The organism is Coprococcus sp. TF11-13 (genome assembly GCF_003481085.1).
Classification (GTDB): Bacteria; Bacillota; Clostridia; order Lachnospirales; family Lachnospiraceae; genus Coprococcus; species Coprococcus aceti.
The window spans coordinates 230,687-276,722 of record NZ_QUKK01000004.1 but is presented as its reverse complement, the minus strand read 5'-3'; the positions used below and the strand labels follow the sequence as shown (position 1 = coordinate 276,722).

Sequence of the window (46,036 nt, the reverse complement as noted above, 5' to 3'; positions counted from 1 at the left end):
AGCATCCATGTGTTCAGCCTAGTTCATAAATATGTGTCCAGGATTCTGGGTACATATCACTGTTCTCCAGCAACTACCGTTTTTTCCCGTTTCTTCTGACTTTCAATCTAAGCCAGCTTTATCCGCTCCGCCGCATCTCTTGTTATAGCAAGTCTTTTTCCCTTTGCCTTGATTATCACATTGCCAAAGTAAGACGATACGACTTGCACCTGATCTCCGGTCTCAAGCTGACATGCGCCGAACAGGGATCTGTCCGCGCAGTTCCAAGCTATCTCACCTGAGAAACCGTTTACTGCATCTGATAATGACATCATAGTAACCACCCCTTCAAAATAATTGATTTCATGAATCATCTTATGTATCAACGCACTATCCGATATACAATTTATCTTTCGTTTCTTCTATTGTCTATACAATTATAACTCTTCAGTGTCGGTGCAAGTCAATTCTAATTGTTAGTATATGGGGCTAATCTTTCTTACACCGAACTAACTTGGATACACAAAAACCCCACCGACATCCGACTTACCATCAGACATCTGTGGGGTATAATGTTCTCAATAATTATTATCTCACACCGAATTACTCGATTACCTTAAGCCATCCCTCTGGGCCTTCGATTCTGCCCATCTGGATTCCTGTAAGAGTATCATACAGCTTCTGGATAACTGGTCCCATCTTCTCCATACCGCTTGGGAAACAGATCTCCTTGCCGTGATCGTTGATCTTGCCTACAGGTGAGATAACTGCTGCTGTACCGCACAGACCGCACTCTGCAAAATCCTTAACCTCATCGAAGTATACTTCTCTCTCCTCAGCCTCAAGTCCAAGGATATCCTTTGCAACTACCATCAGTGAACGTCTTGTGATCGATGGGAGGATACTGTTTGACTTAGGTGTAACTACCTTGCCGTCCTTTGTAACAAAGATGAAGTTTGCTCCACCTGTCTCCTCAACCTTTGTTCTTGTAGCTGCATCGAGATACATATTCTCATCGAATCCCTCTTTGTGTGCTGTAACTATTGCATGAAGGCTCATTGCATAGTTAAGACCAGCCTTGATGTGTCCTGTTCCGTGAGGTGCTGCTCTATCGAAATCTGAAACCTTGATTGTGATAGGCTTTGCACCGCCCTTGAAGTAAGGACCAACTGGTGTTGTGAGGATTCTGAACTGATACTCGTCTGCCGGCTTAACACCTATAACTGGATTTGAACCGAACATATATGGTCTGATATATAATGTAGCACCTGATCCGTAAGGTGGTACATAATCAATATTTGCCTTTACTGTATCTACTATTGCCTGTACAAATCTATCCTCTGGGAAAGGTGGCATCTCAAGTCTTCTTGCTGAGTCTGCCATTCTGCTTGCGTTGAGGTCAGGACGGAAACATACAACACGACCATCCTCTGTTCTGTAAGCCTTCATTCCCTCGAAAACTGTCTGAGCGTACTGAAGAACACCTGCGCACTCGTTTAATACTACGTTAGGATCCTCTGTGAGTGTACCCTCATCCCATGCTCCATCCTTATAATTTGCTACAAATCTCTTATCCGTCTGAACATAGCCAAATCCAAGGTTTGCCCAATCGATATTCTTCTTATCCATATCTACATCTTCCTTTCACTTTAGCTTGTGCTTTTTTGTATGTGTCTGTTATATCACATTATTTCGCCTTTTTCCATATGTATATTTAACATTTGCTTGAAAAATTAAGGTTTTTCTTCCAAAAACGGCTAATTTTTTCATGTTACAATGTACAATTTGATGATTTTCCCAAGTTACAAGCTTTCCTACTTCAACTTATTACCCTCTGAGAAAGCATCGCCAACCCTGTCGCCGAGTGCAAAATATCCATGTCCGATGGTGTCAAACACGATCGGATGGAACTCTTCATATGTGATCTCGCCGTCATCGCCCAGGATACGGTCGTCTGCAACAACATTTACAATCTCGCCGAGGAACTTGTCCCCGTCTATGATCTCCTTGAGCTTGCACTCCATTGTCAGTGAAAGCTCGTTGATGACTGGAGCATTTACAAACTCGCTCTTTCTGGTTGTAAAACCAGCCTTCTTCATCTTGTCTGGCTCGTCATTTGCCGACACGATTCCCACATAGTCACAGGCTGCCACATGCTCTGCATCAGCAATGGCAACTGTGAAAGCTTTGTTCAGCTTTATATTCTCGGTAGTCTTATGACTTCCAAGGTCAAATATGATCTCATTTGCTCCGACTATTCCGCCCCATGCCGCATTCATGACATTTGCATTGCCATCGGCATCGTATGTTCCGATCATCATGACCGGCTGTGGCACCAGCATAGGTTTTGCACCAAGATTCTTACTCATATTATCTGCCTCCTTAATTTGAAGAAACTTACCATTCTATTTTATGACTACTGCCATCTAAGGGCAATATTTTTCTGGCTAAAATATTATTCCCCACATGCATATAAGCACCGCCAGGAACAGCACATTTGCAAATGTGAAATACGCCAGATATCTTCCTCTGGCACCCTTGTCCTGTCTCGCCACATATTTGAATGAGATCAGACTCGCCATAGATGCTATCAAAGTTCCAAGTCCGCCGAGATTGGTACCGACTATCAGGTCTGTGTACCTGTCTGTAAATCCTGACAGCAATACTGCAGCCGGAACATTGCTTATGACCTGACTGGCAAGGACCGAAGTTATCACCTCATGCCCACCAAGCACCTTCTCTACAAATGTCCTAAATCCATCGATTCTTCCCATATTTCCGATAAACACGAAGAATCCCACAAATGTGAATATCAGCGAATAGTCTACCTTCAGCAGCAATCTTCTCTGGCATATAAGGACTACCACAAGCACTACCGCAAATGTCACCCAGTATGGGACGATCCGCGCCACGGTGAGCAGCGACAGCACAAATAGTATGCTATATATACCCACCAGCTTCCTGTTCACCTGTATATCACTGCCTGAAAGTCTGATCTCAAGCTGCCTGTTTTTTCCTTTCATGCATACTATGACACATATTACAAGAAGCGCTGCCGATGCCACTGTATATGGCAGCATAAGCAATACAAACCTGCCTGCGCTGATCCCTGCAAGTCCGTACAGATACAGGTTCTGCGGATTGCCTATGGGTGTCAGCATACTGCCAAGGTTCGCAGCTATGGTCTGGAGGGTTATCACCGGCACCATCCATCTGGTGAGTACTTCCTCCCCTGCCATACCAAGGACCGTGAGTGTCATCGGTACAAATGTTATGAGCGACACATCATTTGTGATAAACATGCTGAAAAAGAAACACATGAATATCAGGACAATTGTCACCGTCCGGAGCGAACCCATACGATTTATCATACTTTTCGCTATGATGCCAAACATCCCCTGCTGTGAAAATCCCGCGACCACTGTCATAAGACAGAAAAGTATCGCAAGTGTCCTGAAATCTATGTAGTCCACATACGCGCTGTCCGGAGGCACGATAAATGCCGATATCACCGCCAGCAGAAGTGCCACGGTGAGCACTGTCTCTTTGCGGACAAATTCTCCGATTTTCTTTATACCCCCGATCATGGTCTGAATGTCCTGAGTGCCTCTATAGTCTTGGTGATCAATTCATCAAGTGACCAACCAAGCATATCTGCACCTCTTTCGATGACCTCCCTGGAGCATCCCGCAGCAAATCCCTTGCTCTTGTATTTCTTCTTAACTGACTTGAGTTCCAGATCTTGAACACTCTTTGATGGTCTCATAAGTGTAACCGCTCCGATAAGTCCTGTAAGCTCGTCCACAGCATAGAGAACCTTCTCCATCTCATGTTCTGGTTTTATGTCAACCGTGATACCATAGCCATGGCTTGCCGTCGCATGTATGATCCTCTCGTCAACACCGTGCTCTCTCATGATCTCCTGGGACTTGATGCAATGCTGCTCAGGATACTGTTCAAAGTCCAGATCGTGAAGCAGTCCGACTATTCCCCAGAACTCTTCCTCATCGCCATAACCAAGTTCCCTTGCAAAATACCTCATGGTTCCCTCTACGATCTGTGCATGCTCCAGATGAAACTCATCCTTGTTGTACTCTGTGAGTAATTCCCACGCTTCTTCTCTTGTCATCTTTTTATTCTCCTCGTATTATATAGTAGTAAATTTATTTCCTTGCATATCTCTTCATTTTTTGCAGAAAAAATTCACACGCCTCTGATTCTGTTTCAAACAAATTCAATCCCATATCTATCTAAGCAGTGCAGGTCTGCACACACGTGCCGACATCTGTTCCTTAAGTTCTGTGATCTTTGCGGCACACGTCGTCAAATTCGCCGCAGCATTTTCAGGCTTCATCGCCGTTCTCACCTGCTCCGAATCACTGTCATCTATACCAAGCACATTGTTCACTGCGTAACACTCATTGAACAATCCTTCTTTGACGCAGTTCTCCGCACCATCCCCAAGACATCCTCCTATGGCGATCACATATTTGCCGTGTTTCTTTGCAAGCTTTGCGACTCCCAATGGGGTCTTGCCCATCATGGTCTGGGCATCTATCCTGCCCTCACCGGTTATGACAGTATCTGCCCACTCTACATCCGCCTCAAGCCCTATCTCTGACAGAACTATATCTATTCCCGGCATAAGTTTTCCACCTAGGAACATGAGAAACGCATATCCAAGTCCGCCCGCAGCGCCAGCACCCGGAGTGTTTCTGTCAGACTTTCCCTCAGCTGATCTTTCCACAACGTCAGCATAGTTTTTCATGTAGCCATCCATGATTTCCACCGTCTCCGCATCTGCACCCTTCTGCGGTGCAAATACACGGCTGCACCCTAGCTCCCCCACAAGGGGATTAGTCACGTCACAGGCGATACTAAATGTACAGCGTGATAGTCTGTATGCAAAGTCATCATCATCTACACATGACTCATCGACAGCACCTGCACCAGATATCGCAGCAGTGCCTACAATTGGCGTATCGACAGGATCTGCTACAGCCAGCTCTGATGAATTCTTACGGACAAGCATCTTCCCTGGAATAACAATCCTTTCAAGGACTCCAAGCCCCTCTGCCCCATATGGCACCTCATGACCATTCACGTCAAGACAGGAAAATCCAAGAGCCTGAAGCATTCCTATCCCGCCGTCATTCGTTGCACTACCACCTATCCCGATGATAAAACGCTCACATCCCTTTGAAACAGCATCATTTATCATCTCACCGACACCATATGTAGTCGTATGCATCGGATCTCTCCGGTTCTCCGGAACAAGTGGAAGCCCCGCCGCCGCTGCCATCTCCATGACAGCAGTTCGCCCGTCTGCGGCATTATATATTGTATATTCCGCAGTGATCCTATCACCAAGCGGTCCGGTCACATAACATCGCTCTCTGCTGACACCATCTCTTCCATATATAAGAGCATCAGTAGTGCCCTCTCCGCCATCAGCCACAGGACGTACCCTGACCTCTGTATCCGGCAATATTGACTTTATTCCTTTTTTTATGGCATTCCCCGCTTCAAGACTCGTCATGCTTCCCTTGAAAGAGTCAACCGCCACAAGTATCTTCTTCATAATAACTCCTGTCTGTATACTGAAGCACCAGCCATCCATCTTTGTACATGGCTGAAGCTTCACATCGCCTTTGTATATTATAATACCATCTGCAATTTTTGCACACCAAAAGTGGGGCGTATACAAAACTGTTGTTATGTTCTGTATACGCCCCGTTGTTCAAAAGGATGTAATTAAGCTATTTTACTTTAACTGATTTCGCCTTGCTCCACGCAGAGTAAAATGTCACTGACTTTCCATTTATCTTTACTGTCTTGTAGGTTCTCACACGTACATAGTATGTCTTTCTACTCGCAAGCTTCTTGACACTTGTTCTGATCGTCTTGTTCTTGCTTACAGTCTTTACCTTTGTGCCACTTCTGAAATTCTTATTTGCACAATACTGTAACTGGTAACCCGTTGTCTGTGTCATCTGCTTGTTCCATCTGACTGTCATGCTGCCCTTGCCGGACGCAGTCGCAGCAATGGTGGTTCCCTTCGGATTTATGGTGAAATACATTGTCTTCGAATCCTTATATTTATTTCCGCACAATGTGACCTTGACCGAATATTTTCCTACATTTTTTCTCCCCGCACTGTAGGTGGCCTTGTAATCCTTATTCTTTGTCAGAATATTCCCAGCGGCATCTTTTACTGTAACCGCCGGTGTTCTGACCTTTCCATTATATACATACGAAGCCGCATTAAGCTTAATTGTAGACACCTTGGATATTCTGGATGTCGAAAGCTTTTTGCCGCATGACCTACACGTTGTGGTGATGACGCCAGCCTTCGACATTGTTGCTTTTGTTGTCACAGTGTTCACCTTTGTGGCGTGCTTACATACGGTCGTCTTTGCTGTGAGGACGCCAGACGCGGCATTACTATACACCACGTAAGTGTTCTGTATATATTCAAGCTCACCGGATACCTTGTAACCCTGTGACAACATATACTCATTGCTGTAATACTGGTCTCTTGTAAATGAAACATTGTCTTCTGACTTCTCCACCATATAATATGATGACACATTTCCATACTTGTCTGTCACATCGCCAAGTACACCTGCTATGTCATATTTGAAATATGCATAATCTTTGTAGTTATTATCTATTGAATTATATAAAAATACACACTTATCGCCCGTCTTCTCCTCAATGTACACATATGCAGGTGAAGAGGATCTTAAAGAATATCCGGCAACAGATTCTTGTGTATCGGTGTATCCACACTCCTCAGCGTTGAATGTACCCTCTGTAGTCTTCAGCTCATGCATATAATACTTTCCATCGTTTCCTGGTATAGGCATGAGCTCATACTCTGTATATATACGCACATTCTCTGCCTTTATCGTTCCATCTGGATTATACTCGGTACGCACCCCCTCCGTCACAGTATACAATTTCTTATCATCAGCTTTTTTGTACACCTGACAAATGTCACCTTCACCGCTCAGATCAATCTCTATGCTCTGTATCTGCTCATAGTTCATTCTGGTTGCCTGTGTCTTCTGAAGACCTGTCAAACCATTTACAGCAAAACAATCTGCAACCGTTGTGTTCATGGCCAGAACAAGGTTGCCATCCGTCTTTCCCGCAAATGCGTGTACCTCAGCATTTCCGCTTATCTTGAAGTATGATCTTGTTCCCTCCGGCTGTAAAACTATTGCGTCAGTTGACTTCTGCTTCTCGTTGACATACAATTTACCGTCACCAACGATTTCCACAGAACCGCCATATCCATCTCCCCATGCATACAATGCACTTACATGACTCGTTCCCACGAGCTTGATCTTAAAATCATCGCCCATCATATTGGTAACGACCCTGTAATCCGGCAAATTACAATTGGTGAGTGTCAAAGTGTTCGTACTCTTGTCATACACCGCACCTTTGGCACTGGTAGTTGTTCCTGCCTGCGGAGTCCTGAAGCTGTACACATATATCGCTTCGTTATTATCCGGATTGTAGAACTCAACATATGCAAAGCTCCACTCCTCATCCTCACACGGGCCATTGTTTGCGGCCATCGCCGCGACACCGCCTACCGTCAGAATAAAAATAAACGACAGCAGAAATGTCAATCTCCTGAAATGCTTCATAGTCATTCCCCCTTCTATGATATTCTTCGTCTACAGGTAAGTAACTCACCTGTTGTTTTATGTCATAGATTATAGTCATCTGCTGTCGTTTTCATAACGTTACATATGTCTCAATATGTGCTATATATTCAATTTTACATTCGTTTATCACTTTTATCTAATCCATATGTGTATTTTCAATCTGGCACACTTATACTTCCATAGCAATCAACTCTCACGCAATCATCATTCCTCATGCCATCCATAATAATACTGAATAAGGCCTACTCTGGTCTTCGTTCCAGTCTTCTCATTCATGGAAGATATATGCCTATATAGGGATGCCCTTGATATGTACAGCTCATCCGCTATATCCTGTACACTGCCATCAGATACAAGCAGCTTCTGCAACACCTCCCGCTCACGTCCAGTGAGGTGATGAGCATCTGCAAAGCATTCAAAATCAACCTCAACTCTTGCGTTAGAATTCTCCGCCGATTTCGTCACTTTTTCTTCATCATATCGTCTATATTGTTCCTTCTGTAGATTTTCAAGCACAAATACCGCAATGCTTATAAGTACGAGCAACAATATGACCACTACACTCATAACCATGATTCCGGGTGAATCTATCAGCATATATGATATTATTCCCACAATACCCGCACCAATGTTGTTGACTGCCCTTCCGGCACCAGGCCAAAGCGCTGACCAACGCATTCCATAGGATACATTTATGAATCCTGTCGTGAAATACACTACGAAGAATCCGGCTGCAAGATAGAATACAATCAGACCTATGATAAATGCCCCTCCAAACTCTATGATAAGCATGGCTATAACGGACAACACTGTAACGCAGTACATCATCTGATTCATAAAGCGCTGATCTTTTATATCAAACAAGAAGCCTGCTGCAACTCCGCTTAATGCGAGAAACAACCTTGGCCATTGCCCCACATCTGCCCCGCCCTCAGCGTGGACAACGGTCACAACATTATCCAGTGCGGAAAATATAAACGTCATAAGAAGAACAACCATCACAAGCGCCACAGCCACCGATCCGCTATCAGGAGTTGTTTCGTCACATTTTTCTTTGCAATCCGTTTTGTTCCGCTCATCTACCATGTATGTGTCCACTTCCGCTTCTGCGTATTCATCTCTGGCCAGAAAAAGTATCACTGCAAGTGCCACTATGGCCAGCGAGAACATAACCATACGCAGGATCACACTGTCTATAAGATTATAATTGATATACTGCAGAAGCAGTCCAAGTGCATATGAAATTCCCACAATTACCGTAAGATGCTTTCTATCCGTATAATCGCGGCTCACATCGTGATACACGCGTCCTCCCATAACACCACACACAATAAAGAATATAATTCCATATAACAGTATCAATTTGCCGGAACACAGTATTATCGCTGCGAGCGCGGCAACCTCCACTATATTCAAAGTAATAATTATTATCTGTTTGATTTTGCTGCCGACATATCTCTCAATCAGTGCATATATGAATAGTCCCACCGCACTGGCCAGCAGTATCACGCTCTGATACAACAGAACACTTCTGGCATCCACAAACTCCGCAGCCCCGCTGTCGAAGAAGAATTCCATACCCAGAAATACAAAGCTGAACAGAGCCAGCGAGATCACACTTCTGATATGCGCCGGTTCAAAGCCTTTTTCATTATTATTTATTTTTTCAACATCCACTGATCTTTCCCCTGACATATATGGTCATCTCCTGTTTATTCTGTATTAAAGATAATATAGCGCTGAATTTTTGTCAAAATATAAAGTATGCTAATTCATAACACCTATATCCCTTGGAATATCAATGTGATTGAATCGAAGAAGGACGCCCCCCAAAAGGCGTCCTTGCTATATTAATTATTATCTATGCATTTTCCGTACCGTCATCTTCTCTCTGACACTTTCTTATATACACAGCAAATCTCACAGATGCGGTGAGTGCTATCACAATCCATGTAAATATATTCGTATACCACACTCCCCAGAATCCCATCTTTAACACATACATCAGTATCAGTGCAAATACTATCCTTCCTCCCACCTCAAGAGCACCATTCAGCATGGAGAACACCACATCCCCCATTCCATTTAATGCGCCTCTCATGGTATATATCGTTCCAAGTGCAATATACATACTTCCGGATATCACAAGTCCCTTTGCGCCAAGCCTTATGACATTCTCCTCCGTCACGAAAAATCCCACAACATTTTCCCTGAAAACTGCTACCAGACAGAACAATGCTGCGCCAAGAGCCAGCGTGATGAGCTCTGTCTGCCATACCGCTCTGCGCACCCTTTCGTACTTGCGTGCGCCACAGTTCTGTCCTGCAAATGTAGACAATGCAAGTCCCAGAGAACTAAACGGCTGGAATATGATTCCCTCAACCTTTCCTGTTGCAGTATATGCAGCCATGACCTCCGGACCATATCCATTTATAAGGGTCTGCAGTATTGAGCAGGATATTGATATCATGGAAGTCTGAACCGCCATTGGTATACCGATACTGAAATCTTCCTTCATTATATCTCTGTCAAACTTGAAATGGCCTCTCTTCAGTCTGAAATAGGGATTGGTTTTCACCGCATAACATATAGAGCCAACGCTAGACAGGATCTGACTGAGAACCGTTGCATATGCGGCACCGGCAACGCCCATATCCATGTATATGACAAACACTATATCAAGCACAACATTTATGGCAGAAGCAACCATGAGAAATATAAGTGGGGTCTTTGAATCCCCAAGTGCCCTTAGCACAGCAGAAATTCCGTTATAAATAGCCACCGCTATCGTAAATCCACAGGTGATCCTCATGTATGTATATGCGTAGTCAAATGTCTCTGCAGGGGTCTTCATGAGCCTTATAATAGGCCCCGCAAAGCAATATCCCAGTATACTCATGAGTGCACCAACCGCCAATATGACAAACAATGCATTTGCTATGGCTTTTTTTACCTGCTCTTCTTTCTTCGCTCCAAAATATCTTGATATGACAACACCTATTCCAGATGCCATTCCATTGCACAAAGAAAAAAACAGGAAACTGATCATTCCAACTGATCCCACACCGCCAAGCGCATTTGCCCCTAGATGACGACCAACCACTATCGAATCGACCAGGCTGTATACCTGCTGAAATAGATTGCCTATAAGCAGCGGAACTGAGAACTTCATGATCAGTTTCATACTGCTTCCCTCTGTCATATCCATAACATATTCTTTTTTGTTCAATACCTTTTCCACTATGTTTGCTCCTTGTATATATTTAGATTATCCATGATATACAAACTCATGAATCACCTTGCCGATTTTCATAGCAGCACCATCCGTATTGTAATCCCTGTGTATTAACCCATATGCCTCATCATAACATAAGTTATGCTAAGGTCAAGAAGCTAAATGGCTAATCTTCTATATACTCAACATAATCTCTTTCATCAGCGAAAAGCTGGTACTCTCCGTCCACATATCCCATATACCCTTCCGAAACAAAATATCCTTTTATCATAGTGCCACCTCCTGAACTCTTTTACTACCAAATATACCTTAATATGGCTCTATCTTATCTTGTCAAGTGTCCAAAAAAGCGTACACCAAGCCTCTTTACATTCCACAAGTACCGACGCAAATCCGGGCTTGAAGATAAGTGATACGACATATATAATGTATATAATTTTGAAAAATTTCTGCCATATAAACATGGCACCAAGGAGGAAATATGTACTACGGCGCACTTGAAGCCGGTGGCACCAAGATGGTTTGTGCCATAGGCGATGCAGACAAGAATATAATAGACAGAATATCCATACCGACGGGCACACCTGACCAGTCCGTGCCTGCCATGATAGATTACTTTAAGAAATATGACATATCCGCTCTCGGAATCGGTACATTTGGCCCGGCCGACGTCAATCCTAATTCCCCTACCTACGGCTCCATCATGAGGAGTCCCAAGAAAGCTTGGGAGGGATTCAGCCTTTACAAAGCATTTACAGATGCGCTTAGCTGCCTGGTTGTGGTGGACACAGACGTAAACGCAGCAGCCTGGGGTGAATACCTGTACGGAGCACTGAAAGGACTCAACTCGGGAATGTACCTCACTGTTGGAACCGGCATCGGCGGCGGTATAATATCTGATGGCAGACTCATTCACGGCATGGAACACCCGGAGACAGGCCACATTCTCATCCCTAGACGAACCGGCGATGATATACCATGTACCTGCCGATTCCACCAGAGCTGTGTAGAGGGTCTTGCATCCGGCCCTATGCTTGAGCGCAGAACCGGAATGAAAGGCAAAGACATCCCAGCCGACTCACCGGTATGGGATCTTGAAGCATTTTATATAGCTGAGGCACTGGTCAACTACACCATGTGCTACTCAGTTGAGAGGATCGTCCTTGGCGGCGGAGTCATGGACAACAAATTCCTGTTCCCTATGATCCGCAATTACTACACTGAACTGCTGTCGGGTTACATCGACATGCCACAGGTCAAGGACACCGACACATACATTGTTCCCGCAGGGCTCGAGGGAAATCAGGGCATCATAGGTGCTATGAACCTGTTCTGATACACACATTTGTCCACAAAAAAACAGTTTCACCAATCGACTGGTGAAACTGTTTTTTCTTTTCTATGCTGTTGCCTTCTCGTACTCCTCAAAGGTCTTATCCATGATAACCTTGTACTTGCCATACTCGGTCTTGTTGTAGAAGCACTCCTCTGAAAGACTCTTGATACCAAACTCCTCGAACCACTCTTCCTTAAGCTTGTTGAACAGAACCTCCTTCTTTGGTCCTGTGATGGTCTCCAGATGCCACAGACTGAAATGCAGTGCATAGTTGATGTAATCCTGCTCATACTCCCAGAAATTGCCGTGGGCTTCAAGCGCCGCCTTGAGTGCCACAAGAGCCTCGTGGAAGCACTGCCATGACTTCTCTCTGGTGTTGGACAATGACTTTGGATTGTTTCTTCTCTGGTGTGCAAGCACCTCGTCCACTATCTCTATATTTGTTGCAAATGCTATCGCTGAAAATACGAACAGCATATCATTCGAAGTTCTGAGCTGCTGGAATCGGAAATGGTTCTCCTCAACATATTCCCTGCTGAAGAGCTTATCCCAAGCCCATCCCACAAATACCTTGAATATATTGCCCGTGAAATTACGGAAATACATTGGTCTGTACGGTGGAAGCTCCTTCTCGTGAAGTGTCCATCTGACCTGAACAAATTCCTGAAGATCCTCTCTGTACTGATCTGATCTGAACACAACTACCTGAGCTCCGGTCTCGTGAGCCTTGCTCCATGCCTTTTCCAGCATGTCCGGCTCAAAGAAATCATCGGAATCCAGAAATGAAAGATACTCTCCGGTCGCGATCTCAAGGCCTTTGTTTCTCGCTGCCCCGGCTCCGGCATTTGCCTGCTGTATAACCTTTACACGCTGATCCTTCGCCTCATATTCCTTCAATATCGCCAGAGAATCATCTGTGGAGCCATCATCCACACAAATGATCTCTATATCCTTAAGTGTCTGACCCACTATGCTGTCCATGCACTGGCGCAGATAATCAGACACATTGTAAACAGGAAGAATAACTGATACTTTTGTACCCATAGCTTTACCTCTATTTGTTTCGACTAAATAAACTCTTGATCTTTCTAGGTATGAACATAATGACCGCACCGATCCTGAATGTAGGTGTCTTCTTCACTCTGTCCAGATCTGCACGGGTCTGATGAACCAGACCACGGAGTCTCTTGACTTCTCTCTCAAGCTTGCGCTCACGGTCTGTACATGCGATTCTTGTATAATAGTAATCGTCAGGGGACTTGATGATAAACTGGATGTTCGCCCACTCAAGCTTTGTAAATATAGTCTGATCAATCTCCTGCATCTCCATTGCTCTCTTGAACTCGGAGCTGTATCTTCTTATATAATCCTTCTTGAATTCAGGTCCGATTCTCCTGATCGTCTCGTTGTAATTGTGGTATTTCTTGAGCCAGTATACGCCTCTGAAACGCTCCCAGATCTCAGGATCCTTTACAAGTATATCTCTGATGTGATCATACTCAACATTGACACAGTATACCTTCTCTCTGCTGTGAACAGATGAATTCGGGTTATCTCTGCGGTTCATATAATATGGCTTGTTCACTATCATAGCTCTCTTGGCATATATAAATGTCTGGAACCAGAAACCATTGTCCTGGAATGATGCTCCCGGAGTCTCGTTGTGTCTGATATGATACTCCTCTATGAAGCTTCTCTTGTAGATTCCACTCCATGTGTTCATAATGAAACGGATCGCACTTGGTGTCTCGCTTGGATTGAACACAACATTATAATCCTCTGCATTCGGTGACAAGTGGTTGTACACCAAAGTCATGTTGCCATTGTCATCGTTGCGCTTAAATCTATAGAAATCTGCCTTTACAAGGTCAAGGTCGTTCTCAACCGCCTTGTTGTACAGTTCCTCATACATATTAAGTGGCACAAAATCATCAGGCTCAACTATACCAATATACTCACCTGTAGCCTTATCAAGACCGATATTCATGCCTATTCCATAACCGCCATTTTCCTTGTCAACAATAATGATACGGTCGTCTTTCTCCGCATATCCCTTTAATATTTCAAGTGAACTGTCTGTAGATCCGTCATTGATACATATGATCTCGATATCCTTCAATGTCTGATTTACAACACTATCCATACACTCCACCAGATACATCTCTACGTTATATGTTGGAATGATGATTGAAACCTTTGCCATCTTTCTTCTCCCATAAAATTTTATCACAATGTTAATATGTGCTATAATGCACAATTCATGGGCATTATAGCACATACTATATATATTATGCAATTTTTGATTTTATTTATTTATAAGCTATGCAAATAAGGCAAAATATGCAAGAACTATAACTCCGAGCACGATCCTGTACCAGCCAAATATCTTGAAGTCATGCTTCTTGATGTAGCTCATCAGGAACTTGATGACAACAATGGATACAAGGTATGCAACGACACAACCTATAATAAGTATAGCGAGCTCAGCACTTGTAAATGACAGTCCGAATTTGATCATCTTCAGAGCACTGAGTCCGAACATAACCGGAACCGCAAGGAAGAATGTGAACTCCGCTGCTGCCACTCTTGATACACCGATGAGCAGAGCGCCTATGATGGTGGCACCTGAACGGGATGTACCCGGTATGATGGAGAGCACCTGAAACATGCCTATAAGAAACGCTGTCTTGTATGTTATGTCGTTCAGCGTCTCAACCTTCGGTGTTCTGGTCTTGTTCCAGTTCTCAATCACAATAAATGCTATTCCATAGAAAATAAGGGCAATCGCTATGACAACCGCTGTGTGCAAATGCGCCTCTATGTAATTATCAAACAGTATCGTAACTATCGCTCCAGGTATACATGCAACAACTGTCTTGAACCACATACTCCAGGTATCTTTCTTCATGACAGGCTGTGTCTTGTCTTTGAGTTGGAAAGGCCACATCTTATTCCAGAATATGGTCACGACAGCAAGTATCGCCCCAAGCTGTATCACCACGAAAAACATTTCCTTGAAATCAGTGCTCGCATTCAGTGAGATAAATTCATCCACAAGAAGCATATGTCCTGTGCTACTGATCGGGAGCCACTCTGTGACACCCTCCACGATACCAAGGAATACTACCTTAAGTATCTCGATAAAACTTAATGCCATCTCTTCTCTCTCCTTTTAATTCGCTATATTATTGTGTGAACACCATGGATGTCTGTCCGGCATCCTAGTGCGTTCTCTATGATAACATATTCTCACTCGTTGTACATCATTCTACAGAAAGCTTTAGAAAATGTTATGTATGAGTTTATCTTCTGTCTATAATTTGCATATATCCGGTATCTCAGCGCCCCAGATGTCAACCAACTTATCCACTGAAAACGCAGCGTTTGCCGGGCTTGTGGACGGAAGTACAACAGGTTCTATGCCAAGTATCTTCTGCATAATACTTTCCTGAGGTCTTGCCGTTGCATATCACTTTTGTAACCTTGGAAGCTTCCACTATCTTCGACAGATCCGTGGGCGTAACATTCTTTATACTGCTGTCGCTTGAACCTATGATGTCACAACTGTAGATCGCATCCCACAGGGCTATGTGGTGTGCATGCAGCATGGCTTTCTTCTCATCTATGGTCACCGGAAGTTTCTCGCCAAGCACTCTGCTGATGACCTTCCAGAATCTGTTCTGCGGATGTCCGTAGAAGAACATCTGCTCCCTGGACTTCACCGATGGCAGGCTTCCCAGTATGAGTATCCTTGATTTCTCGTCGTATAGTGGGGGAAATGGATGTACTATATGTTCATATCTGTCCTCTGTCAATCTTCTCACCTCTCAGATAATATTCAAATAACTTTTTCCATTTTTCTGGTACATTGTACGCCACCTGCCGGTTATTTTTCAATTAAATTCTTGCTTTTGCAGCTATGTTTTAAGTCATGTCCACATTATTTAATTTACTTCCAAATGATATTCATGTATATTAATTAAGTTAACGTAATTTACGGACTATGAGGGAGGTCCGCCAATGCGGTAACGAACACATTTGGGAGGAATTATACATGAAAAAGAGAGAATCTTTTAACAACAAATGGGGCTTCATCCTGGCCTGCATCGGCTCTGCCGTGGGCATGGGCAACATCTGGATGTTCCCTACAAGAGTCTCCATATACGGCGGCGGATCCTATCTCATACCATATTTTATATTTGTGGTACTCATCGGATTCACCGGAGTTATCGGAGAGATGAGCTTCGGACGAGCTACAAGATCCGGTCCAATCGATGCATTTGGAATCGCCATGGAGAAAAAGGGCAAGCGAAAGCTCGGTGAACTGCTGGGCGGCATACCTGTGCTCGGCGCACTGGCAATGGCCATCGGATACACGGTCGTCATGGGCTGGATACTGAAATACATGATCGGAGCTTTCACCGGAAGCACACTGTCACCGGAGGATATAGACGGCTTTGCTTCAAACTTCGGCGGAATGGCATCTTCATTTGGCAACAATGCATGGCAGATCATTGCACTTGCCATCGGAATCACCATCCTTATGTTCGGCGTGGGCAACGGTATTGAGAAGGCCAACAAGATCCTGATGCCGGCGTTCTTCGTATTGTTCATCATCCTGGCCATATATGCGGCATGCCAGCCGGGAGCCATAGAGGGATACAAATACATCTTCCGCATAGAGCCAAAGGTACTTGCAGATCCAAAGACATGGATATTTGCGCTGGGACAGGCATTCTTCTCACTCTCAGTTGCGGGAAACGGAACTCTGATATACGGCTCATATCTGCCAGACGATGAGGATATACCGGGGGCTGCCGGACGTGTTGCACTTTTCGATACGATTGCTGCCATGCTTGCCGCACTGGTAATCATACCTGCCATGGCAACTGCCGGAGCACAGCTCAACCAGGGCGGCCCGGGATTGCTGTTCATCTATCTGCCATGCCTGTTCAAGTCCATGCCTGGCGGTTATATTGTTGCCATACTCTTCTTTGTGGCTGTGTTCATGGCGGGACTGTCATCACTAATCAACCTGTACGAAGCACCAATCGCAACGGTGCAGGAGAAGCTTGGAGTTGGCAGAAAACCTGCATGTGCCATCATCGGTGTCATAGCAGTTGTGGTATCCATCTGTATACAGGGTATCGTATCTGACTGGATGGATGTACTGTCCATCTACATCTGCCCACTTGGCGCAGGACTTGCCGGAATCATGTTCTTCTGGGTATGTGGCAAGAAATATGTTGAGACACAGGTCAACACCGGAAGGGAAAAGAAGTTCACAGAGAAGTTCGTGCCTATATGCAAATACATCTACTGTCCTGTATGTCTCCTTGTATTGATACTTGGTATCCTTCTCGGAGGCATCGGCTAGACAGACATTTCAATATAATTAATAAAAAGCAGTCTGACGGATCATCACCATGTATAACACTGGCGATGTCCGCAGACTGCTTTTTCTTACTTTTTGTTCTTCAGCACCCAGATATGTTCGTTTATTCATCATCTGAAAGTCCAAATCCCTCTTCCAGGAACCTGTTCCACTCAGCATTATTGCTCTCAAGTTTTTTCTTCTGCATAATCCTGTTCCTATCTGTGAGGATGGACAACATCTCATCCACAATCTCCTCAAGAGGCAGCTCCTGATAATGCGACAGATAGCCCATCATCCTGCCCGCCGTAAAATCCGTATTCAGATTCTTTGTTATGAGATCACAGAACTCCTCGGGATATCCCCGGTCAAGCATCATCTCATAGAGCTCCATGCTCATCTCTGATCTTGGTTTCATCAGTCTTTCTCCCAATCACAAAATTTGCCACGATCGTAAATACCGCACTGATTATCAACTCCGTGTAATATCCCAGACCTCTGCTGAGTATCATACCCGGCAGCAACAATTTGCTTCCAAATATCGGCAAAAACATCTCCATGAACAGCTTCTCACTGATTCCCATACCACCTGGAAGTGGAAGCATATCGACCGCAACAGCTATAGCTCCCTGCATCAGTATGATAAGTCCTGCAGATGCCCCCGCAAGTCCGAATGCCTTGTACACAAACCATGTCGCTGCAAACAGTGAAAATCTCTGGACAAGTGTTATGAGAAATACTATTACCAGCATCCCGAAATGTCCCATCATATAATCCGCAGTCTGGTTGTATTTCTCCATCGATGCTGCAAGCTTTTCCTCACGTGACTTCTTGTGTCTCAGGAATCTCATCTTCTCAAGAAGTCTGCTGCCCTTCACAACAAATGCCTTGGCAAGTGACGGATGGAATGCGAACAGCACCATACCTGCCACACACACCACGTTCAGCATAAGTCCCAGATAGAACACCCACTGCACATCATCTATATAAGTATGTATAAACTTCTGTCCAAATATAGCGATTCCAAGTCCAAGTAGCACCAGTACCAGCTTGTACGTGATCGTCACTATGAGCAGTACCTGTGTGGACACCGGGATCGGTATCTTCTTTTTCTTCATATAATATATCTGCGCCGGCTGTCCGCCTGATGCAGATGGTGTAATACAGCTAAAGAAGAATCCAACTGATGAGAAAAGAAAGCATGTGCCCCTGCGTATCCTGACACCTAGCTTGCTCATCATATAATGGATGATCACAGATTCTCCCCATATAAATACAACAACACATACCACTCCCGGTATAAGCCACCACGGATTCACCGTCTTCATTATATCCGCAATCTGCCCTAAATCCTTGCCGTGGAACACTCCGTATATGGTGCCGGCAAATATCAGGACAAGGAACAATACGTTGAATATCATCTTTTTCTTGTTTTCCATATCTCTGCCCTTTTCATAAGTGGGGCAATACCCCTTTAAATACAGCGTGAACGTCATGCACAATGCTAGTATATCATGGATCATTCAATTAAATGGCAAAAAAGGTTGGTTTTTACTTTAATTATTTGTAATGTGAGTTTTATGTGGCATACACATTCTATTTTTCACTGTTCAGGATCGGCAGATTCTGGTTCTCCTCCCAGAGAGTCGCAACCTCGGTTCCATCCTTGTGGCAATACACAATCTTATTTATAACTCTTGGCTCCTCATCGCCATAGTATATATCTGAACTGCCTGTATCCTTATGTTCTGTCTGAGGGACAGCCGCGCCCTCTCTATATCCTCCAAAGCTCTGATACGCCTCACTTGACATCCACGACCTTGCATTTCCAAATATATCAAGTGATGTCAGCCCCTGCTCCCCGAGATAGAATTTGAATACGCCGCTATCCATTTCATCTGAAGTACTTATATCTACTATCTGTCCCATTCCCTCAAGTCCATTCTGGTGAAGGTACAACATTCCGTCTATCTCGACAACCTGGGCAGCCTGTTGTATCCCCTCCGATGTCATCTTTGGCCAAACCTCAGTCCACCTGCAGGTTATCGCCCAGTTGAGCACTATCCAGAGCAGCACAAATATCAATATAACCGCCAGCGCTCTTCCTCTTATCTTTTTATTTACAAATTTCTTAAATCCCTTTACACCTGAACTATCCTCCATCGGAAGCACAAGATGTGATTTCATGCGCTCAACCGTCATCAGGCAATCAGGACAATGCTCTATATGCTCCTCAACCTTTGCCTTGCTCTCCTCGCTGCACACGCCATCCACGTAAAGTGGTATGAGATCTTTTATAATTTCACAATCTTTATTCACTATTATACCTCCTGTTTCTGTTACATTTTATCCATTATCATCATTCTGGCACGGTGATATGTCACTCTCGCCCAGCTCTCCGTCTTACCAAATATATCAGCGATCTGTCCGAATCTCAGTTCACCGAATACCCTGAGCGTGAACACTTCTTTATACGGTTCCGGCAGTTCATGCAGTATTCTGTGAATCTTTATAGCCTGCTCCTTATCAACCGTCTCTGATATGAGATCATACTCCGCATCCCCCATAAGTGCAGCCTGTGACTCTGACCGGTTATTTACCACGTCACCATCCACCTGCTCCCGGTTCTGTTTTCCCGCATATGTAAAGTATGTATTCTTGGCTATCTGACAGAGCCAGACCTTTATATCACAGTCTCCTTTGAACCGATCCACAGCTTTTATCGCTTTAACAAATGTCTCCTGTGTTATGTCTTCGGCTATGTGGGGATTCTTAGACAGTGCCAGCACAAAACGATATACGTCTTTGTAGTACTTTTCGTATATTTCTTCTATTTCTTCTATTTCATTTTTTTCTTTTCCTGACGCCAAGTTTTTTACCTCCCTTCACATATAAGACCAGTATAATTGAAAAACGTTACAAAAGGAGCAGACGCATGTAAGGCGCTTCGCGCGGCGTCTGCGTACTTCACAAGGAATCCTCCCACTTACGTGGGTCCCTCCTTATGAAAATAAAATGCTGTGAATTTCGAAAATTCTTCACAGCATTTTTCATCGTTTATATTTTGTCAGATTTTCTTCTCTTTGACTAGAAGCTGTGGCCTCCACCGCCGCCGCCGATGCCTCCGAAGCCACCGCCGCCGATTCCACCATGGCCTCCGGATCCAGATCTTGTACTTCTCGTTTCACTGATCATATCATATTTATGATTCATATTATATGAAACCTTTGTGCCGGTAAGTAGATTTTTTGTCCCCATGTCATATACCTTTGAAGTCTTCTTCAGCAGAAGATAATTAAGCAATATAGAAAATATTATTGCAAGGAGTATGTTGCTGATATGCTTCATTGGACGGCTTATCTGCTCTCCTACCAGCAGCGTATTTATCTGCTTGAATGCCTCATTTGCGCACTCAAAATATTTCTCTTCACTTGCATATTCATAGACATTGTCTGTTATCGTATAAGCATTTGTCTTGGTTATGATCTTGTATGGTTCGCCATAAGAATAGATGTATATCTGTCTATTATACAAATCAATGAGGAACATAATACCATCCAAGGTGCCCAATTCCCTTTTGTAGGATGACTCAGCATGGTACGCTGAAGAATGGAATGCAAATTCCGATATCTCGCATAATACATTACAATAACGGGCTGTCTCCTGCATAGTCTCCATCAGTTGTTCTTCCTGACTTTCAGTCAACACATCTGCATAGTCCTTGATTATCACTTTATGGTGGTAACTGTACGAATCATCCTGATCCTTCTCAGATGCGTGAACAGGTACTGCACAATCAGCCCCCACAACCAGAAACGACAGCATGATCATAACAGTGAACATCACTCTGGCAATTACCGCTCTACGCACGATGATCACCTCCCTTGTACTCAAACTGCGGAAGTGGTCTTGTGGACATCCGGTTGTGACTGATAACCAGATCTATAAGCGTCAGAATAGTGGCAGCACACATCAGGAGCACGCATCCATAATAATACTTGTCCATAACCGGGTTTATCAACACGACCGCTACAGACAGAATGGTGGCAAATGCAATAAATAATCCCATGGTGCCACTTTTTCTTTTTACTCTCCTCACATTTACTATGCCTTTTACTGCCCCATAAATGGCAACCAGACACGAAATGCATGCCACAACATAACTGGCCTTTCCCATAATATCCCAGTTAAAAAGTAAGGGATTTATTCCAAACTTCAGGCAGAAAAATAATATCATGCATGCTATCAGCTGTATGACTTCAAGAAAACAAGAAAACTTTATAAATGAAGTTATCTTATTTTTTAATTTTCTTTTTGTATTTTTTTGTGGCTTTTTTGTTTGTAGCTTTTTTATTTGTAGTTTTTTCTTCCTGCCTCCACATTTCTTTACATTGAGTGTATGCCTTGCGAAGAATCCCACATCATTTTCATGTGTCTCTACATCCGCTATCTTCTCCATCTCATCGCAATATATCATGGTCACAAGCGCACCTATCGCGGATACAAATGCGAGCAGAACGCCAGGTCTCACTGTAAGGAATAAGTTCAGCAAAAAGTATAATGGGATCACTCCTATCAGGCATCCCAGCAGGAACTTGCCGATATCAAGCGGTATATCCGCAGCCACTTTTCCTGTGCTGCCATTTACCGCCGCATATGCAATACGCTTTCCGTTCTTGTATGACAAAAGCCATACCGGAAACAACCCGGTCTTTACTCCAGTGATCTTTATATCCATCGTTTCTGACAATGGCTCCTCCGGTTCACCGATAGCATCATATGACCATAGATGATGCTTTATCTTACTCATCATCACATCATACGCCATATCGCCCGTTACCTGGGCTATCTTATCCCTGTAAACCTTATAATCCACATCCGGCAGATCCGCGTAGAACCCACTCAGATATCCCATGGAAAACGTTTTCATGTCAGCCGAGTCAAATGGTGCCACCTTGCTGCTGAGATCATCCGGAAACAGCGATGATGCATCCATGGTTATATTCTCATAATGATTATCTGCAAAGCATCTTACATTATATGTATGACTGACTGTATCAACCCCTGAGCTATAGCTGTCCGTCGCCCTGACAGCGGTTTTACCTTTCTGGTCAACATCACACAGCCAATACGGCATGTAGATTCCACGGAACTCCTGCACATTTCGTCTGTGTTTCAGCCTGTTCGGAGCGTATATCGCCCTCTTCATAACTGTGGTATATGATGCCTTACACATGTCCTTCGTCACCGCAAATGGTATCACATAATCCGGTCTTCTCTCGCTTTTCAGCCGGCTGGAAAGCATAGTTGCTGCCCCGCAGTAACTGCAGAATCCCGTCGCTGATTCATCCGTACTGTATATCTCCCCACCGCACTGCGGACAAATGAATACAGTAAGCTCCATAAGCTTACGCTCCTCGCTGTCCTCATCCTTGTCGACACTCTCCGGCTCGTATTCATTTCCACATGCTTTGCAGTACATCTTCTTTCTTGCTATATCATATACCAGATTGCTGCCACATCCGGCACATTGTATCATATGTATTTCCCCCTGTAATATAAATTGTGAAAGATTATTGACGAAATAATCTAACTCATTATACTACCTCTTTTTATAAAGAACCAGCTCCGGATTTGTACATTCCAGATTTGTACCTTCCGCCTCATATGTCGATATCAAAATAAAATCCATATCCGCCAGAACTCCAAAGCATCTGTCTCCGCCAAATTCACATTCCAGCTGGAGAGCAGTTTCAACGTATCTGTATTCGGTACCGTCTCACCGTTTTCCCATCGCGACACCGCCTGCCTTGTGACCATGACCTTCTCTGCCAGGTCATCCTGGGATAATCCCCTTTTGGTTCGAAGTTCTAATATAACGTCCTTTGTCTCCATTGTACTCACCTCCGTTATGGATATCATAACAGATTGCGGGGATTGGGGAAAGCAACGGGGTGTTGCTCTGTTCCTATACCGACTGCGTAAACCGGCATTTCGGGAAGCCCGAGCAACCTATGAATTTGCCAAATTTTCCCGATCTTTCAACCAACTTTTTCCCGCATTCCGGGCATATCATAGACATCTTTGCAGGTGCAGACTTAATATCTCCACTTGAGTCCTGCGGCATTTTATTGCCGTTCTTCTTTAAATGATCGGAGGTCTTAGTGCCTTTTTTTTGCGTACCGTCAGATATAGCTTCGATCTCTTGGGGCTTATCGCTGGCTTCCTTGGGCTTACCGATGAGCAGCTCTCGAACCTCTTTAGCTGTTATCATCTCGGCAGTGCACTCTCTCGCAACCCTCACCGGCCTGCAAGTCCATACCGCCTTATCTCCTATCATGTAGAATCTGAATTTCGCCCTTGTCGCTGCAACATTGACGATATTATTGTTCACCCAGTTGACTGCTCCCATAGATTTGCTGTCGCATCCGAGCAGGAATATAACCTCATCCGTTCCCTGCCCTTGGAAAGTGTGCACAGTTCCAATGTTATTGGCATTAAGCCATTTTCTGACTCTTGGCTCTTTTCCATATAACTCCGATTTCTTTATCATCTCCGTCATGTTATCTTTTACCGACGTAAATGGAGTGATGATAAACAGCCTCGGAATATCACTTGAATCCCTTTCAAATTTTCTCGCCAGAAGTTTCAGCACAAGCTCTCCCTGAGCCTTGACAAAATGATCCTTCTTGCCCGAATTCTCAGCACCGGCTACATCGATCCAGCAGCTCTTGTCCAGGATAAATGTTCTTGCCCTGTCCTCCTTCGGAGCTGCCGTCTGCTGCTTCATAGTTCCATCATATGAAAGCACATTTGAGATTGTGTACATCGGGTCAATGCAGCGCCTATGGACTACCAGTGGGCAGCCTACCCACTCTTTCTCCTCATCCTTTCCAAGATAAGTTCCATATGGATTTATGTAGTCAGCAAAAGCCTGCACAGAGATTTTCTTATCCTTGTAACCTGCCAATATCTCTGCGGTAAGCAACTGTTTTATCATGTCAGTCTCTGCGGTAACCACAGGCTCGATCTGCTTTGGATCTCCGACTATGATCGCCTTTCTACACCTAAACATCGCACCAACTGCCATCTGTGGCTGTGCCTGTCCCGCCTCATCGACGATAAGAGTTCCAAGCACTCCGCTTTTCTTCACGTCTCCCAGGAAAGTCTGCGCTGATGCAAATGTCGTGGATATCACAGGGGTCAGCAAGAAAATGCTCTGAAGCATGTATGGCATGGCTTCTTCTCTGTCTGCAAGCTTCATCCTCTCACCACAATCATCAAACACATTCCACGCTATCATCAGGTTGATGATATTATGCCGCATGCATTTTGAAGAAATGACAAATTCTTTGTGCAGCTTACATGCATACAGGAATAACTTTTCACGCTCTCTATTGTACTGGGCGGTGAACCATGGATTGGTTATCTGTGCTTTTGTCGACAGCCTGTCGTCCTCGGATACATAACGTTCCATAAATGCAGCGTCCACCGGGGTCATCTTCATCTGCCCATGCGAGTATTTTGAAATACACCGCTGGTATTCCTGAAGATTCTGCAGGCCTGATATCCTGTTGTTCAAAGAAGTTATCTCTACATTAAGTTTTGATATTGTCGCATTCTTCTCCTGAATTAATATATCTCTTGCGGATGTATCCTTACGCCTTGCGAACAATCCCTTCGGTCTGCTTTCCTCAAGCTCGATCAGCTCTTTTTGTTCAGCAAATAACTGACGCTCAAACATCTGCCGCTTTCTTTCCACATCACTTATTTCACATGACAAATCCTCTGGTGCATCTTCCTGCAGCTCCACAGGAACCGAACCTGCCAGAGCACAGATCTGCCCTAATTCTTTTCGTAAGTTTTCAACCAATTTGTACTGAGATAAAAACTTTTTTCTTATCTCCAGATATTTTGCCTTATGCTGCTCCCTGACATCATTTGATCTGTAGTCCTCCACAAATGGCTTCAGGACAGAATTGCAATACTTACGGATATTTGCCTTTCTGCCAAATGGAGCGGATATCAATCCCCAGCAGTCAGCTCCGCCCAGAAGCTTATCCGCATAACGCGTAAAATAAATGTCCTTCTCTTCTCGACTCTTACCATATCTGGTTATAGTCTCCACATCACCTGACTTGTTGATATCAAACAAATCATGAACCTCATCCAGTCCGCCACGGATCTCTTCTTCGTCATCCCCAGACGACTCCAGGCTGTCAAGTATATCCCTCGCCTTCGGAAGATCTATCGTGATATTTTCCACCGCCGCATTGTTACATGACGCAACCAGCATACTATAATTGTTGATCTCATCAACATTTATCGAATAATAATGAGGCGCATACTGGTAATAGGCATTCGCATTTGACTCTAGCGGTCCATGCGAAAATGAATGCATCTCAAATAAATAGTCTGGATCTTCTGCATTCTCAGCGAGGAGTCTGGCACGCTCAACAATATTGCTTGCCACGATCTCCTTGAGCAATGTAGTCTTTCCCGTTCCTGGAGGTCCGTTTATAGAAAAAACTGGAGCATCCCCGTCCTGTCTGATCGCAATATTGACTGCAACCTGCTGCATCAACGCCGGCATATATTTGGCCGGCCATTTTCCCCTTGGCGAATTTGTAACGTTAAGAATTCTGTCAAAGAACAACTTCATCTCACTTTTTCCCGCATCCGGCGAGATGATCGTTCTCGGTAAGTCGTCTGGGCCTTTCGACTTTTCGTACCCTGCCAGAATGTACTCGATCACTTTCTTCTCATATTCATTCCCATCGCCAAAGTTTCCGTTCTGAACCAGCTCTGACAACTGAATAATGTCATTCAAAAAGAAGCTTTTACCTAGATCCGCATAGTCAAATGCGTCTTCGTCCGCATCTCTGGCCTGTTCGCTCGCATACCTGTTGTATTCGGCAATTCCCATCGATTCCTGAGGATCATCTAAGAACCTGTGTTTCACATACTCGTTAAAAATCTTTTCATATATGATTGAAATGAACTCATCAACATTCTGGTCCTGCAGTTCCTCATCAATCTCTCCAACAAGTTCTTCATACTCACTAGTATCGAGAGAAAAGTCATGACTATTATGTGCTCTTGACTCATCCCACTTGGAAACTGCCCACAGTATCGATGACAGCTGGAAACTGTTCTTAAGATACACACCTTTCGTATCTGTCTTGAATGAGCACCATGCGATCGCACTCTTTTTCGGATAAGCTATCTCAGGATTATCGGATTTATCATCTATAAACTTCTCAAGATAATCAACTACTGTATTCCGCTCTACCTTCCCCAGGCAAAAATGGATCTCATCACCAACCGAAGGAAACTTCGCATAGCCGTCACTGTCATTTTCCAGGATCATTTCCAGATCAACATCAGGAGATGACAAAACTGGCAAATCAAAGAAGACCTCGATCTTCTCTGCCTTAACCTCTTTGCCATTCTTAATATTCTTAATTAGCTTTTTGTTCTCTGTACTTTCCTGTGGAATGTCGGTCTGACCTAGAAATTCTGTGATTTTCCAGTAGTTTAAGATTTCTAGGACTGCGTTCTTTCTTTTGTCTTCCATTCGGTGTGCTCCTTGTGGTGTAACCCCTAATCTTCTTTCTTGAAATATCTTCCGATCTTTCTTATAACCTCACTTTTGAATCTTTTTTTACATTTGCTTACCCTTTATCTTATCCACCAGTGTCACGTCCGCCGGCAGCCAATCGACTGAATCAAGTTCCCCTATAGTGAGCCATTTCGCATCTTCATGCTCTTTTAACTCCAGATGATCTGCTGCCAGTTCACACAAGAAACAATCCATCGACAAATGAAACTCAGGATAATCATATTCGATCGTATCAAGCAACTCTCCAACATTTATCCTTGCGTCCAGTTCCTCATTTATCTCCCTGATCAGTGCATCTTGAGGAGTTTCACCAGCTTCGATTTTTCCTCCTGGAAATTCCCAGCCCCCTTTAAGTTCTCCGTAACCTCTCTGAGTTGCAAATATCTGTTTTTGGTTGTTTTTTTCTCTTACAATTACTGCAGCAACTACTCTTATTGTCTTCATAACATCCTCCAATTAAGAATTTACAATGTACTCATAAATATCTTCACGCACCGGAACATCAAGTATCCATTCAATTTCCACTGCTGTTTTCTCTGTGTTCGCCATTTTGAATTCTTTAGTTTTACCACTCGCTGTCATATGTCCAAGATAATAAAACTCCTTAGAAATCTTATCATCTTTATTCTTTCTTACAAAAAGCTCTACATGAATCCCTCTTTCCTTCGCTTTAAGGAAATTCTGTACATCCTCTGATTGTAAACTTCTGCCAGACTTCGAAATAGCTATCAATCGATCCCTGAAGCCCGGGACAAAATGATCTTCATATTTCGTGGTATCACTAATATCCTCTGCCTTATCATAATTGATGAACACAGGAAATGTCTTCGTCTTTCTGTCATATTTATATCCACCAATATTTAACGGAACTTCATTCTGCTCCCAATTGAGAAGACGACACACATCCTCATAAGTGTATTTCTGGTACAAAACAAAATCTGTTTGATCATATGTATTACTATAATCACGCTCGTATCTGCTAATACCAAATTCAACAAGTTCTTGAAGGATATCATAAAATTCGCCATTTGACAGCATTTGTAAAAATGACTTTGTTGGTCTATAATCGTTTTCTTTTTTCTCAATAAACACGCACTTCGCGTAAGTTTTCTTGCTCGCTCCAGCCGGGAATTCATTAGTCATAACATTTACAATGTTTTCCTTCTGATCCTGACTGACATCTCTTCCATACTTCCTCATGTCCTCTGAAAGGCCGGCAAACAAACCAAATTTAGCTAGGCCCCGGGCATATGTAAGTATTCTCTTCAACATCTGAAGTTCCTGAATTCTTTTTCCATTTGCCAATTTCTTAGAAACAAATTCGATTACTTTTTCTTCATCCTCTGGCAAGCGAGTCTTGTATTCTTTCTCATATTTCACTAAAAACTTATAATACGATCCGAGACTGTTGTTATCAAAGATTCGAATAACATCCATCTCGCCGTATTCATCAAAATCCCTCAATCTGGGAATACGTCCAAGTTTATTCTTGAGGTTCGTATAATTCTCTTTGATAAGCCTTATATCACTAAAGTTTGCATTATCAACCGACGCAAAAATTCTCTTTCTGCTAACCTCATCAAAATGAACCGTAGATGCACCAGGAATCATCCGTTCACCTTCCATGACATATCTACGGATATTATCTTTGTTATATGTTCTATCTCCTGATAAGGCAATCGGTATCATGAAATTGTTGTTATAGTTCCCAATAAAATCAAGGATTACAACGTATTCTTTCCCCTCTGCTTTTCGAAGGCCTCTTCCCAATTGCTGTATAAAAACAATTGGAGACTGAGTCGGTCTCAACATGATGACCTGATTTACCTCGACAATATCAACACCTTCATTTAAGACATCCACAGAGAAAATATAATCTATAGGAGTCTTATCTGCCGCTGCGTCTCTCTCATCCATAGCAAGTCTCTCAAACGCATCCTGCCTAACCATCTCTGAGTCCTCACCACTGAGTGCAACTGTCCTATATCCTAATTCGTTGAACTTCTTTGAAAGTTCCTTACACTCCCGGTTACGGCTGCAAAATATCAGGCCCTTTACGCGTTCTCCGCTGTAACCATAGTAATTCGACTGCTCTATAACAAGCTTTACACGCTCGTCACATACCAATTTATTAAAATCTTCTTCAGATAGATTCTTTGACTTGGTATCCTGTACAACGGATAAATCAGTAATTCCAAAATAGTGAAATGGACACAGCAAGTCCTCTTCCATTGCCTGCTGCAGACGAATCTCATAGGCTATCTGATGATTAAATATCTCATAAATATTTTCCCCAGAATCATTGTCATTTCTCTTGTCAGGCGTAGCTGTCATGCCAAGGAATAGACGTGGAGTAAAATAATTCATAACCTTCTGATATGTATTTGCCGAGCTATGGTGGGCCTCGTCCAGAATAATACAATCAAACTCGGCTGGATCATACATTTGCAAATGCTCGTCCCTATTTAACGTCTCCACAGTGGCAAATATATAATCTCTATCGTATTCATGATAGCCAGCACCAACCAACCCTACAGAAATCGTACTGCCGAAAACTCTCTGATACGATTTCTTTGCCTGTACAGCAAGTGACGCTCGATGGACAAGAAATAACACTCTCTTAAATCCAAGTTCACGCATTGCAAATGCCGACGCATAAGTCTTTCCCGTACCAGTGGCACTTATAAGAAGTGCTCTCTTCTCATCATTCTCCAATATAGCTTTAAGGTTAGCAATAAATCTCACCTGCATGCTGTTTGGTTTTAATTTATATCTCTCCAATGAGGTAACATTTCCCTCCGAAGCGATTTTCCTTTGAGCTTTGATTATATCGTATCTCTGCTTATATTCCTCATAAAACACATCATAGTCCAGAGCATATTCTGAGTTCCATAACTCGTCAAATTCTCTTAATATATCCTCTGACATCTCTCCCTGTGCTGTGGAGACAATCTTCGTATTCCATTCTCTATTGGTCGTGAGTGCAGCACTGGTAATATTCGAGCTGCCAATTATGATCCTGTATATTTCTTCCTCTCTGAATATATATCCCTTTGTATGAAAGCCATTGTTAGCAGATCTTGTGTCATACATTCTAATCTTTATATTCTTCAGAGAATGCAATTTCTCCAAAGCCAAAGGCTCACTAAAATCCAAATAGTTTGAGGTCAATATCTCCCCTGGAACCCCTTTTCCCTCAAGCTCTTTCAACGTCTGAAGAAGCGGTGTTACACCGCCCAAAGTAATAAATGCCACACTTATCTGAAACTTATCACATTTTAGAAGTTCACTCTCTATGACTGAAATAACTTTCTTGCCTTCCCTGTGATTATTTGAAACAAAGCCCGGCTTATATGATATCTCAGATGCAATATTGCCATCGATATATGCAGTTTCCAGTCCGTCACGTACTAACTGCGTTTTATCCTGAATCATAGTTGTCCTCCATTTCAAATAGTATGATTTATTTTATCATAAAAGATGGGGAATGGGGAGATTTAAAAAATTATGGAGGGGTTATAAAAGGGATTTTTATTGACTTACATTGTTTAGCTTTTTATTGTTATAACATTTCCCACATGCTATACTTTTTTCAACAAATGCTTATCGTTATAAGCATCCAGCATTGTAACCTCTGCAGCGAAAGCAGAAACACCACTTATAAACAAAAATCGAGGTAAATACTATGGCATTTAGCAAAACAATCCAAATGTATATTAAGGTTACAAGAGGTGCAAGCTCCAAAGGTGTTATTGTTCCCGATGGTTTTGCAGTTTTTAAAGATTCCAAAATTGCTTCCAGTACCGTGCCCAGTATGTCTGCATCTCTAATCAAATTACGTACTTCTCTTATTGAAAAGGGAATCATTGATTCAAACTTCTGCTTTACAAAAGACTATATATTTACCAGCCCTTCATTGGCAGCTGCTATTGTTATGGGAAGAAATGCAAACGGAAGAATCGAATGGAAAACAGAAGACCATACATCTATCAAAGATATTGAAGAAAAACTTTGAAAATTAAATTCATAGGTTTCTTTTTTTCAAGGTTATCAAATACGAGCCTGACTGAGCCTTTAGTACAACAATTGATCAGAAAAGCTGGAAATAGTTTTTCTCTTGTGAAAAACAGAATTAATAAGGTCTTTGGGGAATCTCTTAAAGATTTAACTGTATCCACAACACGGTAAACAAACTCCCACTTAGCATTGTCCTCCAAATAGTCAATATTTTTGTACCCAAATCGTACCCAACGCCATCTAAAAAATCCCTACAAAGCCCATAAATACAGGCTTTGTAGGGATTTACCTTTTTATTCAAACTCGCAAAGTTCTTTTTAACATACTTTGTTATCTTATGTTTTTCCATACATTTTAGTATCAAATATCTCTGTATTTTTTCTATTCTATCTCGTTTTAAGAGCTTCTAGTACCAAATCAGTACCAGCAAGTATTTTCTTTACTCATTATGGTTCGAGTGGCTTGCAGGTTATTAATCGCTACTTACAGAATAATCTGCGATTGACTTGCTCTCACTCCTAAGCAAATTATAGAATCGAATATGTTGTTTTGCAAGTAATTTATATTTTTTACTAGATTGTGTCGTAAAGAAACTTCTTCTCTATTTCATGCTTATACCCATTTGCTTCAAATCCTGCTTCATTTTATTGCAAGGATTTTTACATTTTTCTGGCAAATCACACTCAAGTATAAGCCAATCATTAATATCATTTAGTGCATACTCAACAAGTTCGTCCTTGCATTCGCAACCAATCTGTTTTAAAAACGCAATTCGCAAAGCCAACTCTACAACATAGGTGAAATACCAATTAATGTAGTCCTTTGTAACCGATTCTGAATTTGCCTCATAATCAGTTAGACTACCTTCTTTCATAATATAGTGATCAATCTCATGACGTTCTAGCATAAGTGCATCATACATTTTTTGAGATGGTATTCCCAATAACGACGCTCCATATTTAACCGTTTTTGAATCCAACGCAGTTCCAATAACCTTTGCTATATTTGCTTTAACATTATTGTTGGGACCGGATGTATTTATAACAAAGCCATCGCATATATTTAATAGCAACGACAACCTATGATTAACATTTATTGTTTCATATGCCTCGGAATGTATGTAGAAATATGAATTAATCAACGATTTAAACATCTCTCCAGATGTTCTGCCCTTATTTCTAAATTCATTATAATCCAATACTCTCTTTTCTGAAAAATCTTTATCTGTGCCCACTAAAGTACTTGCACATTTTCTCCATGTTTTACCAGTCTTATAAAATGAGAGAAAATATAACTTTTCAACATTCACATCAATACCATCAACATTATATTTGCATGGCTTATAGAAATATCCATCATACAAAGATGACAGCTCCCATATGCTACGAAGCACTTCTATAACATCTTCTGCATTACTTTCAAGTGATATCATAAATTTCTTTGTCTCTTGTATCAGATTACCGGATACATTTTGAAAATCAATATTTTGGAGCTGCATAATATTAGTATTTGCATTTGGTTTTGTTTCAAATTCAACTGTAATCCTCAATTCCAACCTCCTATTGTTGTTTTACCCAAACTTCAAAGAAACTCTTTTCTCTATCCTTCTTTTCAGGGTAACTTGTAATAAAACCTTTCCTTTGTAGTTGTGATAATAATTTTTCATTATAACCATTTACATCAATCGAAATTTCTTCCTTATGTCTGGATTTATTATCACTAAGCTTACTCCACTCACCCCCAAGATCCGTTAATAATCTCGAAATTTCTGCAATACTATACACTTGTAAATGATTTACAAGCAACATATGTCTTCCTGCGTTATCCAAATCTTTCCATGCATATTCAACATATACCTTATCTACATTAAATTGATTATTGGCAATAGTCTTTGCCAGATTTTCAGTCATACTACTTGCAGATATTTTTTTCAATATTCCAGGCTTGTACTTCTTATCAATAGTCGTATCATTCAGTAACATAACAATTTCACTTTCGTTCAGTGAAATAGATGGCAAATCATTTACAAAGTCATCAATATATTCTTTACAATATACCCCAAAACTATCTTTTGCAAGACTTCTAATCTTTTCAATCTTTGATACGGTATATCTTATATAATGCTTTCTGATTAATAAATTTATTTTGTCCACCGTAAGTTTTGATACATCAAACTCAATTTCTTCATCACATTTATAATTATCTGCTATTTGTTCCACTGTTTGTACTGTAATTTCTGAATTAGTGATAATATTCTTTATACAATCATTGTCTATCTTATCTGTCTTCTCTGACGTTACAATGTCACTACAGTTTTCATTAACCCAGACTGACAGTTCAGTGGTAATACCAAATTCATTATAATAAGATTTGAAATTCTTCCAAGTGGAAGAAATACGGCTATTTTCAAGTAAATAATTCCAAATTTCTTTCTTTTTTTCTTTTTCAACATTATTCTCACAACATTCATCCAGATTGTCCCAGTTTACTTTTTCCTTATCCAATACAGCTATGACAAGTTCAATATTTGTATTTGCCAAACGTTCTATAATATCTTCTACCGCACTTATTTCCTCAGAATTATTCTCATCTATTCCCAATACAAAATGATTAATATAATCTTCAAAATCATCCCAAATCCTTTTATTTAAGACATTAATATCAGCATTTAGAATAGTTGTATAATGTGCGTTCTTAAGCCCATCTGCTAAATCCGAATGATAAAAATTTATTACCGATGAAACCATAGAATTATTTAACTCATACATATCGTTTTGGTATATATAATTTAATACTTTCGCGTCTGCACCTACATTATTAATTTTTCTGAATACTATCGCCTGTCTTGATATTACTTCGATTAGTACATCCGCTGATACTCCATTTAAGCATGCTAATGATTTTTCATCTTCAACGATAAAATTTTTTATGCAATTCGAACGATCTACTTCATCCATTATTACAATTTGATCCATAGTTGCATTATTTAAAATTAGCGACAAATATTTATATTTAGTCTCATCCAACAAAGAAACATCCTGCGCAATATTTTTCCACATATGGCGGTAGTATTTACACAATTCACTTACAAACTCATTAACATTTTGACCTCTCTCAATATATTCTTTTGTAAATTGATAATGTTCCACTCCTTTGTCCAATTCGAAACCATCAAAATAATACTTTTTATTAGTTTTCTCTGAACATTGGATAAGCATAAAATCCGTAAGTATATAATTTAATGTCTCTGTCTGCCTATACTCAGCATCATAAATACGATCACTCACCTGCTGCAAATTTTTTATTTCAAATGCGAAGTTCTTTGCTCTATTGCGCATACGAATGCTACGTAAATAGTCATTCTCATCCTTCGTAATACTATTGGGATGGAAATAATTAATATAATCTGCATAGCTCTCGTTTATATATCCATTTATAAGTAAAAACTTTAAAAATCCATATTCACTTATTCCTTCCGGAAGAAAATCCTCTCCAAACTCAGCAATCAACTCTTTTAATGAGTATCCATCTATTTGGGCAATCGCCACTTCCAAATTTTGTATTTCTAAAATCAATTCTTGCTTTTTAGGGCCTTCGCTGAATTGCAAATCATTCATACGCTTTAAATATTTGCTACCCTCTGATGCCATTTTTTGTTTGATATTACTTACAGTATGCGATTGCTCATAATAACCATTAGATTCATCATATCCAATAATTAGCTGGTTAATGTTCTCAAATTTAGTTAAATCAAAATCCTCTTTAAGTATTTCTCCATAATAATATTTACTTCCATTATTTATCTGCAAATTTTTTATTGGGTAATATGTTCCATTGTCATATGATAAAAATCCCAAAAACGCATGCTTAATTTCTCGCAACCCGAAAAGAACATCGTTATGTACATTTTCTAGGATTTTTCTTTTAGGTACTATTAGCTCTTCAAGTTTTTCCTTTTCGGCATTGGCATAAGTTCCTTTCTCCTGAAAAGCCTGCTTAACTATTCCTCTCTCAGCCTGTAATTCAGCAAATTCTTTCGGATATAGATTTTTAAATGTAATCATCGAAAACATTTCTTCATCTTTAAGTTTCGTCGTTTTTAATGTTCTCTTATATACAAGAAATTCATTGCATATATTAGTCAACACTCTCATATCTTGTACAAAAGGCGAAATCTTCCATATATAGCGATCAGATATATCATAATTTTTGCTTTTATATACATCATCTGCACCTTTTTCAAATTTTAACAATCCTCTTAATATTTCCCCAGAGTTTGTTGCATTGATATAAGGAATCACTGGAACAATGAAATCAAAAAACTTGGTTCGCTCCTCGTCTTTGAACATATCATCTTTTATCGCATATATAAATACAACTTTGCGTTTAATATTATCATAATTATTTATGACCGTATTTAATTCACGTAGTTTTATAAAAATATTAGGTTGGTTGAACCTGTCCAAATCCTCAATAAAAACAGTATCATAAGTTGTACTTTCAAAGAAATAGACAATTTCATCTAACGACTTATCAAAGATTGATTCCTTTTCTTCTTTCTTAGATATACTTGCCTTATCACCCAAGTTAATATTAGCAATTCTGAAATTTGACATCACATATTTAAAAACTGTTGTAATCAATAACAATACAACAAAGATTGTTACTATAAATACAGCATACGATGACCATTGATTAAGATGAAAAAAAGCTCCATTATTAATGACTGTATTTTTAAAGTCTTCCAAAACATTCGGATTAATTTCAAAATAAACAACTGATGCTACGACAGTTAACATCAATAGCGAGAAAAACATTTTCCAATAGGATAATTTCTTAATCTTTCTATATCGACTTTGTGGAATTTTGCCCACATCCACTCTGTAAAAAAGTTGTTTAAGAATTCCTTCCTCTATTACATTTTCATCAACGTCATCTAAAGTCCAATCATCAGCTAATGAAGATGTTTTATCATCTTCTCCATTTACTGATTTTATTGGCGTTGAAAATGCTGCCAATGATATGGACAAATATTTTGTCTTAGGATATTTTTCCAGATACGTTTTTATAACACTACTTTTTCCCGACCCATACGGACCTGATAATGCTATATTTTTTACCTCTTTATTCTTTATCGCCCAATGAAGTGCTCGTATATATTCTTCACTATTCTTTGTATCTGATTCTGGTGTTAAGTCCCTGTATCCAAACTTCCCCTCCGGGCAGCCATTTTTCTGATGCCCAGAAATTAAATTTTGTATTTTTTCTTTTAGATTCAATTCTTTCATTTTTATCCTTTCCGGGCATCGTATGCTCTGCTATTTTTTCACCGGTTCTCTCATCTCTCGATATATAACCCCAGCCAATGCATTCATAATTGCATCATATTTAGCTTTATCTTCAAACAAAGACTGGTAGCTCTCCTGAGACTCCATATAACTATCCATTGCAGCAGTTCCAAAAGCATTTGGGAAGATAGTCTGCATGAAGATAAGTGGATTTGTTGTGCGTGCTGAATTAGCAAGTTTCTCGTCTTTTGCTAATTTATCATGAAGAGCTCCAAGCATAACTCTATCCGCATCCGTGAAATCGCCCTTGAATTTTTCATTCACTTTTTCGAAAATTTCATCCAAAGTGCTCTTTTTCTTTAATCCCTGTTTTCCTTTATCTGTAACAGTTTCGTATTGACCATCCATATTTTCAAGTTGTATGGCACCTTCAAATGTCTTTTTTAGCTTGTAATATTCAAGTTTCAATTTGCCATCAAGATCTACATCCTCCTCTTTTTCCGCTTGAATAATATCTATCAAATATCTAAGGAATAAATACTCGTGATGCATCTCTCTGTCAAACATACGAACCACCTGCGATATGTAGCTGTACCATTTTACAAGACTTCTCGCTTGTCTTCTAAACTGATAGCGTTCTTCAGGATTTTTAAGGTTATATCTATCAGCTACTGGTTTTAAACACTGGTCATCTGCCCCATAGAATTCTTCTTTTGCGCACCAGGTCTATTCCATACCTCAATAAATCCAATAATGTCATTATCATTGTAAATAGCATAATCACGTAACTCTCGTTGTGTTTGATACATCGTAAACGCTCCACTGTAGGTACCCCCACTATAATTTGCCGCTCGTCTGAGCGGCTTTATTTCTGTATTATTTCCTGCATTCTGCAGGGAGTTCAGCTGACCAGGGCAGAAGCTTCTCGCAGAAATCATTGTTCTTATCATCCATGTGTTCCGGGATTTCTGTAAGAAGATAATTAAAGTATTCATACAGTCTGAGCTTGTTTGCTTTTGCTGTTTCTACCAGGCTGTATATTATAGCACTGGACTTGGCTCCATTTATTGTGTCACACATGACCCAGTTCTTTTTACCGATACAGAAACTTCTGATACTTTGTTCTGCGGCATTATTATATATCGGGATCTCTCCGTCATCCAGAAATCTCCTGAGATATTTTTCCTGGTTAATTGAATAAGTCATCCCATTATAAGTCTTACTCTTGGGCATGACTTTATCTATGTTTATACGGATCCAGTTAAAATACGCATCTACAAGTGGCTTGATAAACTTCTGTCTATGTTTACGTCTCTCCACCGGTGACATATCCTGAAGCTTAGCCTCTTCATGATAGATCTGCTGTATCTGTGAGAGGGCAAGATAGGCCAGACTCATTTTCTGTTCGCTTTTTGGAAGTGCTTTAACTGCTTCATCATACCGCCTGCGGCTGTGTGCCCAGCAGCCTGATACCTCAAGATCTTCCAGTTCTCCTTCCAGTGTATGATATACCTGATATTCATCTGTTACACATACTCCTCTGAAATCTTTAAGGAATTCCCTTGGGTGATCAGCCTTCCTTGTCTTTTGATAATCGTAAAGTATTACCTGCCTGTCCGTTTGATATTTCCCTGTCCTATATACCCACATATAGCTTTTACTTCCTGCAGGCCTGCCATCTTTGTTTACCAGAAGAGGAGTCTCATCTGCCTGTATCACATGACATCTATACAGATATTTGTGCAGATAGTCATATAGTACTGAAAGATATCTTTCTGCACAGAATATTGTCCAGTTTGCCATGTTCTGTCTGGTGATCGGTACATTATACTGTTGATAAAGTTTTTCCAGTCGTGCAAGCGGAGTAGCATTAACATACTTTCCTGTTATTATACCTGCTTCCAGTGACGGGGATACCAGACTGCCTCTTAGCAGATAAGCCGGATGTTTTGCCTTTTCCATATGTTCCGTCTTTTCCCCCGAGTATACAGCAACATGATGTTCCTCTAGTGCGATCTTCGCTGGAGTGAAGCTGTATCTGTGGTATACTTCATCAGGCAGTTTCTTCCATTCTTCGTCAGGGTATAATGCTCTAAGTTCATCTTCGCTGAGATCGTGGTTGATTATCTCTTTTGGAAGTCCGAACAGATCCTCGGCACGTTTGCCTTTCTGCTTTTTTGATCTCTTCTGTATCACTTCTTCTGTAAGTTCATAGGCATTTTCATCCGCCAGTGCTTCTGCTTCATTAAAGATGATAACCAGTTCACCATCTACTTCCTGAAAAGAAAGCTGACTGCTTTCCATTTTTTCTGTAGACCTTCCATATCTGTTACGGTTGGATACTGCCAGCTGTTCAATTACCAGTTGTAGCTTTCTGTCTATCTCTGTCAGCTGATCCTGCTGCATAAGAAACAGCTGGATAATCGTCTCTTTATTAAACTTATTCAGTTGTTCCTCATCATATAGCTTTGCCATAACAGCCCTCCGTTTCTTGAGGTCTATTATACTATATATGCTGAAAATTGGCTAATTCAGGGACTTTATCTGTTCGTCATAATGACTATGAATAAATACGCTTTTATAGTGCCTGTAAGCTGTCTTTTATCTTAGAAATGATTGAAGATGATTTTTGCCATTATCTGACTGAAATTAATTAATACAGCTATGTATGACTTGTATTTTGATGAACTTTGACAGCTCTTTAGGATTTAGAAACACAAGATATATTTTTCTCCATTATGCACAAATATTTATCAGCTCATATATTCGAAGGATACCTCTTTAACTGCCTTTCGTGGTTCTATAGTAAGCCCCTCCATCAGCCATCTGAATTGTTTTGGTGTGAGACTTTTAACTTCGCTTGCATTGCGCGGCCACTGAAATGAACCATTTGCAAGTTTCTTGTACAGGAGGAGAAATCCATCACCTTCCCATACAAGGCCCTTGATCCTGTCAGATCTTCTTCCGCAGAATAGATAAAGCGTACCCGCTGTTGCAGGGTTCTCTATGCCAAGGGATCTGAGAACTCCGGCAAGGCTGTCTATACCATACCTAAGATCTGTTCTGCCACATACTATGTATATTTCAGAAAAACCAACTGCATCATTCAGCATCTACAAGAACCTCCATGATGGAACGTATCACTGCGGGAGCAGCACCGCCAGCGATCTCTATGTGTATGCTGCCGCGGTCTATCCTTATCTTTGAACTGCTGCACGAATCAAGGTCATTCTGATAATCAGCGCATTCAAGTTTGACTATTTGTGGTTTCTCAGTTTCAACTGGCAATTCAGGCTGAGAGCCTGAACTTTGCATGCATGCCACCAGTCTCAGCTGCTTAAACCAGTAGTAATACTGATCCTTTGATATTTTATTTTCAGCAAGCCAGTCCTTTGTTTTCATGCCGCTGTTCCTGCATTCCTGAATAATCGCGGTCCAAGTCACAAGCTGCTTTTCCAGAATAGCAAGTCGTGTCGCCATAATCTACCTCCCGAATATTTGGATTTTTCGCTCTTATTTTCCAACTAGTTGAGGTAATTATAAAAAAATTCGGGTAAGATGGGTAGGTACCGGCTATGGAGCGTTTACCTTCATTCCACTATATATCATTATCCAGTACAGTATATTTATTTTTTCACAAGACAAGAAAAAAGACATCATACCCTTCTATTCAAATAATACGGATATAACGTCTTTCTTCATTTTTACTCACGCAACTATCATTTTCTACTCAAACTCTTGGGCGGAGAGATTTATCTGGTTTCTGCTCAGTACACATTTGTGCGTTTTATTCTTCATATTCATCTTATTTCGCATTTTTGTGTACCTAATCTAAAATTTTTAGAGCCAATATGGAGCCAAAACTTTCCATTACAATGGCGAAGCCGAATTGATTATTATTGCTTCAGAAATATATCTCATTAATGGAATTTCCATTGTTAATTCTTGGCTATTTGCAAAGGGATTATATACACCTCTTTCACTTAAGCGACTTTCATTCGATTTACTATGTACTAACGCATTTCTAGTCTTATATATTCTTGCTGCTAACTTTTTATACACTTTTTCATTTGAAGCATCTCTTAAATCAACAGTATCTCCTTTTGAAAAACTAACCTCTGACGATTTATAATAATCCACAATAGAATTACTAAATTCTGTCAAGTCATTAATCAACTCACTTATATTAACAAATTTTCTCAAGGTCAATTCTAGTGCTTCCAATTCTGAGCCTTGAAACTCTTCCTTATTTTGTCTATTTTTCTTTTTTATTAAATCCACAATCTTAACGATATCTTTCGTCCTTTTTGCCGAAAAGCCGGGGTGCTGTATAATATGTTGCACACTTTTAAAAATATCTTCGTTATACACTTCTTCATAAAAATGTTCCATTATATGATAAAATCCTACAAACTTTACAAAAGGTTCCTCAGAAGTTAATGCCATATAATATTGTTCAACTAATTGCTCTTTATACAAAAGTTGAGGTGCCATAAGTTCTGAAATATTCTGAATTCTTCTTCTTGGCAAAACATTTCTTTGTGGAAATAAATCATCTATTTCCGTTACCGCTTTAAATACAAAATCAAAATTATATGCAACGTTGAATAAATACGATTTAGCATACCTTTGTAATTGCTCCCTATTCTTTTTTGTATTCGTTTCTATATATACCGCCAATGGTAAACGTGTAATCATTTTTATCAAGCTAAATATGTCTTTTTCTGCTAAAGTTTCACACCTACGTTCAAAAAACTGAGATGGAACACTAGAAAAGACTCTTTTTCTTACATCAAAGTCTTTAATAACATACCAAATCAATTGTCTCGAGATTTCATGAAACGAATATGTAATATCAGCCTCTTCATCACTTACAATTAATTCCGTCAATTTATCCTCAAGCCCTATGGAAAAACGTCGTCTTGAATCAATATCTGGTATATCAACAACTGATTCATAACTATTTCCATCACATATTGAATATCTCTCAAAATCATATTGTTCTGCTTGCTGCCTTAAATCATTATAATTGTCTATTGTATATATGTACTCCTGTGTCGCAATAATGTATGAAATTTTATTATTATCATAATTAAATTGCAATCTATTTTTCCAATTTCCTAACATCCTAGAAACTTTTTCGCAAAATTCATTCCATTCCATCTAATCTACCTCCAATTACAAAGAGCACTCGTGTCTTTACTTAATAATATATATACTACAACAAACTTCATTTTGAAAGAATCTATCAATATTAGATTTTTCAACTCTCATACCTAAAAAACTCCCTAGCCATCATCTCCGCTGTAACCCTGTTATACCCATTCTTCAGATACCCCTGCACAATCGTCCCAAACATTCCCTTAACCATATCATCCTCAATATCACAATATACCTGCATTTCCCCGGACAATGCCATTGCCACATACTCTATCGGCTTGTTATCCAACAACCTATGCAGTTTCGCCAGAGACTGCTATGTTGTCCTCAGAGCAGCCTCCACTTCTTCGCACTTTATCCGTAACATATTTCCATCTGTAAACCACACCTCAACATAGCCATTATCCATGTTATAAGCACATTCCTCGATATTATCCGTTCGATTATCTTTCATCTCATCCAATCCATCCTTCTCATTATCTTTTCCCATAAGACCTGTCATACCGCCTTATCTGCTGCTCTATACGCTCCTGTTCCTTTGCCTTACGAATAATCGTATCAATCTGCTCTGCACCGGCATATTTCTTCACACGCTCCAGATCATCAGCCTTTTCCTGCAACAGCTCTGTCCTATCACTCATATCCTTAATCTTGCCCTTGTAAAACTCCACATCATCTGACAATATTCAAATCTTTTATTTGCTCCTAAGAAGAACCTCTGCTATACTCTAGTTGTATTTACAGGTGTAACAGAGGTTTTCTTTTGTTACCGCAAGTCCAAACAGTTACCGCTGTCAGGACTTTTTTCTTTATCAATCTGTACTCCCTGCCAGAGATACTTTGCACCATCCAGCATTGCAATAATCGCCTGTAACATATCCATACAGTCATTTCGCATATCTTCCAATCCATCAGCAGTAAGTGTTATCTCCTGCTGTTCCAGTTGTTCTACCAGTTCTGAGAGATTTGTCTGCATATTCTGCAGTTCCTCTACAAGCTGGTAAATGACCTCTTTCCTACAACACATATTCTGTTATAAATGCAGGAACGTACAAAATAATCTTTCTTCTGCATACCGCTTGCAAGTATCTTGGCTTCAATCATTTCCCGCTCTCTGTCCGATACACGAAAGCTGATTGTTGGATGTTTGTGTACTCCGCTCATAACTCGTCCTCCTCATTCTCCAGTTCTAATCTGTCTGCCAGTTCTGCCTGCTTATTGGGGTATAAATGTGAATAAGTATTTAATGTTGTTTCTATCTTTTCATGTCCCAGCCGCTCTGCTATTGCCAATGGCTGAAATCCAAGCTCCACCAGAAGTGATGCGTGGCTGTGACGCAGATCATGAATATGAAATCCGTAATCCAAAACCTGACCAGCTTTTAAAGATTGCCAATGAGCTAGGCATCAGCATTAACATTTTCATGGATTTTGATATAGAAACAGTTTTTGATGTATTATCATTACTGTTTAAACTGGATGACCAGATTGATATGAAATTTGAGGCAGATAAGGACGATGATGGCAATTTCAAACCTGCTACTGTTAAGCTGTCCTTTAAGAACAAACTCATCAATAAAAAACTCTGTACCTATATGAAAGATTTGGAAATTCGTGAAAATATGCTAAATGCTAAAGATGAATATTCAGAAGAAGAGTATACTGACAGTTTGCAGCATATCAATGAAAATATCGAAGAAATCAAGCAACACCTACTTGATGACAATATGGTTGTCAAAAAAGGCACTGACCGCCTTACTGTAAAAAATTATCCAAATTAGTAAAACCTCCTGAATTATCAAACATAAGATGATAATATCTAATTAAACAGAAAGCACCCACTCCAAAGGTGGATGCTCCGAGTTTAGGTTAATGAATGTCCTTAAGGACACCGCCTATCCTGTTGGCAGACAGGATAGGCATTTTTATTTTCGTCTGCTCTTCCTCGAAGAGCTTTTCTCTTTATCGAGAAAGGCAAGCAACGCTACAATCAAGCTACCAAAGGACATCAACAATGCTAATATCCCAATGAAAATCGAAATAATCTCATAAGCCGCCATCGGCGCCACCTCTACGTCGCAAAATACTATTTAGCATCGGTTACAATCGGAAAGTTCATTTCAACAATAAACTCTTTTTTTTCTATTTTTGCTTCAATCTCTCCATCCATCCGACTAACCAACTCCTTTGCAATAGATAGTCCCAATCCAGTAGATGTTTTACTTCTGGCAACATCTGCTTTATAAAATCGCTCAAATACCTGATCTATATTAATCTGTTCTGGATGTGTAACCTGATTGCTGATTCTAAGCACCACCTGATTTTGATCACGTTCCAACACAATGCTAATCTTCTTTTCTCCATGATCCAGCCCATTTTTTATCACATTCTGGATAACACGGCGGAGTCCCTGCCTGTTTCCATGTATATACAACTGTTCTTCCGTAATCTGAATATCCGGCTGAATTTCCATTCTTACCCATTCATCATAGTATGAAAAAACTGTTTCTTTCAAAATCCGGTTCATACAGCACAATGTCAATTCCAAACTGTAAGATTCGTTTTTTAACTTTGTAAACATAAAAAGTTCTTCCAACATTTCATTCAGACTATGAATTCTTTCGTGGATAATGCTTAAATAACGTTTCTGATCCTCTATATTTTCACATTCTTCCATTAGCTGGAAATATCCGTCCAAAGATGTCAGTGGTGTGCGGATATCATGAGAAAGATTTGTATAAGTGTCCGCAATCAGAGCTTCTTTCTCCTGATAATGCTGCTTCTCTTTTCTTCGCAGTTCCAGAAACTCATTCAACTTGTCAGAAAGCTTTCCTATTCCACCCACATCAAATTCATGGTTAATCAACATGTTACTGTCATGTTTCATCATAAACGCCAATTGGCGGCAGATGTCTTTCACCTGCCGCTGGTATTTCCACATAATAATAAATTGTAAGATAATAATTCCTGCTAATATCCCAATTACGATATACATCCGTTAAATATCCCTCTTTTGAAAAACAACGCTGCTTACTGATATCATCATAACGATGAACACTATTGCCACACCAAATGCCGCCAAACACTCATTTCCACTCGGATTCATAGGAAGCAGTGATAATTCTCCTGTTATCGTATACTTATAAATCTGGAAATTCTGAATTCCTATTTTTTGAATGGCACTATTGATCACCCCATACACAATGGTCATTACATTCATGCTAAGACAGACAGCAATGACCATGCTGATTACATTATTTTTCAAAATAATTGCAATCGCCATACAAATCAGCACAAGTGCATAATGAAGAGCCAGTTCAGTCATAAAATAAGATAAAATTGCCTTTGTATTTCCCCATTCCAATTCCCCGAAAACAATACCATTCGCCGCTGCCTGAAATAAGAATGCACCTGCCATTGTCAGTACCGTAAAGACAGCCAAAGCAATTGCCCTGGAAAAAATCAGAGTTCCTCTATTTCTAACCTGACCTCCTATGTTCTTAATATATCCGCTACTGATATCCGCTGTTGAAAACAGAACAGTAAAAATCACCAAAAGCAGTGCATACAATTTTCCTTGGGAATTGGCAAAAAAGATATCATATACCGTCACCTTTTCTCCCGGCTCCGTAGGCAGCGTTACCATCATTCCCACATTAATATTATCCACAGTAGGTTCAGTAACCTGCTCCTGTTCCATGGCATCCTTTTCAGTCAAAAGCTCATAATCCGTCTTGCATAAAGATGTTGTAATCAATAATATTGCTGCCAGTACGATCCAGATTACATACATACTTTTGGTTTTAAGCATCCGGTATAAATCCATTTTTATTATATTAAGCATGATCCGCACCTCCCGTCAGATTCAGAAAATAAGTTTCCAGTTCTTCACTGGTTATGGAAATCCCTTTTACCGGAATTCCTGACTTTGCAAGTTCCATATTCAACGCTGCACTTTCATTCAATCGTTCAAAAATATGAATATGCTCTTTATCTGTTACCTGATAGTTGGTAAATCCCATAGAATCCAGCACCGGAATCGCCTGTTTCGGATGATCCAATGTCAACTCTATCCGTTCACTGCATCTTCTTATTAATTCTTCTCTTGTAATTTCCTGTATTAAACTTCCATTATGAATAATTCCATAATCAGTAGCAATCTTCGATAATTCCTCAAGAATATGACTGGAAATGCATATTGTCATATTCTTCTCTTTCTGAAGTCTCTGAATCGTATCCCGGATCTCTGCAATACCCTGTGGATCCAATCCATTGATTGGCTCATCAAGAACTAATAAATCTGGTTCTCCAACCAAAGCAAGACCAATTCCCAAACGCTGTTTC

The 46,036-nt window shown here is 40.8% G+C and carries 38 protein-coding genes and 5 pseudogenes (1 of these 43 only partly in view); 4 read left to right on the top strand and 39 right to left on the bottom strand.

Annotated elements, in window-relative coordinates; all coding sequences use genetic code 11:
• Window positions 1-107 precede the first annotated feature (107 nt).
• From DXD11_RS09180 to DXD11_RS09140, 9 genes are all read right to left on the bottom strand, one after another.
• Window positions 108-314: a FeoA domain-containing protein gene (locus DXD11_RS09180; protein WP_055147308.1), complete on the bottom strand. Its 207-nt coding sequence runs from the start codon at window positions 312-314 to the stop codon at window positions 108-110.
• 268 nt (window positions 315-582) lie between these two features.
• Window positions 583-1,608 carry a branched-chain amino acid aminotransferase gene (locus DXD11_RS09175; RefSeq protein ID WP_004853734.1) on the bottom strand — a complete coding sequence of 342 codons (1,026 nt, stop codon included), beginning with the start codon at window positions 1,606-1,608 and terminating at the stop codon, window positions 583-585.
• A 185-nt stretch (window positions 1,609-1,793) separates the two neighbouring features.
• On the bottom strand, window positions 1,794-2,348 hold the full coding sequence (locus tag DXD11_RS09170; RefSeq protein ID WP_015533453.1) for a flavin reductase family protein: 555 nt from the start codon (window positions 2,346-2,348) through the stop codon (window positions 1,794-1,796).
• Between the two features lie 78 nt (window positions 2,349-2,426).
• Entirely contained in the window at window positions 2,427-3,566 is a 1,140-nt protein-coding gene (locus DXD11_RS09165; protein WP_118017636.1) for an SLC13 family permease, read from the bottom strand.
• Window positions 3,563-4,108, bottom strand: a complete 546-nt coding sequence (locus DXD11_RS09160) for a domain HDIG (protein ID WP_022216309.1) — start codon at window positions 4,106-4,108, stop codon at window positions 3,563-3,565. Before DXD11_RS09160 ends, DXD11_RS09165 begins: the two co-directional genes overlap by 4 nt.
• A 117-nt stretch (window positions 4,109-4,225) precedes the next feature.
• Window positions 4,226-5,560 carry a glycerate kinase family protein gene (locus DXD11_RS09155; protein ID WP_158564589.1) on the bottom strand — a complete coding sequence of 445 codons (1,335 nt, stop codon included), beginning with the start codon at window positions 5,558-5,560 and terminating at the stop codon, window positions 4,226-4,228.
• A gap of 178 nt (window positions 5,561-5,738) precedes the next feature.
• The gene (locus tag DXD11_RS09150; RefSeq protein ID WP_158564590.1) at window positions 5,739-7,640 is read right to left on the bottom strand and encodes a fibronectin type III domain-containing protein; all 1,902 of its coding nucleotides are present in this window, start codon (window positions 7,638-7,640) and stop codon (window positions 5,739-5,741) included.
• Between the two features lie 225 nt (window positions 7,641-7,865).
• Window positions 7,866-9,356, bottom strand: coding sequence for a helix-turn-helix domain-containing protein (locus DXD11_RS09145; protein WP_118758246.1), 1,491 nt, complete (start codon window positions 9,354-9,356; stop codon window positions 7,866-7,868).
• Window positions 9,357-9,522: 166 nt separating this feature from the next.
• Window positions 9,523-10,902, bottom strand: a complete 1,380-nt coding sequence (locus DXD11_RS09140) for an MATE family efflux transporter (protein WP_243105847.1) — start codon at window positions 10,900-10,902, stop codon at window positions 9,523-9,525.
• A gap of 475 nt (window positions 10,903-11,377) precedes the next feature.
• Between DXD11_RS09140 and DXD11_RS09135 the strand changes: the two genes are divergently transcribed.
• Window positions 11,378-12,232 (top strand): ROK family protein, encoded by an 855-nt coding sequence (locus tag DXD11_RS09135; protein ID WP_117551266.1) that lies wholly within the window; start codon window positions 11,378-11,380, stop codon window positions 12,230-12,232.
• A 63-nt stretch (window positions 12,233-12,295) separates the two neighbouring features.
• Here DXD11_RS09135 and DXD11_RS09130 read toward each other — a convergent pair whose 3' ends face one another.
• The 4 genes and pseudogenes from DXD11_RS09130 to DXD11_RS09115 all read right to left on the bottom strand — a co-directional run bounded on the left by DXD11_RS09130 (window position 12,296) and on the right by DXD11_RS09115 (window position 16,056).
• Window positions 12,296-13,276, bottom strand: a complete 981-nt coding sequence (locus tag DXD11_RS09130) for a glycosyltransferase family 2 protein (RefSeq protein WP_117551264.1) — start codon at window positions 13,274-13,276, stop codon at window positions 12,296-12,298.
• Between the two features lie 10 nt (window positions 13,277-13,286).
• Window positions 13,287-14,435, bottom strand: coding sequence for a glycosyltransferase family 2 protein (locus DXD11_RS09125; protein WP_015533459.1), 1,149 nt, complete (start codon window positions 14,433-14,435; stop codon window positions 13,287-13,289).
• A 117-nt stretch (window positions 14,436-14,552) separates the two neighbouring features.
• Window positions 14,553-15,389 (bottom strand): undecaprenyl-diphosphate phosphatase, encoded by an 837-nt coding sequence (locus DXD11_RS09120; protein ID WP_117551262.1) that lies wholly within the window; start codon window positions 15,387-15,389, stop codon window positions 14,553-14,555.
• A gap of 156 nt (window positions 15,390-15,545) precedes the next feature.
• Window positions 15,546-16,056, bottom strand: a pseudogene (locus DXD11_RS09115) (DNA-deoxyinosine glycosylase).
• A 230-nt stretch (window positions 16,057-16,286) separates the two neighbouring features.
• On the opposite strand from DXD11_RS09115, the gene DXD11_RS09110 reads away from it, so the two are divergent.
• On the top strand, window positions 16,287-17,609 hold the full coding sequence (locus DXD11_RS09110) for a sodium-dependent transporter (RefSeq protein WP_117551258.1): 1,323 nt from the start codon (window positions 16,287-16,289) through the stop codon (window positions 17,607-17,609).
• A gap of 121 nt (window positions 17,610-17,730) precedes the next feature.
• On the opposite strand, the gene DXD11_RS09105 is transcribed toward DXD11_RS09110, so the two are convergent.
• The 10 genes from DXD11_RS09105 to DXD11_RS09060 all read right to left on the bottom strand — a co-directional run bounded on the left by DXD11_RS09105 (window position 17,731) and on the right by DXD11_RS09060 (window position 30,663).
• On the bottom strand, window positions 17,731-18,024 hold the full coding sequence (locus DXD11_RS09105; RefSeq protein WP_187115877.1) for a hypothetical protein: 294 nt from the start codon (window positions 18,022-18,024) through the stop codon (window positions 17,731-17,733).
• On the bottom strand, window positions 17,987-19,045 hold the full coding sequence (locus DXD11_RS09100) for a lysylphosphatidylglycerol synthase transmembrane domain-containing protein (protein ID WP_117551256.1): 1,059 nt from the start codon (window positions 19,043-19,045) through the stop codon (window positions 17,987-17,989). The genes DXD11_RS09105 and DXD11_RS09100 overlap by 38 nt, the downstream gene beginning before the upstream one ends.
• 157 nt (window positions 19,046-19,202) lie before the next feature.
• On the bottom strand, window positions 19,203-19,925 hold the full coding sequence (locus DXD11_RS09095) for a zf-HC2 domain-containing protein (RefSeq protein WP_117875371.1): 723 nt from the start codon (window positions 19,923-19,925) through the stop codon (window positions 19,203-19,205).
• A 20-nt stretch (window positions 19,926-19,945) separates the two neighbouring features.
• Window positions 19,946-20,476, bottom strand: coding sequence for an RNA polymerase sigma factor (locus tag DXD11_RS09090; RefSeq protein ID WP_330426630.1), 531 nt, complete (start codon window positions 20,474-20,476; stop codon window positions 19,946-19,948).
• A 217-nt stretch (window positions 20,477-20,693) separates the two neighbouring features.
• Window positions 20,694-21,476 carry a TPM domain-containing protein gene (locus tag DXD11_RS09085; protein ID WP_118758245.1) on the bottom strand — a complete coding sequence of 261 codons (783 nt, stop codon included), beginning with the start codon at window positions 21,474-21,476 and terminating at the stop codon, window positions 20,694-20,696.
• Complete coding sequence (locus DXD11_RS09080) at window positions 21,469-23,145, bottom strand: hypothetical protein (RefSeq protein WP_118758244.1); 1,677 nt, start codon at window positions 23,143-23,145, stop codon at window positions 21,469-21,471. The genes DXD11_RS09085 and DXD11_RS09080 overlap by 8 nt, the downstream gene beginning before the upstream one ends.
• Before the next feature lie 137 nt (window positions 23,146-23,282).
• On the bottom strand, window positions 23,283-23,501 hold the full coding sequence (locus DXD11_RS09075) for a helix-turn-helix domain-containing protein (protein ID WP_243105846.1): 219 nt from the start codon (window positions 23,499-23,501) through the stop codon (window positions 23,283-23,285).
• Window positions 23,502-23,574: 73 nt separating this feature from the next.
• Window positions 23,575-27,183: an AAA domain-containing protein gene (locus DXD11_RS09070; RefSeq protein ID WP_118758243.1), complete on the bottom strand. Its 3,609-nt coding sequence runs from the start codon at window positions 27,181-27,183 to the stop codon at window positions 23,575-23,577.
• A gap of 87 nt (window positions 27,184-27,270) precedes the next feature.
• Window positions 27,271-27,672 carry a (deoxy)nucleoside triphosphate pyrophosphohydrolase gene (locus DXD11_RS09065; RefSeq protein WP_118758242.1) on the bottom strand — a complete coding sequence of 134 codons (402 nt, stop codon included), beginning with the start codon at window positions 27,670-27,672 and terminating at the stop codon, window positions 27,271-27,273.
• 12 nt (window positions 27,673-27,684) lie between these two features.
• On the bottom strand, window positions 27,685-30,663 hold the full coding sequence (locus DXD11_RS09060; RefSeq protein WP_118758241.1) for a DUF3427 domain-containing protein: 2,979 nt from the start codon (window positions 30,661-30,663) through the stop codon (window positions 27,685-27,687).
• Window positions 30,664-30,913: 250 nt separating this feature from the next.
• Between DXD11_RS09060 and DXD11_RS09055 the strand changes: the two genes are divergently transcribed.
• Window positions 30,914-31,243 carry a DUF4357 domain-containing protein gene (locus DXD11_RS09055; RefSeq protein WP_118758240.1) on the top strand — a complete coding sequence of 110 codons (330 nt, stop codon included), beginning with the start codon at window positions 30,914-30,916 and terminating at the stop codon, window positions 31,241-31,243.
• Between the two features lie 19 nt (window positions 31,244-31,262).
• Here DXD11_RS09055 and DXD11_RS14965 read toward each other — a convergent pair.
• From DXD11_RS14965 to DXD11_RS09005, 12 genes and pseudogenes are all read right to left on the bottom strand, one after another.
• A pseudogene (locus tag DXD11_RS14965) lies at window positions 31,263-31,406 on the bottom strand (IS30 family transposase); the annotation flags it as partial.
• 440 nt (window positions 31,407-31,846) lie between these two features.
• Window positions 31,847-32,794 carry a hypothetical protein gene (locus DXD11_RS09050; RefSeq protein WP_118758239.1) on the bottom strand — a complete coding sequence of 316 codons (948 nt, stop codon included), beginning with the start codon at window positions 32,792-32,794 and terminating at the stop codon, window positions 31,847-31,849.
• A gap of 10 nt (window positions 32,795-32,804) precedes the next feature.
• Window positions 32,805-36,533, bottom strand: coding sequence for a YobI family P-loop NTPase (locus DXD11_RS09045; protein WP_118758238.1), 3,729 nt, complete (start codon window positions 36,531-36,533; stop codon window positions 32,805-32,807).
• A 30-nt stretch (window positions 36,534-36,563) separates the two neighbouring features.
• Entirely contained in the window at window positions 36,564-37,100 is a 537-nt protein-coding gene (locus tag DXD11_RS09040; protein WP_118758237.1) for a hypothetical protein, read from the bottom strand.
• 309 nt (window positions 37,101-37,409) lie between these two features.
• Window positions 37,410-39,008 carry an IS66 family transposase gene (tnpC, locus tag DXD11_RS09035; protein WP_118758236.1) on the bottom strand — a complete coding sequence of 533 codons (1,599 nt, stop codon included), beginning with the start codon at window positions 39,006-39,008 and terminating at the stop codon, window positions 37,410-37,412.
• Between the two features lie 278 nt (window positions 39,009-39,286).
• Window positions 39,287-39,646, bottom strand: a complete 360-nt coding sequence (tnpB, locus tag DXD11_RS09030) for an IS66 family insertion sequence element accessory protein TnpB (protein ID WP_118758235.1) — start codon at window positions 39,644-39,646, stop codon at window positions 39,287-39,289.
• Window positions 39,636-40,013 (bottom strand): IS66 family insertion sequence element accessory protein TnpA, encoded by a 378-nt coding sequence (tnpA, locus tag DXD11_RS14160; protein WP_133300882.1) that lies wholly within the window; start codon window positions 40,011-40,013, stop codon window positions 39,636-39,638. The genes tnpB and tnpA overlap by 11 nt, the downstream gene beginning before the upstream one ends.
• Before the next feature lie 390 nt (window positions 40,014-40,403).
• Window positions 40,404-41,696, bottom strand: coding sequence for a hypothetical protein (locus tag DXD11_RS09025; protein WP_118758234.1), 1,293 nt, complete (start codon window positions 41,694-41,696; stop codon window positions 40,404-40,406).
• A 100-nt stretch (window positions 41,697-41,796) separates the two neighbouring features.
• Window positions 41,797-42,147, bottom strand: a pseudogene (locus tag DXD11_RS09020) (DUF6061 family protein).
• Between the two features lie 22 nt (window positions 42,148-42,169).
• The gene (locus DXD11_RS09015; RefSeq protein ID WP_199688732.1) at window positions 42,170-42,334 is read right to left on the bottom strand and encodes a hypothetical protein; all 165 of its coding nucleotides are present in this window, start codon (window positions 42,332-42,334) and stop codon (window positions 42,170-42,172) included.
• A gap of 125 nt (window positions 42,335-42,459) precedes the next feature.
• A pseudogene (locus DXD11_RS14870) lies at window positions 42,460-42,857 on the bottom strand (plasmid mobilization protein).
• Window positions 42,854-43,042, bottom strand: a pseudogene (locus DXD11_RS09005) (tyrosine-type recombinase/integrase); the annotation flags it as partial. The pseudogenes DXD11_RS09005 and DXD11_RS14870, both read right to left, overlap by 4 nt.
• On the opposite strand from DXD11_RS09005, the gene DXD11_RS09000 reads away from it, so the two are divergent.
• Window positions 42,985-43,473: an XRE family transcriptional regulator gene (locus DXD11_RS09000; protein WP_243105845.1), complete on the top strand. Its 489-nt coding sequence runs from the start codon at window positions 42,985-42,987 to the stop codon at window positions 43,471-43,473. The pseudogene DXD11_RS09005 and the gene DXD11_RS09000 overlap by 58 nt on opposite strands.
• A 144-nt stretch (window positions 43,474-43,617) precedes the next feature.
• Here DXD11_RS09000 and DXD11_RS14710 read toward each other — a convergent pair whose 3' ends face one another.
• The 4 genes in view from DXD11_RS14710 to DXD11_RS08985 are tightly spaced (at most 26 nt apart) and all read right to left on the bottom strand, a layout consistent with a single transcriptional unit that may run on beyond the window.
• Window positions 43,618-43,752 (bottom strand): hypothetical protein, encoded by a 135-nt coding sequence (locus tag DXD11_RS14710; protein ID WP_279220450.1) that lies wholly within the window; start codon window positions 43,750-43,752, stop codon window positions 43,618-43,620.
• A gap of 26 nt (window positions 43,753-43,778) precedes the next feature.
• Window positions 43,779-44,687 (bottom strand): sensor histidine kinase, encoded by a 909-nt coding sequence (locus DXD11_RS08995; protein WP_118758233.1) that lies wholly within the window; start codon window positions 44,685-44,687, stop codon window positions 43,779-43,781.
• A gap of 3 nt (window positions 44,688-44,690) precedes the next feature.
• Window positions 44,691-45,536: an ABC transporter permease gene (locus tag DXD11_RS08990; RefSeq protein WP_118758232.1), complete on the bottom strand. Its 846-nt coding sequence runs from the start codon at window positions 45,534-45,536 to the stop codon at window positions 44,691-44,693.
• Window positions 45,529-46,036 carry the 3' portion of an ABC transporter ATP-binding protein gene (locus DXD11_RS08985; protein WP_118758231.1) on the bottom strand. It continues 446 nt past the right edge of the window, so the window shows 508 of its 954 coding nt (coding positions 447-954); its start codon lies beyond the right edge, outside the window — the gene reads right to left on this strand; its stop codon occupies window positions 45,529-45,531. Before DXD11_RS08985 ends, DXD11_RS08990 begins: the two co-directional genes overlap by 8 nt.

Excerpts from the sequence above, each read along its gene's own strand:
- DXD11_RS09180 (WP_055147308.1), bottom strand. The coding sequence starts at position 314 with ATGATGTCATTATCAGATGCAGTAAACGGTTTCTCAGGTGAGATAGCT.
- DXD11_RS09175 (WP_004853734.1), bottom strand. The coding sequence starts at position 1,608 with ATGGATAAGAAGAATATCGATTGGGCAAACCTTGGATTTGGCTATGTT.
- DXD11_RS09170 (WP_015533453.1), bottom strand. The coding sequence starts at position 2,348 with ATGAGTAAGAATCTTGGTGCAAAACCTATGCTGGTGCCACAGCCGGTC.
- DXD11_RS09165 (WP_118017636.1), bottom strand. The coding sequence starts at position 3,566 with ATGATCGGGGGTATAAAGAAAATCGGAGAATTTGTCCGCAAAGAGACA.
- DXD11_RS09160 (WP_022216309.1), bottom strand. The coding sequence starts at position 4,108 with ATGACAAGAGAAGAAGCGTGGGAATTACTCACAGAGTACAACAAGGAT.
- DXD11_RS09155 (WP_158564589.1), bottom strand. The coding sequence starts at position 5,560 with ATGAAGAAGATACTTGTGGCGGTTGACTCTTTCAAGGGAAGCATGACG.
- DXD11_RS09150 (WP_158564590.1), bottom strand. The coding sequence starts at position 7,640 with ATGAAGCATTTCAGGAGATTGACATTTCTGCTGTCGTTTATTTTTATT.
- DXD11_RS09145 (WP_118758246.1), bottom strand. The coding sequence starts at position 9,356 with ATGTCAGGGGAAAGATCAGTGGATGTTGAAAAAATAAATAATAATGAA.
- DXD11_RS09135 (WP_117551266.1), top strand. The coding sequence starts at position 11,378 with ATGTACTACGGCGCACTTGAAGCCGGTGGCACCAAGATGGTTTGTGCC.
- DXD11_RS09130 (WP_117551264.1), bottom strand. The coding sequence starts at position 13,276 with ATGGGTACAAAAGTATCAGTTATTCTTCCTGTTTACAATGTGTCTGAT.
- DXD11_RS09125 (WP_015533459.1), bottom strand. The coding sequence starts at position 14,435 with ATGGCAAAGGTTTCAATCATCATTCCAACATATAACGTAGAGATGTAT.
- DXD11_RS09120 (WP_117551262.1), bottom strand. The coding sequence starts at position 15,389 with ATGGCATTAAGTTTTATCGAGATACTTAAGGTAGTATTCCTTGGTATC.
- DXD11_RS09110 (WP_117551258.1), top strand. The coding sequence starts at position 16,287 with ATGAAAAAGAGAGAATCTTTTAACAACAAATGGGGCTTCATCCTGGCC.
- DXD11_RS09105 (WP_187115877.1), bottom strand. The coding sequence starts at position 18,024 with ATGAAACCAAGATCAGAGATGAGCATGGAGCTCTATGAGATGATGCTT.
- DXD11_RS09100 (WP_117551256.1), bottom strand. The coding sequence starts at position 19,045 with ATGGAAAACAAGAAAAAGATGATATTCAACGTATTGTTCCTTGTCCTG.
- DXD11_RS09080 (WP_118758244.1), bottom strand. The coding sequence starts at position 23,145 with ATGATACAATGTGCCGGATGTGGCAGCAATCTGGTATATGATATAGCA.
- DXD11_RS09075 (WP_243105846.1), bottom strand. The coding sequence starts at position 23,501 with ATGGAGACAAAGGACGTTATATTAGAACTTCGAACCAAAAGGGGATTA.
- DXD11_RS09070 (WP_118758243.1), bottom strand. The coding sequence starts at position 27,183 with ATGGAAGACAAAAGAAAGAACGCAGTCCTAGAAATCTTAAACTACTGG.
- DXD11_RS09065 (WP_118758242.1), bottom strand. The coding sequence starts at position 27,672 with ATGAAGACAATAAGAGTAGTTGCTGCAGTAATTGTAAGAGAAAAAAAC.
- DXD11_RS09060 (WP_118758241.1), bottom strand. The coding sequence starts at position 30,663 with ATGATTCAGGATAAAACGCAGTTAGTACGTGACGGACTGGAAACTGCA.
- DXD11_RS09055 (WP_118758240.1), top strand. The coding sequence starts at position 30,914 with ATGGCATTTAGCAAAACAATCCAAATGTATATTAAGGTTACAAGAGGT.
- DXD11_RS09045 (WP_118758238.1), bottom strand. The coding sequence starts at position 36,533 with ATGAAAGAATTGAATCTAAAAGAAAAAATACAAAATTTAATTTCTGGG.
- DXD11_RS09040 (WP_118758237.1), bottom strand. The coding sequence starts at position 37,100 with ATGTTTGACAGAGAGATGCATCACGAGTATTTATTCCTTAGATATTTG.
- tnpC (WP_118758236.1), bottom strand. The coding sequence starts at position 39,008 with ATGGCAAAGCTATATGATGAGGAACAACTGAATAAGTTTAATAAAGAG.
- tnpB (WP_118758235.1), bottom strand. The coding sequence starts at position 39,646 with ATGCTGAATGATGCAGTTGGTTTTTCTGAAATATACATAGTATGTGGC.
- tnpA (WP_133300882.1), bottom strand. The coding sequence starts at position 40,013 with ATGGCGACACGACTTGCTATTCTGGAAAAGCAGCTTGTGACTTGGACC.
- DXD11_RS09025 (WP_118758234.1), bottom strand. The coding sequence starts at position 41,696 with ATGGAATGGAATGAATTTTGCGAAAAAGTTTCTAGGATGTTAGGAAAT.
- DXD11_RS09015 (WP_199688732.1), bottom strand. The coding sequence starts at position 42,334 with ATGAGTGATAGGACAGAGCTGTTGCAGGAAAAGGCTGATGATCTGGAG.
- DXD11_RS09000 (WP_243105845.1), top strand. The coding sequence starts at position 42,985 with ATGGCTGAAATCCAAGCTCCACCAGAAGTGATGCGTGGCTGTGACGCA.
- DXD11_RS14710 (WP_279220450.1), bottom strand. The coding sequence starts at position 43,752 with ATGGCGGCTTATGAGATTATTTCGATTTTCATTGGGATATTAGCATTG.
- DXD11_RS08995 (WP_118758233.1), bottom strand. The coding sequence starts at position 44,687 with ATGTATATCGTAATTGGGATATTAGCAGGAATTATTATCTTACAATTT.
- DXD11_RS08990 (WP_118758232.1), bottom strand. The coding sequence starts at position 45,536 with ATGCTTAATATAATAAAAATGGATTTATACCGGATGCTTAAAACCAAA.